Genomic DNA, 57,671 nt, shown 5'->3' with positions numbered 1-57,671 from the left:
AGCTATTTTCGACAGGGATATTGACCCGGTAGTGTTTTACGCCAACTACATCCAAACCTATATTGAAAAAGACGTAACGGAGCTCTTAAATATCAGGGACTTAAAGCTGTTTCGTACATTTTTGAGCTTATGTGCCACTCGCGCAGGCCAGTTGCTAAACATTAGCGCTATTGCAAATGAATGCGATATATCACAACCTACCGCTAAATCATGGTTATCTATATTGGAAAGCAGTTACATTATTTTCCTGCTGCAGCCATATCACGAAAATTTTAATAAGCGATTGGTTAAAAGCCCCAAACTGTTCTTTTACGATACCGGCTTGTTAAGCCACCTGTTAGGAATAAGAACAGGTCACGAATTAATTGAAAACAGGTTAAAAGGTAATCTTTTTGAGAATATGATTATCGCGGAGTATCAAAAGCAAAACCAGCATCAATACCTTCACCGCGAATATTATTTTTGGCAGGACCGTGGAGGCAACGAGGTTGACATGTTACTAAGAAAGCCTGGTGGTTTTGATGTTTTTGAGGTCAAAGCCACACAAACCATTTCCCCGGTGTTGTTTAACGGGATGGATTTGTTTGGTGAACTTGCGTTGCCGGCCGAAGTGCACAAAACGCTAATATACGGTGGTTCAGAAAATCAGGAGAGGACGAAATATAGCGTTGTGGGGTGGGACCATATCGGGGGTTAAGCTACCGGCGATTTTCCTTGCCTTCTTATAATCAATTCGCTTTTTAAACCAAATTCACACCACACGCTACCCAATTCACATCGCCCGCAAATAACATTTATAAACAGCAGACATTTGAGTATAAATCAAACAAAATGAAAAAGATATTCCTGCTGTTAACAATAACCATCGCGTTAGCAAAACCTGCAAATGCACAAATAATATGGGGTACATACTCGCAAAGCTATCCAAGCGGGCTAACTGACAAACCGGGTAATATTGGTATAGTTTCGGCAATTAAAGAAATTAACAATGCATTTTGGGGCGATGGCAGCTGCGCCGCGCTTACTGAGGCACTGAAAAAAGACACGGCGTTTATCCGTAACCGCCCGCTAAACTTTGTCGCCATTATCACTTACGATACGGCGAAGGCACAATTTTTTCTGCATGGTGTAAATAAAGGTAATGCCAATAATTACGAGTTCAGGGTGATGATTAAAAACGGTGCGGTAATAGCGCCCTGGCAAAAGCCCGCGAGCTTTACCGACTATATGGTGCAATCCGCATCGTCAATGCCACAGATGGCTTACCTGGGCGGTTACAGCGCCGGCATTGGCAGCCGGCTGGTTGTTGATGTACGGTTAAAAAACTCGGGGAAAATTGTCGCTGCCGCTGTGGTAAAATGGCAGCCCGTTAAACCGACTATCAGCCAGATATACCTTCCTGATGAGCTGAACTTTTTTCTAAAAAGGCTTGCTCACCCGTGGAGCTACCGGCAGGATGCAGCCGAAATTGACAAATGGAAGATGAAGTATCCGGTCGATCAGGTTGATCGGTTTAGCTACTTGCCAAAGAAACTAATAGTTGCGCCCACGGAAAATAACCTGGTGTTTTATTTCAGCACCGATATTTACCACAAAGAACAACTGGAGTACGAGTTGGTAAAAAATGATAATACCATTACCCCCTGGAAATACAACGATTTTGATAATAATTTCATCTGGCTAAAAAGCCTCGCACCAGGCCGGTACCTGTTAAAAATGCGCTACACCGCGCAGCGCGAACATGTAACCACTTATCCGTTTGAAGTTAAAACGCCCTGGTATGATTCCCTGCTGTTTAAGATCATCGCCGGGATATTATCTTGTGCTTCGCTGGGCTTTGTTTTTTTCATGGTAAGGCATGTTAAACAAAAAGAGAATGCCGAGAAGGAACTGGCAAAAAAAACCAAGCTGCAACTGGAGCTTAAAAGTATTTATGCCCAGCTTAACCCGCATTTTATCTTTAATGCATTGAGTTCGATACAGGGCCTGATAAACAAACAGGATATAAAAGGCGCCAACAGCTACCTCTCGGACTTTGCCCGCTTGATGCGCGATTCGTTAAATAACAGTAATAAGGACCAAACATCGTTAGATAAAGAAATACTAACTTTAGAAACCTACCTGAAACTTGAGCAGCTGCGGTTTGGATTTACCTATCATGTTACTATCGATAAAAATATCAATGCTTATGAAACGGAGATACCATCGCTGTTGCTGCAACCGCTGGTCGAAAATGCCATAAAGCACGGCATTTCGGCGTTGCAGGAGAAAGGCGAAGTAACGGTTAATTTTACGAGGTGCGACAATAACATGATAGTAAATATTAAAGATAACGGCCCCGGATTTTTGGGAAATACAAATACTGATGGGTTTGGACTAAAACTCACTCACGACCGTATAAAGTTATTGAACGAATTTACAAAAGGCCAATCAATTAAATTTGAGGTGAAAAAGAACAAGCCAACCGGTGCAGATATTGAGCTTACCTTTAATAACTGGTTCCTATGAGCATTAAAGCCGTTTTAATTGACGATGAAAAGCACAATCTGACTAACCTGCAGGGGCTGCTAAATACCTACTGCCCGCAGGTTACTGTTTGCGACACGGCTTTAAATGCTGATGATGGCACAGGTATTATTTTAAAACACAGCCCGGATATTGTGTTTTTAGATATACAGATGCCCGGTAAAACAGGGTTCGATTTGCTGAGGGGATTGAGCAGTTATGATTTTGAGGTAATATTTGTCACCGCCTACGATCAATATGCAATACAGGCCATGCGCTTTGCAGCGATTGATTATTTGCTAAAGCCCATTGATATTAACGACCTGCAAAACGCGGTTGAACGGGCGATAAAGAAGTGCAAACTTAAAGCACAGAACCTGCAACTCGAAAACCTCATCCATTTGTTAAAAGGGCAGCAGAACAGGGATGAGCAGCGGATAGCGCTAACTACGCTTAAAGAAACCCGCTTTGTCAAAACCGGCGAGATTGTGCGCTGCGAATCGTCAAATAATTATACCACTTTCTATTTGCAGGACGGGGAAGAACTGCTGGTTTGCAAACCGATTTATGAGTACGAAGAGATATTAAAAGATTATGGGTTTATCCGGTGTCATCAATCTCACCTGGTGAATAAACGGTTTGTTAAAAGCTGGAAAAAGGAATATGGCGATTTCCTGCTTTTGTTTAACGGCAATGAAATCCCCGTTTCGCGTAATAAAAAAGAGGCAGTAAAAAAGGCGATGGATACAGGGTAATAGCCCCCTCTAAATCTCCCCCTGTAGGGGAGACTTTAGCTTCGCCCGCGTTTGTTTTTTTAAGTCCTCCCTACCTGGGAGGATTTAGGTGGGGCTCATTTTTGGTCAAAACATTACCGGAACAAATTCAAAATTATTCCGCCAGGCAACCTTTTGCCTCAAATTTTCATCTTACATAAAATCTTAAAACAATGAAAAAATTACTCCTGCTATATGTTATTTGTTTAGGCGCATTTACTGCAAAAGCGCAGGAAAGCAACGAATCCGCTGATTTTAATAAATATTGCGTAAAAATGGAGAGCGCTATGCAGGTCGCCTCTAAAGAAAAAGATTACCCAAAGTCAATCGCGGTTATCAATGAATGGCTTGGCCGTTACGATAAATTATCTCCCGCTGCAAAGCAAAACAGCCAGGGCCTTACACAAAGCCTTTATTATAACCAGGCCTGCTATACTGCATTAAACGGACAAAAACCAGAAGCTATCGCGTGGTTTAAAAAGGCAGTTGATGACGGCTTCAGCAATTATGCAAATGCAAATGTCGACAGCGATTTAAACAGCCTGCGCGATGATCCTACGTTTATAAAACTATTGAGCCAAATACGCGGAAAATACGACTATGGCTATATTTTGAAAAATGCCGGGACCTATAGTAACGCAGCTACAGGCCTGCCGGCGTTTACCTATCAATCGCCATCCGCACCCGAGCTTGTTGATTTCAAAATCAAATTCAATCTCGATTCCGTCAGCGGCGTTGGCGACGAGATAAGCAAAATTAAAAACCTGCTGTACTGGGCGCACAACGTAGTAAGGCACGATGGTAACTCGAACAACCCGCCATCGCGAAATGCGCTGGATATAATTGCAGTATGCAAAAAGGACGATCGCGGCGTTAATTGCCGCATGATGGCAACCGTATTGAAAGACGCCTACCAGGCCGAAGGCTTTAAGGCGCGGCTGGTAACCTGTATGCCAAAGGACACCGCCGATTTTGACTGCCACGTAATCACGGTAGTGTGGTCGAAGACATTGAACAAATGGGTGTGGATGGATCCTACTTTTAACGCTTATGTAAGCGACGACCAGGGCAACTTACTGAATATTGAGGAAGTGCGCGAGCGGCTAATTGCCGATAAACCGCTGGTATTAAATGAAGACGCCAACTGGAACAACAAAGTGATGCAAACAAAACAAGATTACCTGGGCCGCTACATGTCGAAAAACCTGTATTGGCTTAGGTGCGCGCTTAGAAGTGATTGGGATTTAGAGACCCGCAAGATTGTAAAAGACGTTGAGTATATTAACCTGTACCCCGGCGGCTATAGCACTATTCAGAATCAGCTTAAAGCCGTTTCAAAGGGCACAATTGAATATGCCACCAATAATCCTGGATATTTTTGGCAAAAGCCCAACTAAACTAAGATTTATTGGATTTTTGGGATTATAGGATTTTGCCGGAAAAGAAGCTTGGTTTCCTGCCCACTGCCAACTTAAAACTGCCAACTGATTTAATACCTTTGCAACCATGATTGAGGTTGTATTAAAAAAGGGTAAAGAAAAAGCTGTTTTGCATCGCCATCCGTGGGTGTTCTCAGGGGCTATTGAAAAGGTGAAGGGCAAGCCCGGCAATGGCGACGTGGTTAAACTTATTGATGCTAAAGGCGCATTTATGGCCTATGGTTTTTACAACGACCAATCGCGTGTTGCCCTGCGCTTGCTGGAATGGGATGAAACCGTTGAAATTAACGAGCAGTGGTTTAAAAATAAGGTGGCCGTAGCTGTTGAAAGCCGCAGCGAAGTTCTGGTTGATGGAATTACCAACACCTGCCGTTTAATATTCAGTGAATCGGACTACCTGCCAGGGTTGATCGTTGACAAATACGCCGATCATTTGGCGGTGCAGGTACTTACCTCGGGTATCGAAAAAATGATGCCTTGCATTATAGATGAGTTGAACAGCATCCTAAAACCAGAAAGCATTTTCGATAAAAGTGATGCTACATCGCGTGGTCATGAAGGATTGCAAACACAAAACATAGTACTGGCCGGCACACATCCGCCTGATAGGGTTGAGGTAATTGAAAACGGAATTAAATACAACATCAACATCGCCGAAGGCCAGAAATCGGGCTTCTACTGCGATCAGCGCGACAACCGAAAAATTGTGGCCACCCATGCCAAAGGCAAAAAAGTACTCGACTGCTTTAGCTATACCGGTGGTTTCACTTTAAATGCCCTGCAAAACCAGGCTGCTGCAGTTATGTCTGTTGATAGTTCAGCCCTGGCTGTTGAAACCTTAAAAGAAAACGTATTGCTGAACGGATTTGATGCCAATAAAGTAACAACCATAACATCCGATGTAAATAAACAACTCCGCAAACTGCGGGAGGATGGCGAACTGTTTGACATTGTAGTACTCGATCCGCCAAAGTATGCACCATCACGGTCGGCGTTGGACAAAGCTTCACGGGCATACAAGGATTTGAACAGGCTGGGTATGTTGCTGTTGAACAAAGGCGGCTTGCTGGCAACTTATTCCTGCTCGGGGGCCATGAACATGGAAACATTTAAACAAGTACTGGCCTGGGCTGCGCTTGATGCCGGGAAGCAGGTACAATTTATAAACCAGCTTTGCCAGCCGGAAGATCACCCGGTGCGTTCGTCATTTCCGGAAGGGGAGTATTTAAAAGGGTTGCTTTGCAGGGTGTATTGAGGATAGCTTTTTCAGCCGGCTGATGTTTTTCAAATTAATTTTTTCTTTTTGTCCAATCGGTAATTGTCAGTTCGTCATCGAGGTATAAACATTAAAAACTAAACATCATGAAAGATTTTCTTTTCGTTTACAGGAACGACTACAAAAACCAGCCTACCGGCTCGCCCGAAGAAATGCAGGCTGTAACAAAAAAATGGATGGACTGGATTGGCGGCATTGCAGCACAAAACAAGTTGAATAGCCCGGGTAACCGTTTAGGCTCTGAAGGCCGCGTGGTAAGGCCAAACAATGTGGTTACTGACGGCCCTTACACCGAAGTTAAAGAATTGATCGGCGGCTACTCGATTATTACCGTTGAAACCTATGATGAAGCTGTGGAAATTGCAAAAGGCTGCCCCATTTTTGAATTTGGCGGCAATGTTGAAGTGCGCGACATTAACCCGATGTAATTGAATGGGTATTGAATCCCGGATGTTGAATATCGAATAATAGAGTAATAAAGCTTTTGCGTTGGATATTCAACATTAATTTACACTGTTTATGTTCAAAAATACCTGGCCTTTGTATTATTGCACAGGCCTTTTTTATGATGGAGCAAAAGGAACTGATACCGCATTTATTCCGCACCGAGTTTAGCAAAATTACTGCTGTACTGGCTAAGCTGTTTGGTTTTGAGCATATCGAAATTGCCGAAGATATTGCCAGCGATACCTTCCTGCTGGCATCAGAAACGTGGGGCCTGAAGGGCCTGCCAGATAACCCTGCGGCATGGCTCTACACCGTTGCCAAAAACAAAGCCCGCGATTACCTGCGCAGGAACAAACTTTTCAGCGAAAAAATAACCACGGAACTTCAGTACAGCAATACCGAGCTGCACGAAATAGAAATTGACCTGTCCGACAATAACATTATAGATAGCCAGCTGCAAATGATGTTTGCTATCTGCCAGCCATCTATCCCGGCCGAAGCACAGATAGGCCTTTCATTGCGTATACTTTGCGGTTTTGGTATCGAAGAAATTGCAAATGCCTTCCTGAGCAATAAAGAAACCATTAACAAACGCCTCTTAAGGGCCAAAACCAAACTGCGCGAGGATAATGTGAAAATAGCGTTCCCGCCAAATTCGGAAATTGACAAGCGGCTCGAAAATGTATTGACTACCCTTTACCTGTTGTTTAACGAAGGTTATTATTCTGTTTCGCAAAACACAAGCGTGCGGAAGGATTTGTGTGTAGAAGCCATGCGCCTGTGTTACCTGCTTACCATAAACGAAGCAACCAACAAACCGACAGTAAACGCCATGATGGCTTTAATGTGCTTCCATGCATCGCGGTTTGATGCCCGTATAAACGCCGACGGCGAACAGGTGTTATATCCCGACCAGGACACCAGCCTTTGGGATGTTGAGCTGATTGAACGTGGCAAGTATTTTTTAAATAATGCTGCCACCGGTAACCAGCTAACAAAATATCATATTGAAGCCGGCATAGCCTGGTGGCACACCCATCACGAGGACAGCACAGAAAAATGGGAGAGCATCTTGCAGCTATACAACAGGTTGCTGACCATTGAGTACTCGCCCATGGCAGCACTTAACCGCACCTATGCCCTTGCCAAAGCCAATGGCAAACCCGCGGCCATTGCCGAAGCTGAAAAGCTAAAGCTGGAAGACAGCCATTTGTACTATTCGCTGCTTGGTTTTTTGTATACCGAGTTGGATAATAAAAAAGCAATCCGGCATTTGAAAACTGCGTTGAAGCTGGCAAAATCTGAAACGAATAAGGCGACTATTGAGAAGACGATACAGAAAATCAATTCGTGAAATTCGTCTTAATTCAAAAAAATTAGTGCCTATTCAAAATTCACTCCGCCGTAGCTTGAGTTTATGGCGATATGCGAATCGGAGTTGCCTTTGCCGACATAACCTTTATAACTATGTGTCATGCTTACATGCTTACTTCCTTCCGGTGGATTTTTGGCGGTTATAGTTACTTTGTTGTCGTTGTATTTGAACCCGCTTCCATAGCTGGTTACAATATCAAAGTCGAAATTACTCGACTGAGATATGCCCAACGATATATCTGAGTAGGATGTGTTAATATTTAGCTTTTTAAATGAGTTGGAAAGATCTCTTATTTTAAACCCACCGCCATACGCTAAATTTACGTCGGCTGTGTTATTCAACTTTCCTAACCTAAACGCAGCGTAGCTTAAATCGGCCCTGATATTGTTGCATTCTTCTACATCAACGCTTCCGTACGAAAAAGCAAGCCTGCCACCATTCATAGCAGAAACTTTTAAACTGCAATAGCTGCCCTCAATTTCGTTGTAGTTGCTCGATAGGCTTTGCGCTGTTACGCTGCCTTGTGAGGCTACGATCCGGACCCTTCCATTAAGACTGGGCAAGAATATTGAGCCAAAGCTGCTTTCAACATTTAAGTCAGTTTGGGCGGGCATATAAACAACATAATTTATATTCAGCTTATGCTTCTTGTTTTTTCCTCCAAAATTAAAAAAACTCCAGAAGCCTTCATCGTCGTCATCATGCTGTATGTCGGTGGTAAATGACACCTGGTCGCCATTTTTATTATCGTGTATTTGTACCCCATCAATCAGGCGTTGCGCATCACTTTCACTGCCGGCCTCGGCCTTAATTTCTATGTCGACCCTCACCTGGCTTTTATTCCAGGTATTTACAGTTATTTTTCCATATTGGTTGCTCAGCCTTATTTTGTCATTGGCGTCAAGCGGGTAGCTTTTACTGTAATTTTTTTCTCTTATACCCGGCCCATTCGCATCAGATGCGTCATCATTTTTCGAAAACTCTAAATTAAGATTGCTAAGCAAATCACCAAAGTTCAGACTAATTGCAGAAGAGGAATCACTTTCATTGTCCTCAATCTTTATATTCGATGTAATGTTATTTACTGTTGCCGAAATATGTTTACCCAAATCTTTCAGATCGGCCTTTAAATTCTGCGCCAGGTTATCCATTTTCAGCTCGAAACCGGTATTATCAAAACTTGTGCTCACCGATAGTGAGGGCTTTGTTTGTATAGATATAGTTTGGGCAAGCCCCGCTGTACAGCCTATAAAAAGCGCCATTAACAGCAGCGCGGGCTTATATGCTTTTAGTTTCATTGTTCTGTTCCTTTTTTGATTTGTTTAACTGCTCAATAACATCAAGCTGCTGTGTAAGTACTTGTGTTTGTACCTGCAGGTTGCGTATCATTGCGCGTAAAACACGTTCCTGGTTAGGGCTGGTGGCCAGGTCGCTGTTAAGTTGCTTGTAGGTAGAATCCATTTGGGCAATTTCATTGCTAAACTCCTTATACAAATCGGGCTCGGTTTTAGTAAGCGACTTCAGTTCGGTGCGCTGGCTATGAATCAGTGATGTATATTGAACCTGCTGTTGCGCATAAATAGGGTTAATGGCAGCCAAATCGATCTTGTCTTTCTTTTCGCCATGCAGGTAAAAACCAAACCCTATACCCATAACCACAATAACCGTAGCTGCAACGCGCAACACAAAGCCCAGCGAAAATGTTTTTGCCTCTTTCTTTTTCAACTCTTCACCTTGTGGCGGCAGGTGTTTTTCAATCCTGCTCCACAAATCTGCCGACGGTTCAAGGTCGTCAAACTCCTCCCTGTTCATTTTCATAAATTCCTCTAATCGCTTGCTCATGATTTTATTCCCTTTCGTTGTAAAATTTCCAATAACTTTCGTTTTGCCCTCAGGAACTGCGTTCGCGAGGTGTTTTCCGAAATGTTTAATATTTGTCCTATTTCTTCATGGTCGTAGCCCTCAAGCAGGTATAGCGATATTACTAACCTGTAGCCTTCGGGCAGGTCCTTCATTGCTTCTTTAACCCTTGCCGCCTGGTATTGTGTTTCATCGTCATCCTCTGCTTCCTCGCCGGCAATGTTTTCTATTTGTTCGCCTTCCAGATCAACCAGGTCCAGCTTGCGTTTTCGCAGCAAGTTGATGGAGCGGTTTACCACAATTTGTTTAAGCCATAAACCAAAGGTGGTATCCTGCCTGAAATCTTTCAATTTGCTGAAAGCATCAACAAAAGCCTCCTGTAAAACATCTTCAGCTTCGGCAATATTTCCCACTATCCTGAAAGCGACGTTTAACATCGCTTTAGAATACAATTTGTAAAGCTCATAACAGGCTTTTTTACTGCCTTGTTTGCACTCAACCACCAGGTTATAATGCTTGTCGATAAAGATGGCTTCCAATTTTTGATCAGCTTGCACGTTAAATGACGCAAGGATTTTTAGAACGTTGCATGGCGGAGAAAGAATTTAGGATATCGGATGCCCGAATTCGGATTTATTTTCCTGTATTAGAATCTCTTTAAGTATTCATCCACAGCTTCCACAGCCCTTTCATGCCTTTCGGCCCCTGTTCCTTCTATCAATACGTATTTAGCATTTAACTCATTTAATTCTTTGTACCACACCTCCATAAAGTGTTCCCGCATGTGCGGAAAGTCCCTTAAAGGATCTTCTTCCCATGGCATGTCGATGTTGAGCAGCAGGTAAAGGTCGTAAGGGCGTTTGGGCAATTCATCAAGCACTTGCTGTGGCGCTTTGCCAAAGGTGTATTCGCTCCATATTTTTACGGTGAGAAAGGTTGTATCGCAAATAAGCAGCTTGTTGGCCTTTGGCAGCAGTTCATCCTCCAGGGCCACCTGGCCGTAAAACATATTGATTTCGTCCTGCCAGGTGGGCGGCTCAATTAGTTTTTCGCAATAGCCGCGGGCATATTCAGGCACCCAAATGGTATTGTAGTGCGCCGCTAAGTATTTCGACATGGTTGATTTGCCCGTCGATTCAGGGCCTACAACTGCTATTTTTATTATTTCGGATGATTTGTTTTGCATTTTTATACCCGGTTGTCATTCTGAACAGAGAGAAGAATGACAAAAATAGTTTTAAGCGGCTGATATACCGCTTGTTTTGAAAAATCCTCCGACTTTTCGGACTTCCTCCTACCAAATCCTTACCCTTTTATCCGGATCAAGCCATAACTTATCGCCTTTTTTAATGTGGAAAGCCGTATAAAACTCGGGCACATCAGTAAACGGTCCATTTACCCGCAAGTAGGCCGGCGAATGCACATCGACAATAACCTGGTTGGCCAGCGCTTCGTCCCGCTCGTGACCAAGCCAGCTTAGGGCATAGCCTAAAAAGAAACGCTGCATAGGCGTAAAGCCGTTTATCTTTTTGCCTTCTTTATACTGCTGCGTCTTTTTAAAGGCATCAATACCCAATACAATACCGCCAAGGTCGGCAATGTTTTCACCGAGGGTGGCTTTGCCGTTTACATGCAGGCTATCCAACACTTTGTAACCGTTAAACTGGTTGACCAGCATTTGGGCGCGCTGGGTAAACTTAACCGAGTCGGCGGGTGTCCACCATGATTTCAGGTTTCCTTTTGCATCAAACAAACGGCCTTCGTCGTCAAAACCATGGGTGATTTCGTGGCCGATAACAGATGCAGCAACATAGCCATAAGCTACCGCGTCATCAACATCCTCGTCCTTTATACCGGGTATCAGCAGTTGCGCCGCCGGTAAAGTTATTTCATTGTTAGACGGGCTGTAGCTGGCGTTATAAGTTTGCGGTGTCATACCCCATTCCTGGTGGTTTACGGGTTTACCCAGCTTGTTTATGTTTACCTGGTACTGCCAGTGCCGCGCCTGTATTACGTTGTTGGCGTATGACGCACGACTGATATCAAGCGTCGAAAAATCTTTCCATTGATCGGGATAACCCACTTTTGGGTGGATGGCATTTAGTTTGATGATGGCTTTTTGCTTGGTTTCGGCGCTCATCCAGTCCAGCTTTTCAATATGTTCGCGATAGGTTTGGCGCATGGCTTCAACCATAGCAACGTATCGTGCCTTGCTCCGTTCCGAAAAATATTCCTTTACAAATAGCTGACCCAGCAGTTCGCCCATTATGCCGTTCTCGGTGTCCAGCACCCGTTTCCAGCGTGGTAACTGTTCCTTTTGGCCGCGCAGCACCTTGCCTGTAAAACGGAAGTTTTCTTCGGCGACTGCGTTGTTAAGGTATGGCGCATTCGATGTAATCAGCTTTAAACGCAGGTATGCTTTCCAGTCATCAACGCTAAAAGTATGTATTGCCTTATCAACAGCACGATAGTACTCAGGCTGGCCCACAATTACGGTATCAACCGGTTTAAGCTCCAATGCTGTAAACAAACTGTTCCAGTTTATGCCGGGGGTGAGGCTGTTTAATTGGGCGAGGGTTAGCTTGTTATAATTATGATATGGATCGCGCAGGGCCTCCAGTTTGCGGCTGCTATCGGCCAAAAATTTCTCAATGGCAAATGCGCCTTTGGCTGCGGCCGTGCTCTTTTGGTCGTCCCAGGCGGAGAGCCTGAACAGCGTGGGTAAATACTTATCGGTATAGTTGGCGCGGATGCGGGTGGTGCGGGCATCGGTTTTATAGTAATAGTCGCGATTGGGCAGCCCCAGCCCGGTTTGGTTTAGCTGCACCATCATTTTTGAGCTGTTTTTATCATCCTGGCTTACACGCATGCCGATTATATTCCGTGTGCCGGTGGTTGTTAAAATGGCAGCCGCATTTAAAATATCATCAGGTGTTTTGGCCTTTTCAATTATCGCCAATTGCGGCAGCAAAGGCGACAACGCAGCATTTTCAATTCCAACGCTATCCAGCCCGGTGTAATAAAAATCGGCCAGCTTTTGGGTGGTAGTGCCCTTTGGCGCTTTGGCTTGCATGGCGTCCTCATTTACCTTTTTAAGGCGATTGCGGATCTCCTCGGTAACAATATTGCCAATGCCCCAGCTTGAATAGGCCGGCGGTATGGGGTTGTTCTTTATCCAGGTGCCATTGGCGTATAAAAAAAAATCTTCGCCGGGCTTAACCGAAGTGTCGACATTTTTATAGATGGGGTCGTCGGGATTATCGAGTATGGTTTTGGTTTGGTATGCGCACAATGCTAACGCTGCAAAAGCCGCCAAATAAATAACCGGCTTGTTAGTTATCATTTTCATGGGAGAGTCAGTTTATAGCAAATATAGTATTTGCGGAATAGAGATTAAGTAACAAAATAGAGACGCCCCGATTGGTCGGAGCGTCTCCATATGAATTTTTCAAATACCTGGCGGGAGACGCAAAGCATTGCGTCTCTACATAAATTTCCCTACCAAATCTTCACCCTTTTATCAGGGTCGAGCCACATTTTGTCGCCTTTTTTAATGTGGAAGGCTTCGTAAAACTCAGGCACATCGGTAAACGGACCGTTTACACGCATAAAGCCCGGCGCATGCTCATTGGTCAGTATCTGGCTCGATAAGTATTCCTGCCGCTGCTGACCAAGCCAGCCTAAGGCGTAACCAAGGAAAAACCTTTGTGTTGGCGTTAACCCGTTTATCGATTTGCCTTCTTTATACTGTTCTGTCTTTTTAAAAGCATCTAAGCCTATTACTATGCCGCCTAAGTCGGCAATATTCTCGCCCTGGGTGGCTTTGCCGTTTACATGCAGGCCATAAATGGTGTAACCATTAAACTGGTTGATTAGCATTTGGGCACGCTGGGTAAACTTAACCGAATCCTGTGGCTGCCACCATGCTTTTAGGTTGCCGGCTGCATCAAACTGGCGGCCCTGGTCGTCAAAGCCATGGGTCATTTCGTGGCCTATGGTTGATGCTGCTGCATAGCCATAAACTACGGCGTCGTCAACATCTTCGTCCTTTATGCCCGGTATTAAAAACTGGGCGGCAGGCAGTACAATTTCGTTGTTCGATGGGTTGTAGTAGGCATTGTAGGTTTGCGGCGTAATGTCCCACTCGGTATGGTCAACCGGCTTACCCAGCTTATTGGCGTTAAAGCGGTGCCAAAAGTTGTTTGCCCGCATTACGTTTTGCGCATAAGGCCCGCGGTCGATAGTCAATGTTGAAAAATCTTTCCATTTATCAGGGTAGCCAACCTTAGGGGTTACCTTTGCCAGCTTGTCGTAAGCCTTTTGCTTGGTGGGTTCGCTCATCCAATCCAGCTTTTCGATATGCTCCTTAAAGCTGGCACGCATGGCTTCAACCAGGTTTACGTAGCGCTCCTTTGTTTTTTCGGGGAAGTACTCCTTAACAAATATCTGGCCCAAAACCTCGCCCATTAGGCCATTTTCGGTATCCAGCACCCGTTTCCAGCGAGGTAGTTGTTCTTTACTGCCGTACAATACGGTGCCGTAAAACCTGAAGTTTTCGCCATCAAAGGCTTTGCTTAGGTAACCTGCATAAGCATCAACCAGGTTTTTACGCAGGTAGTTTTTCCAATCGGCAATGCTGTAGGTTTTTAACGCCTTGTTTAGGGCGCGGTAATATTCAGGCTGACCAACAATTACGGTATCCGCATTTTTAAAATCCATTTGATCAAAAGCGGATTTCCAGTCAATAGCCGGCGCCAGTTTGCTTAGCCCGGCAACAGGCATTTTGTTGTAATTTTTGTATGGATCGCGCAGGTCTTCCAGCTTTCGGCTGCTGTCGGCCAAAAACTTCTCCAGCTCATAGGTCTTTTTTGTTGCGGCAAGGGCAACGTCAGAACTTAAGCCCGACAGCTTGTATACTATAGGCAAATGTTTTTGCTGGTAATCGTTACGGATTTCAACGCTATGGGCATCGGTATTAAAATAGTAATCGCGATTTGGCAGGCCAATGCCACCCTGGTAGAGTTGCAGCATATTTTTACTGCTGTTTTTTGCATCCTGGCCAACACCCGCCGCTATCGGCTGGTCCACCCCTATGGTTGCAAGGTGCGCGAACTCATCAACCAGGCTGTTAACATCCTTTACCTGCTCAATCTTGTCCATCTCGGCCTTAAGCGGGTCGATTCCCTGCTTTTCGATACCAAGGGTATCCATCCCGCTAAAATAAAAATCGCCAATTTTTTGGGTGTTGCTGCCTTTTTCGGCTTTTGCGTTTAGGGCGTCTTCATTAATTTTCTTCAGGCGGTCGCGCAGTTCGTCGTTAACTACGTTGCCTATACCCCACGACGGATAGGCCGCCGGGATTGGATTTTTTTTAAGCCAGCCGCCATTTGCATATTTAAAAAAGTCGTCGCCCGGTTTAACCGTGGTGTCCATGTTTTTAAATATTATATCGTTGTCGGCGTAGTTTTTTGTTTTGGTACTACAGGCTGAATTGAATAATACGGCCACAATAAAGGGGTAAATGGCCAGTTTTGTTGGTTTTTTGTTCATTTTTTTATTTCTATGTAGATAATATAATACAGCAGGTGTATGAAATATCAGACAAGCAAACGCAAAAAGGCGCTAAATTGTACACTTGCCGGCATCACGCAGCAAATAAACGTTAAATAAAAATATATTTTAGTGCGAAAAGCCTCAATGTGCTTATACATAGCGCTTTAATAGGGTAACATTTTTGTTACCACCCACAACTAACAGGAATAATTTGTGCTAATATGTTCCTGTTTTATGCTTTTTAATTGAGAGCGATATAGGGTGTACACCTTTAGTTAACTTAGTTAACTCGCTAAAAATCAATAACTAAATTATTAACTAATAGTAGCGCCCGGGTTGTTTTGGAGCCCCCGGCCCATTTTGGCACGGCAAGTTAAAATAATACCAGCCTTTACCATTTATGGCTTAACATTTGATAAGAAGTTAACAGCCCTGCATACAATCTGTGAAAAACGATAAAACATCTACCTGTGAAAAATAATTGTTTTTGAATTCTCAGACGCCCAAGCTGAGGTTTTTTTGTTCTTTGTTTTGGGTTTAATCAATAGTTTAAATTAATTAGGGGAAAGGGAGCTTCAAAAAGGCTCTCTTTTTTTTTGACAGATATTTTTTACTATGCATGCATAATATTATTTTTGCAGCACAAAATAACCAGCCCATGCATTTTGAATTTTCCGAAGAACAGTTAATGATTCGCCAGGCAGCGCGCGACTTTGCACAAAACGAGCTTAAACCCGGTGTAATTGAGCGCGATGAGCACCAGAAATTTCCGGCCGAACAGGTTAAAATGCTTGGCGAGCTTGGCTTTTTAGGTATGATGGTATCGCCCCAATACGGTGGCAGCGGCATGGATGCTATATCGTACGTGCTGGCTATGGAGGAACTATCTAAGGTTGATGCATCTGCATCGGTAGTGGTTTCGGTAAACAACTCGCTGGTATGTTACGGGCTGGAGAAATATGGCAATGAATTTCAAAAACAAAAATACCTGGTACCGCTGGCCAGCGGCACACAGATAGGTGCCTTTTGCCTTTCGGAACCCGAAGCGGGTTCTGATGCTACCTCGCAACGCACCACAGCTGTTGATATGGGCGACCATTACCTGCTGAACGGCGTAAAAAACTGGATAACCAATGGCAGCACCGCATCAACCTACCTGGTGATGGCACAAACCCACCCCGAGCAACGTTCGCGCGGTATTAATGCGCTGATAGTTGAAAAAGGGATGCCGGGCTTTGAAGTTGGTGCCAAAGAAAATAAAATGGGCATACGCGGCTCAGATACTCACTCGCTGATGTTTACGGATGTGAAGGTGCCCAAAGAAAACCGCATTGGCGACGATGGCTTCGGCTTTAAGTTTGCCATGAACACGCTCGAGGGCGGCCGTATAGGTATTGCTGCACAAGCACTGGGCATTGCATCCGGCGCTTATGAACTCGCATTAAATTATTCCAAAGAACGCAAAGCATTCGGCAAAACCATTGCCGACCTGCAGGCCACCCAGTTTAAGCTGGCCGATATGGCAACCGAAATTGAAGCCGCACGTTTGTTGTGCCTAAGGGCCGCATGGTTAAAAGACCAGGGTCAGCCTTATGCACAAGCAAGCTCAATGGCCAAGCTGTTTGCCAGCGAAGTTGCCATGCGCACCACTATTGAGGCTGTACAGATACACGGCGGCTATGGCTTTGTAAAGGAATACCACGTGGAGCGTTTAATGCGCGATGCCAAAATAACCCAGATATACGAGGGGACTTCGGAAATTCAGAGAATTGTAATCTCCCGCGAGGTATTGAAATAATTGGTAATATTCCCTAACTTTGGGTATGTCGGATAAGGATTTATTAGTTGTTATTTCGGAAATGCTGCGCAAACAGGACCAGCAGGCGGAGATATTAAGTAAGCACACTCAAATTTTGGGCGATACAAATAAGTCGCTAAATAATTTTGTTGAAATTTCTATCGAACAATTTCAACAACAGCAGAAATTTAACGAGCTTTTTTTAGAAAAATTAGATCAGGTAGGAGAGCGTATTTCAGCAAATTTTGACCGACAGAATGAATTCAATATGCAAATAATGGCTCAAACAGATCGCCAGAACGAATTCAACGAGCGCTTTTTAAGCAAGCTGGATGAAATTGCCAAAAAGCCATAAGTCGATTTTTACCTTCAACGTATTGTCATATCCGTAAACTCTACTAAAATAATAGGATAATTTTTTCTACGTTTGGTTATCATGAATCAAACACGACTGTCCCTGTCAATTTTATTGATATTTTGTATAGCAACCACTGCATCCGCCCAAATCAAGCTTAAAACCGGCATGTGGCGCGGCACTTTAACCAACGAGAGCAAACACCAGTTGCCCTTTAATTTCGAGGTTGCCAATGTTGGCAGCAAGCAGCAAATAACTATTATAAACAGTACCGAGCATTACAAAGTGCCCGGTGTTACCACCAAAGGCGATTCTGTTTTTATAAAGATGCCTTTGTTCGATTCAGAATTCAGGCTGAAGCTTACCGGCGATAATTTAACCGGCAACTGGATACGCCACCTGGGCGACCATGATTCAGCACTGCCTTTTGAAGCAACCCCAAACACGCCATGGCGCTTTTTTAAAAACCCGGAGAAACCTAAGTTTGATATTACAGGCCGCTGGGCTGCTGTTTTTGGCGAGGGTACCGATGGTCGCGATGAATTGGTGGGCGAGTTTAAACAAACCGGCAACCGCCTTACCGGCACCTTTTTAACCACCACGGGCGACGACCGCTACCTGGAAGGCTCCGTATCGGGCGATATGATGTACCTGTCGTGTTTTGATGGTTGTCATGCTTTTATATTTACCGCCAAAATTAAAGATGCCAAAACCCTGGTGGATGGCGAAAACTATTCCGGCTTCTCGGCTTTTACCAAGTGGACGGCCGTAAAAAATGCCAACGCCAAACTGCCAGATGCCTATGCATTAACCGCAATGAAACCCGGCGTTAAGAAAATAGCGTTTAGCTTTCCAGATATAAACGGCAAAGAGGTATCGTTAACCGATGCCCGCTTTAAAAACAAGGTGGTTATTGTGCAGATATTAGGCTCGTGGTGCCCTAACTGTATGGACGAAACCAACTTTATCATCAACAGCGGTTATTATAAAAAATATCACCCTAAAGGCGTTGAAGTGGTAGGCCTGGCCTACGAGCGCACTACTGATTTCAAAAAATCGCAGAAAACAGTGGCGCAGCTGAAAGATCATTTTAAAGTGCCATATCCCTTGCTGATTACCGGCTACACGCCCGGCAAAGGCGATCCGCAGAAGAGCCTGCCCCAGCTAGCCGGTTTTATGGGCTTCCCCACCACCATCATCATCGACAAAAAAGGCAACGTCCGCAAAATACACACCGGCTTTAACGGCCCCGGTACCGGCAAGCATTACACCGAATTTATTGTTGAGTTTGATAAATTGACCGAGGATTTGCTGGCGGAGAAGGGGTGAATTTGAAGATTATAGCTGATTTAAAGATGTAGCTGTGGCAGCTAATCATAGTCCGCCATGCCTGATGTGCAAATATTCTCCTCGTCCCTCGAAAATGACATGGGGGTAGACTGCGTATCATACAATATTCCCCTTCGTCATCTCCTCAACCGCATGATGCGCTGCCCGGGCAGCAAAGGCCATGTACAATATTGAAGGGCTTTGATTGCCGGTGCTGGTCATGCAGGCGCCATCGGTTACGAATACGTTTTGGCAAAGGTGCAGCTGGTTAAATTTGTTCAGCAACGATGTTTTAGGATCGTGGCCCATACGACAGCCACCCATTTCGTGGATATCAAGGCCGGGCGCCTGGTGGGTGTCATTCTTAACGATATCGCGCAGACCGGCAACTTCCAGCATTTCGGCGCTTTGGGTTAAAAAGTCGGCTACCATTTTGTCGTCGTTATCATCATAACCGACCGATGTTATCAGTTGTGGTATTCCCCATGGGTCTTTCTGGTCAGCGCTTAAACGCACGTGATTACTTTCCTTGGGGATAGTTTCACCCTGCATAAACATGCCGGCGCGCCATGGACCGGGTTCGGTCAATGAATCCTTATAATCGCCGCCGATGCCCTGGTTACGATTATTGCGGAACTCGGGGCTGCGGTTAGAGAACACGAACGTGAGGAAACCTCCTAAATAATCCGTATCCTGCTTGTGCAGGTTGCGGTAATTGGCAATAATTGGGTTGGTTGGGTTCCTGCCATAGTAATAAGCATCCTTCAAACCATCATAGGTTCCGTAAACACTGGCCCTGTAATTTTGGAAAGCCATGAACTTGCCCAGCAGCCCGTTGTCATTACCTAAACCATTCGGGAAACGGTGCGATTTGGAGTTCAGCAATATCAAATTAGTATTTAAACAGGCTGCATTTAAAAATATCACTTTGGCAAAATAGTCAACTTCCTGGTTGGTAAGCGCGTCAATAATTTTTACACCGACAGCCTTGCCTTTTTGGTCATCATAAATAATGGAATGCACAACCGAGTGCGGCCTGATGGTTAAGTTCCCCGTCTTCTTCGCCCATGGCAAGGTAGATGATACCGAGCTGAAATATCCGCCGAAAGGGCAGCCACGCGTACACAGGTCACGCGCCTGGCACTGGCCGCGGCCCTGCTCCAAATGGATAGGTTCGGGCTTGGTCAAATGCGCCCAGCGCGTGCGTACCATAAAGCGGTCTTTGTAATGGGTGCTTATTTTTTTCTGGATTTCCTGCTCCACGGCGCTCATCTCAAATGGCTCCAGGTATTCGCCGTCGGGCAAAGCTTCAAGTCCGTCTTTACCGCCGCAAATGCCGGCAAACCGCTCAACATGGCTGTACCATGGCGCAATATCTTCGTAGCGGATTGGCCAATCCACCGCATAGCCGTAACGCTGCGGGGCACTAAACTCAAAGTTGCTCCAGCGCTGGCAGGCACGGCCCCAGGTAATGGATTTACCGCCAACCTGGTACCCGCGTATCCAGTCGAATGGTTTCTCCTGTATATACGGGTGTTCCTTGTCCTTCACAAAAAAGTGCTGGGTATCCTCGCCAAAAGCATAACATTTGCTGATGACGGGGTTTTCATCCAATACCGCTTTCGGTTCCTGCATGCGATGCGGAAAGTCCCACGGGTTTTTCGTAGCCGTAGGGTAGTCCTTCAGGTGTTCAATATTGCGCCCGCGCTCTAGCACCAGGGTTTTTACGCCCAGTTCGCACAGTTCTTTAGCCGCCCAGCCACCGCTTATGCCGGAGCCAACAACGATGGCGTCGAATATTTTGTTTTCCATAAAATCATCTATCAACCGTCATTGCGAGGAACGAAGCAATCTCTGCACATGCAAATCAATTGTGCAATAAACCCATGGTGACCTAACAGCCGGCGTATTGTTCTCCACAAACATCAAGGTCATTGAATGTCCTATGTGGAGTTTGCTTCGTTCCTCGCAATGACGAGTTTGTTTTTGTTCGTTTATAATCTTTACCGCTAGAAATCCTCTAATCCTAAAAATCCTGCGAATCCTGTTCTAATTTAAGAATATCTCATCCATAAATATCCACTCCGGCGTACTTTTTACGGGATCCCATTTTGGTAGCTTCTGGATGTTTTTTACAACGATTTTCAGGCACGAAACCGGCTTGGCGGTATTCAACTTACAGTTTATACCGATGGCCATGTCCTTATCGCCTTTTTGCGCGGCGGGCGGTATTACGTTGCTTAGCAGTTTCAGGTGGTCCTTATCGGCGCCACCCCAAACTTCAATGCCCACGGGTAAAAATATCTGGGTGCCCAAAATGCGCAGGCAGTTAAGGGTTACGGTATGCAGGTTGGCAGGTTTGGCAAACTGCATGTAAATTTCAATAGGCTTTTGTGCCGCTATCCATTTGCCGTTGCCAAAGTTTGTGCCACCCAAATCTTTATCAAATAACGATTTGGCACCATCGGCGCTATATTTGGGCACAGGTGGCTGCAGGTAGCTCACACTATCGGGCGTAAACGTGCTTTTGAAAACGTTAAACTGCACCACGTCGCTGCTAAGCCAGCCGGGTTTGTAGGCTTTTATTTTTACGCTTGTGTTTTGGGTGATCGCCACGCCCGGTTTAAAAATTGGCGACTTTGAGCTATCGGGATCGGTTCCATCTGTTGTATATCTTATCTGCACACCTTTGATGGGATGACTTAACTCGAGCGGGATGGATTGTGCGAAAACCAGCGCCGTGTTTTTCACCTGCGGCACGTTTAACTTAATGGGCTTGCCGTCGTCTTTAAAGCTTTTTACAAACTCAATTTTTTTATTGCGCGCCTGTAAGTCTTTCAGTTGAGCGTCGGTGAGGCCGGTGTCCCAAAGGGTTATTTTGGCGAGGCTTTTTAAGACACTTATTTGCTTAATGGCATCCGCGTTAATTGGCGCGCCTGCCAGCGAAATTATTTTTAAAAATTTAAGTCCGGCCAATTCCTTTAGCGTGTTGCCCGTTACGTCAGTAAAGTTAAGGTTTAATGTATGCAGGTTTTCAAACTGGGCAATGGTTTTCAATTCGGCGTCTTTTACCGGCATTCTATCCAAATCAAGTGTTACTATTTGCTTGTTTATGGCGCTTAATTCTTCCAGCATCTTAGGCTGATAGTTGCTTTTGTTATAGATGTTTACCCCCAGCGCCGGCGACTCCTTTGCCAGCGGGTAAATAACCCTGTAATTATTGTTCAGCTTTTTAATGGTTTTATCATCGGCGGCAGCAAAGTCGAACTTCTCTTCAACTTGTTCAGCAGGCTTTAAATAGGTTGAGGCAATGAGCCGTAATGAATCTTTAGCGGGCAGATCAATAACCTTCTTTTTAAAATCGGCGTTTCCTTTTACCCAAAGGTAAAGCAGGTTCATTTCATCGGGAGTTAGCTGCGGTTTGCCTGCGGGTGGCATGTGTTTTTTATCCTCGGCAACCAAATGTACGCGCTGCAGCAGCAAGCTTATAGCCGGCTGGCCGGGGACTATCAGCTTACCATCCTTGCCTCCCTTCAAAATAGATTTTTCATCAATCAACATCAGGCCGCCTTTTGTTTTATCAGGATTGTGGCAGCTTACGCATTTGCTTTCGAAAATTGGTTGGATGACATCTCTGTAAACCAGCGCCTTATCAACAGGAACCAGTTCTTTTTCGGGGTGCCAAACGGGAGCCAATACAAAGTTGTCGCCATGGGTAAGGTCGGCACCGAAATGGCCTGCAACTACGAGAGCCAACACGACAGTTCCCGCCCCCCAGCGTGCAATTTTAACATTATACCACCCGGCCGTGCGGCACCAGTAAATGATAGTGGATACAAACACAACGCCGGCACCCACCCATTTGTGCCAAACAAGGGTGCTGCCCTCATAACCTGACTCTTTCGATAAAAATAGGCCCATAATGGCTGTAATAGCAGCGAATATAGCGCCGGTGAGCCACAGGTAAGTGGTAAAATCGTGGTACAGTTTTTCGGTGCGAAAACGCTCCCTGAAGCGAAAAAACTCCAGCATCATCGCCATTATCAGCACCACGATAGGGAAGTGCAGTATCAGTGGATGTAGTCTGCCTACAGGCTGCAGCCAGGTTGGAATTGCTATGGATGAACCAAACAGCAGGAAAAAAATGATAAAAATATTAAGGGCAAATAGTAAATTCTCCGCAAAACTTTTGTGCTTGCTTTTTATCATTTAATTAGGATAGTTTATAATTATTAGTTCGTTCTTTTTTTTTACCACCGCCCTTATTGGTGTTGTCACCAACAAGATGGATGTGTACAATTTTTACCCTTTACGATAAACCCGCCTGCTTCTTCTCCTCACAAACATCATCGGTTGTTGGTGACAACACCAACAACGGCGGAAAAAGTCTTATACCCTTGTAAATTTATAAGGGTACACCTTGCCCGATGCCCATTGTGCAACATACAAGTTTTCGTCATTATCAACCAGCACATCGTGCGGGTTTAAGAATATTTTTTCGGCCTGGGCCATGGGTTGCAGCACGCCATCTTTATACACCGGCTCGGTACCGCCCAGGTTTGATACTACCTTGTTGTCTTTATCCAATATGGTGGTAAAACCACTATTTTCGGCATTTAAGCTTGGCGAACGTAGTACTGCTGCATACAAGTGATCGCCTTTTATTACGGGGCGGCACACGCAGGCGCCGGGTAGCTTGATCACTTCCATCAGCTTGCCATCCATAGTAAAGCGTTTAAAGCAATTGCGGGTACGGTCGGTAATAATTAGTGTTGGTGTTGTGCCTCGCCTGTCGATAGTTATACCATGCGCGTTATCCAAATGTTCATCACCATCACCACGACCGCCGAAGAAGTGTTTCAGTTTGCCGTTTTTATCGTAATGCATAATGTATTGCGAGCCATATCCGTCAGCAATATAAAAATCGCCGTTGGTATCAACCGTGGTTTCTGTAGGGATAAAATCTTCCGGCTTTTTGTAAACGCCGGTTTCCAGCGGCACATCAAGCGTCATTAATATTTTGCCGTCCATGGTGGTTTTATACACCTGGTGCTTCACAGTATCGGTTATAAACAAAAACTCGGTACCGTTTTCATTTACCAGCGTAAGTCCATGGGCTCCCGGGAACTCGTGCCCCCAAGTATCGAGCAACTTGCCCGATTTGTTGTAAATCAGCACGTTGTTTTTGGTTTCGTTGGTAAGCAGTAATATTCGCCCTTTTTTATCCTGCACCATTTCGTGGCAGTCGTTAACCGGGTTTTTCATCGGGTCAGCCTTGCTCCAGGCTTTGTCCATACGGTAGCGCATATTGCCATGGCCGTAAATTGGCCCGTCATCTTTTGCCAACAAATCCTTTGCTATAAAAAAGCTGCCTGTAAAAACTGCCGACTGCTTAATGAACGATCTTCTCTCCATAATTTTACACGATTGAATGATTATTATGATTTACAGGATCCGGGAAGGCAGGACAGTTTCTAAAATCCTTTAAATCCCTCCAATCCCTAAATCGTGTTATTCTATTATCGCTTTTTATACGATTGAATGATTATTATTATTTACAGGATTTGGGAAGCCAGGATAATTGTTAAAATCCTGTAATCCCTCCAATCCTTAAATCGTGTTATGCTATTATTCCTTTAACCACATTTCCAGCAACATCTGTTAGCCTGTACCTGCGGCCCTGGCTTTTGAAGGTTAGTTTTGTATGGTCGAGGCCTAATTGGTTTAATATGGTTGCATGAAAATCATGCACGTGTACCGGGTCTTTCACAATGTTATACCCAAATTCGTCCGATTGGCCATAAACTATTCCCGGCTTAATACCGCCGCCTGCCATCCATATGCTGAAGCAGCGCGGGTGATGATCGCGGCCATAGTTCGCTTTCTCCAGTTTCCCCTGGCTAAAGTTGGTCCGGCCAAATTCGCCGCCCCAAATTACGAGGGTTTCGTCGAGCAGACCGCGTTGTTTTAAATCGGTCACCAATGCCGCTGATGCCTGGTCAACATCCTTTGCCTGGCCTGCCATTTCCATGGGCAGGTTGCTATGTTGGTCCCAGCCCTGGTGGTACAACTGCACAAAACGTACGCCGCTTTCTGATAGCTTTCTTGCCAAAAGGCAATTAGCCGCATACGTACCTGGCACCAAACAATCGGGTCCGTACATTTTAACAATATCGTCCGACTCTTTCGAGACATCCATAATCTCGGGCACGGCGGCCTGCATGCGGTAAGCCATTTCGTACTGCTGTACTTTGGCCGATATCTCGGGGTCGTTAAACTCTTTGTAGGATATGTCGTTCAATTCCGCCAGCTTGTCCAGCATTTTGCGGCGGTCACGGCGATCAATGCCGGGCTGATCGTTAAGGTATAAAACGGGGTTTTCGCTGCTGCTAAATTGCACACCCTGGTGAATGGAATCTAAAAAGCCATTGCTCCAAAGTTTTGAATATACACCCTGGCCGTTGCCCTTGCCTTTTGAAAGCAATACCGTAAACGCAGGCAGATTTTTATTTTCACTACCTAACCCGTAGCTTACCCACGAGCCCATGCTCGGTCTGTTGCCTTGTTGTGCCCCGGTCTGAAAAAACGTTAGGGCTGGGTCGTGGTTAATGGCTTCGGTGTAGATGGAGTTAATCATGCAAATATCGTCGGCTATGCCGCCGATATGCGGAAACAGATCGCTGATCCATGTGCGCGATTCCCCATATTGCTTAAAATCATAATAGGAGCCAATCAACGGGAAGGATTTTTGCTGCGCGGTCATCCCGGTTAAGATCTGGCTGCCACGAACGGATGCCGGCAGCTCCTGGCCCATCATTTCGCGCAGCTTCGGCTTATAGTCGAACGATTCCAGTTGCGACGGCGCGCCGTCCTGGAAAAGGTAGATAATCCGTTTTGCCTTTGGTGCAAAATTGGGAAGGCCGGCTATAAAGTCGGAGTCCGCGTCGGCCCCGCCGCTAAATAAATCAGGTATCAGCAACGAGCCAAGGGCAATGCTGCCAATACCGAGACTAAGCTTCGATAAAAACTTCCGCCTGTTGATATTCAGGCGATGCTCTAATTCGTCTTTTTCCATTGTCATCAGGTTTTCGTTATCGCCTCCTCTAAATTATAAATTGTGTCCACCGTTTTCATCATTGCTGCCAGCATTACTTTATCAATATCTTGTGGGATGGGGTACTCGCCCACGCTAATCACCTTTTGCGCATCCTTTTTACTTAATGATTTTAACTGGTCGGCGTAATATCCGTTCAATATGGCCATTTCCTGCTCGTTTGGCAGCCGACTCATTATCAGCCTGAATGCTTTGGTAATTTTATCTTTTGTTTGGCTGTTATCTTTTAAAAGTTTGGCAGCCAAAACACGGGCAGCTTCCAATACCGTTGGGTCGTTTTCCATCAGCAGGGCCTGCAGGGGGGTGTTGGTGCGCAGGCGTTTCACCTCGCACTGGTCGCGGTTGCTGGCGTCAAAAATGGCCATTTCGACTGGCGGAACAGTACGTTTTATCAAAGTGTACATGCCGCGGCGGTACAAATCAGGCCCGTGAACTTGTTTGTAGCTGGCTAATATGCCGCGACCCGATGTGGCATTTTCCCAAAGGCCAGGCGGCTGGTAGGGGTTCACACTTGGGCCGCCAATGGTTTTGTTCAGCAAACCGCTGCTTGCCAAAACCAAATCGCGCACTAACTCGGCAGGCAGGCGGTAGCGCGGGCCGCGCGACAATAAAGCATTATCCGGGTCGAGCTTCACCTTATCCTTAGTAATAACTGCCGACTGCCTGTACGTTGCCGATGTCACCATTTGTTTAACCAGGCGTTTCATGTCCCAGCCGTGATTCATAAAATCGACAGACAACCAATCCAATAATTCAGGATGCGACGGCAAATCGCCCTGCATACCGAAATCGCCCGAGCTTTTCAATATACCTTTGCCAAACAGTTCCTGCCAGGTTTGGTTTACAAATACGCGGGCGGTAAGCGGGTTGCGTTTGTCAAACAACCATTCGGATAACCCCAGCCTGTTTTTTGGCAGGCGGTTGTCAAATGGTAAAATAGCTTTTGGGGTACCGGGTTCAACTTCATCGCCATGGCTATCGTAGTTACCACGTTTAAGTATGTAGGTTTTGCGGTAAGCGTCGCTGTCGCCCATAATGGATACAATCAGCTTGCCGGTATCCTGCTTGTTTATGAAATTCAAAATGCCTTTTACATCATCATTGGTTACCTGCATCATCGGCCGCTTGGCATAGGTTTCGGGCCCACCAACGGTTGATTGGAGGCCGGCTTCTTTCACGCTGTTAAAAAACGAGAAAACCTGGTAATATTCCTTTTGCGAAAACGGATCGAACTTATGGTCGTGGCAGTGAGCACACTCCAGTGTTACGCCGAGCAGCGCCTTGCCAAAGGTGTTGGTACGGTCGGTTACATAAGCAACGCGATATTCTTCGTCAATTACGCCACCTTCTTCAGTAATTTTGTGGTTGCGGTTAAAGCCGGTTGCCAGCAATTGCTCTTTGGTTGGGTTCGGCATCAAATCTCCGGCCAGTTGCCAGGATATAAACTTATCGTAAGGCACATTGGTATTATAGGCATGTATTACCCAATCGCGCCATGGCCATTGTGTGCGGTAGTTATCGTCCTGGTAACCGTGGGAGTCGGCATAGCGGGCAACATCCATCCAGTGGAGTGCCATTTTTTCGCCATAAGCCGGGCTTTTCATCAGTTCATCAACTATCTTGTTATAAGCATCGGGGCTTTTGTCAGCCAAAAACTTGTCCTGCATTTCAATAGTTGGCGGCAGGCCGGTTAAATCAAGGCTTACTCTTTTCAGTAAATGTTCTTTATCCGCTTCGGGATTTGGTTTTAATCCGTATTGTTCCTGTTTATGGAGTATAAAATTGTCTATGGGATTTTTTACCCAATCCTTATCCTTAACCTCCGGAACCGGCCATAGCTTTGGCGCCACAAAAGCCCAGTGCTTTTCGTATTTGGCGCCCTGTTTAATCCACTTTTTAATCAGGTCAACCTCGTGCGGGGTTAAGCGCTTGAGGTTTGAATTTGCCGGCGGCATCATCTCCGAAGTATCGCTGGTTGAAATTCGCCTGAAAAGTTCTGACAAATCAGGGCTGCCCGGAACCAATACGTGCGCATTAGGATTATCTTTCAACGCTTTAAACGCACTTTCGGGCATATCAAGTCTCAAGTTGGCCTGCCTTTTACTGGCATCGGGCCCATGGCATTTATAACATTTATCTGAGAGGATAGGGCGGATGTTAAAATTATAGCTTATGGTGTCAGGGGTCTGATCTTCAATATTTGATGCAGTGTTACTACATGCATTAAACATGGCCGCAATACACCCCGCGCACAATATCCACAGTAAATATAATTTTCGCCGCATAGTAAAAGTAGTAATGTCTGTACAATTGGTTTGTAGAAAGTAAAATTAAACAAATAATTGTAAAAGTTACATAAATACTTTATTACCTGCTTGTATTGAAACAAGTTTTTTACAGGAGTTGCCGCAACGCATTGCTATATCACACCCCAATCAAGGGCTTCCGCCCTTCCCGTACTACCACGGAATTTGATACGTAAAACTACGCAATGTTTTGAAGTAGTAACCCCCGCCGCAGTTTCGCTATTTATTGATAATGAATTATTTATGTATGTTTTTAACAAAATTATTGAACCACGGGTTTTTACGGTGCGATTGAAATAATAACTAATTAATATTAGTTTTATACAAACTATTTATTAACCCCTAAGAATTTAATACTATGGAGGCAAAACCAACACCAAAAGTTTTAACCGGCAGAGAGGGCGAACCATTTGACCTGGATGTGTGTGCAAACTGGACACAAAATTACCGGGACAGAAATCCTGGTGATATCGTATCTCACTTTTTTGGCAGGGAAATAATTGAAAAAATATTAGCGCAGCAAGGCTGCCTGGGCATTCGCGTTTATCATGCTTATGATAAACCGATTAACGGCTGGCAGCGCGCAATGGTGACGATAAGTAATTTTATATTAAAGGTTATAGGCAATATTGAAGGCGAAAGGCACATTATTGTTGCAGGCGCCGTGCACGATGGCAGCGATATGATTAACACAAAACCGGCAGCGCCGGTTGGCGAACCAATGGCCCGGACCGAGATGGCAACGGTTATGACCGCCTCAACGTCTACCGCCACGGCTGATATAGTAGCACAGGAAGCGCTTCCATGCCCGGGCTCGCCGGGATGCCCGAAAAATGTACTAAGCACTAGTCAACGCAGCTTATCATAAATAGTATCGTATATTAGCCTGAAAATAATACTTAACCCAATCCAATTATTTAATCGACGTGGAAAAATCAAAAACACCGGTTTTAACCGGCAAAGAAGGAGAAGAATTCGACTTGCATAAAGCAGCAAGCTGGACAAAAAATCATAGGGAAAGACATCCTGACCAACCGCATTCGCACTTTTTCGGAAAAGAAATATTGCAAAAAATTTTAGACCAGGAAGGTTGTGTTGGCCTGCGTTTTTACCATGGACACAGCAAAGCACATAGCGAGGCCGGCGGCGAAAAACACCTTATTATAGTAGGCGCAAAAGCCGATGGTACCGACATGCTGAATACAGCAAGCGCACAAAAGCTATCAAGGGCCGACATGAGGGCTGTTGCAGCACCGCTTGATACAGTAGCACAGGAAGCATTGCCGTGCCCAGGGTCGCCCGGATGTCCTAAAAATTTAATGACGGAGCCTAATATCAGTTAATAAAACCAGCCTTGTCAATGTCGTTACAGCATGCTTTAAGTATTATTAGTGCTTTTTCCGGTGCTTTACCGGTCGCAGCGGTAGTACTGAACTATAAACACCTCGACAAGGTGCTACGTATAGCTGCCCTGTTTTTTGTGATATCTGCCGGGTTCGATTTGGTGCAGGCGATAACCATCTCAATGGGCATGACCAACAATTTGCATATCATCCGGCTGTTCCTGGTAATTTGTTTACTGTTTTTTTCGGCAATATATTACAATGCCTTTTTAAGCCGGGTGCTTAAAAAAACTATCGTTATCATGTCAGCAATAACATTGCTTATTATGATAGTAAATGTTGTTTTTGTTGACGCGATAAAAGATTACCCGGCACTATCGCACACGGTTTTAAATATAGTGCTCATTTTTTATTCGCTGGCCTATTTTTACCAGTTGCTTAGCCGGCAGGAGTTTGTGCATATCGAAAAACAGGGGCTATTTTGGATAAATGCGGGCGTGTTGTTTTATTTTTCGATAAACATATTTTTGTTTATGCTTTTTAGCCGCATTGTACAGGCGCACCTGGAAGAATACCTGATAATACAAAACGTAACCAACATAATTGCTAACTTGTTATATACCGTAGGATTACTTTGCCAACCCCAGCCACAGAAGACAACCTGATACCGGTATTAATTACAGGCACGCTTGTAATTGTAATACTGCTTGTTTTTTTATTTTTTTTCGTAATCATATACCAGCGAAAAATGATAAAGAACCAGGTGGAGATGCGTAAACTGCACGACGAGCAGCAAACTGACCTGCTAAATGCCGTGTTTGAAACCCAGGAAAGTGAACGCAGGCGCCTTGCCGAGGATTTGCACGACAGCGTGGGCCAGGTACTGTCGGCCATAAAACTTAACCTGCACCGGCTGGATAAAGCAGGTGTTGGTGAAACAAAAACGCCATTGCTCGCCGACACCCGCCAGCTTACAGATGAGTGCATACAGGAGATCCGCAACATCATACACAACGTGCTGCCCCCGGTTTTAACCGACTACGGCCTTAAAGAGGCACTGGAAGGCCTTTGCCTTAAAATGGAACAAACTACCAGTGTTAAAGTACACTGCAAAAATAATTTAGACGAAGTAAGGCTTCGCCCCGAAATTGAGCTTGCTTTTTACAGAATGGCGCAGGAGCTATTTAGCAATGCTATAAAACATGCTGATGCAACCATCATCCACTTAAACCTCACAAAGGATAACGGATGGCTGGTAATGGAATTTAAAGATAATGGCAAGGGGTTTAATTTAGATGAGGTAAAGCGTGGCTTTGGGCTTAAAAACCTGCAAAGCCGCGTCCAATTAATTAATGGTGAGGTAAATGTATACACCAAACCAAAGAACGGAACCATCACTATAATTAGAGTTGTGATATAATTGCCGCTATTTATCTATCTTTATTGACTTTTAAGCAAATCATGGGAAAAATCAAATTAGCTATTGCCGATGATCACAAAATTTTCAGAAACGGTTTAAAAGCTACACTTGAAGATTGTGCCGACTTTGACTTAGTAATTGAAGCATCAAACGGCAAGCAATTGCTTGGTATGTTGACTGAAGTTAAGCCGGATGTGATATTGATGGATATTAAAATGCCCGAAATGGACGGCATACAAACTACCACAGCCATCAAACAAAAATACAAAGATGTAAAGGTGCTGGCATTATCCATGTTTAACGAGGATAAATACATCGTTGATATGATGAAGGCCGGTGCGTCGGGCTACCTGTTAAAGAATGCCGAACCCGAGGAGATCATCGAAGCCATATCTACGGTATTTTATAAGGACTATTATTTTAACGAGCACCTGTCTATCACCCTTATCAAACAGCTGGCAGGCAATAACAACAGCAACAACCCTTCGCAATCGCTGGCAGATTTTAACGAACGCGAAATTGAAGTTTTGCGCCTGGTTTGCCAGGAATGCTCGAATCAGGAAATTGCTGATAAAATTTGCCTCAGCGTACGCACCGTTGAAGGATACCGCGCCCGCCTGTTCGAAAAAACCCGTTCAAAAAACCTGGTTGGGTTAGTTATTTTTGCTATTAAGACAGGGATTATTAACGTGTAGCCCAAAGTCTTGAGTCGAAAGTCTTAAGTCAAAAAACTCTTTCCCGACTCAAGACTTCAGACTATCGACTTCAGACTTCTTCCAAAGAAACCTTCTCGCCGATCTGCTGCCGCCACATGGCGTAGTACAGGCCTTTCTGGTTCAGCAAATCAAAGTGCCTGCCCGACTCGATGATGCGGCCTTTCTCGAGCACATAAATTTTATCGGCATGCATTATTGTTGATAGCCTGTGGGCAATCAGTATAGTAATGTGATTATCGAGCACCGATACATTGCGAATGGTTTCAGTAATTTCTTCTTCGGTGATTGAATCCAGGGATGAAGTAGCCTCGTCGAATACCAAAATATCCGGCCGTCGCAGCAGGGCACGGGCTATCGAAAGGCGCTGTTTTTCGCCGCCTGAAACTTTTACACCGCCTTCGCCAATTACGGTGCTCAGGCCGTTGTCGGCGCGGGCCATCAGGGTTTGGCAGGCAGCACGCTGCAGCACATCCATACATTCTTCGTCGGTTGCACCCGGGCGAACAAACTGCAAATTCTCGCGAATAGAACCCGAAAACAGCTGGGTATCCTGCGTAACAAAGCCAATTTTCTCGCGCAACTGGTCGAGGTCGATTTCTTTGCTGAGGGTGTTATTGTATAAAATATCACCTTCCAAAGGCTGGTAAAGGCCCACCAGCAATTTAACCAGTGTTGTTTTACCTGAACCCGAAGGCCCCACAAAAGCAATGGTTTCGCCGGTGTTGGTTTCAAAGCTGATGTGGTTTAACGCGTTGCGGTTGGCGGTTAGGTGCTTAAAGCTTACGTTATCAAAAGTGAGCGTTTTAACTTTTTCAAGCAGTACCGGTTTCTCGGGTTTGGGATCGATGGGAGTGCTTAAGATGCTGTTGAAATTGCCCAACGATACTTCCGCTTCGCGCCATGACAGTATGACGTTGCCCAACTCCTGCAAGGGGTTAAACAAAAAGAACGAGTAAAACAAAAAGCTGAAATACTGTCCCGGAGATATTGTACCATGAAATATAAGCAGCAACAATACCACCACCATTACACTGCGTACAAAGTTTACCGTTGTGCCCTGCACAAAACTCATGCTGCGTACATATTTAACCTTTTTAAGCTCGAGGCCTAATATTTTATAAGTGGTATTGTTCAGCCTTTCAATCTCCTGCTTTACCAGGCCCAGACTTTTTACAAGTTCGATGTTGCGTAACGACTCGGTAGTTGAGCCAGCTAATGCTGTTGTTTCTGATACGATTCTCTTTTGGATGGTTTTTATCTTACGGCTCATGGCCATACTAACAAATGTGATGATGGGAATAGCAGCAAAATAAACCAGCGTTACTTTATAACTTACACTTACCGAGTAAATAATAACAAACACCATCCCGATAAGGCTCACAAACAAAATGCCGATAAATGAAGTGATGAATTTTTCACAATCAAGCCTTACTTTTTGCAATATTCCCAATGTTTCGCCACTGCGCTGGTCTTCAAATACCTGGTAAGGTAGCTCGAGGGAGTGGGTCAGGCCATCGGCATACATAGCGGCACCGGTTTTCTGGGTAATAATATTAGTAAAATAATCCTGGAAATTTTTGGCGATACGCGATACCATTGCCACGCCTATGGCCATGCTCACCAACACGATGATGTTGTGTACGTATTGCGAATAATCGAGTGAGGCTCGTTTTTCAATTACCTCATCAACAATGCGGCCGGTAATGTAGGGATCAAGCAGGGAGAAACCGATGTTAAGTGCCGCCATAAGCAGCGCCAGTGCAACCACCCAGCGGTGTTTCGACAAATATGATAGTAGTACTTTCATTCGTTCGTAATAATTCTTTTAGAAAAAATAAAAAAAGCGAATGGGTAAGCACCTCATTAGCATTAATTTGACATTTGGCGTATTTAAGGGGATTGAACGGAGGCGTCCTGTTGTGGTGGTTGATGAGTTTATGCTTTTCTTAATATCCGATTACTAATACCTACATTAAATATTACGGTAAGACAAATAACCGGAATATTCTCGCGTTAGGGACAGCAGCGGATACCGGCACTTCGAGAGCCTCAGTGCAGGCGCCGCGCCTAAGGCCTGCAGGTGTATGAACGTATGGCCCGCCTGCTTCTATCAGCGGGAACGCCCAAATCCAGTTGGCAGTTTTGAGTTGGCAGTTCGCTTCATCTCACCAAATCGTCATTGCGAGGAACGAAGCAACCTCTACGCGTGCTAATCAAGAAGCAAAAAGCTAGTGCTGACCTAACAGCCGCATGCAGGTTCGCACGAAATAAAGGTCCCTGATTGTCCTATGTAGAGGTTGCTTCGTTCCTCGCAATGACGCGCGCAGAGAAGTCCAAAACATTCATCACCAACCTCATCGCCCTTAAAAACCACCCAAATTCCCCAACAAAAAATCGGTGAAATCCTCTTCAAATCGGTGAAATTCCCAATAATGAAATCGGTGAAATTATTATTCCTAATCGGTGCAATCACAAATCATAAAAACCACTTGCAATTAAACTAAAAAGGCGTATCTTTGCAGTCCCGAAAATGCGGGGTATAATAAACGTTTAATAAATTTAATTTAAAGCAAGTGAATACGTTAAGTTACAAAACTGTCTCAGCCAACAAAAAAACCGTTAACAAACAATGGGTTGTTGTTGACGCACAAGGCGAGATTTTGGGGCGCTTGTCTACGAAGATCGCCATGATCATCCGTGGAAAAACCAAGCCTGATTTCACCCCGAACGTAGACTGCGGCGATAATGTCATAGTTATCAATGCAGACAAGGTAAAACTGACCGGAAACAAATTCAGCGACAAGCGCTATGTTTCTTACACTGGTTACCCAGGTGGTCAGCGTTTCATTTCTCCTAAGGAGTTAATGGCAAAACATCCTACACGCGTAATTGAAAAAGCGGTGCGTGGTATGTTACCTAAAAATCGTTTGGGCAAAGCATTGTTTGGCAATTTGCATGTATATGCAGGTGCTGAGCATCCTCATGAAGCACAAAACCCAACAACCATTTAACTTTTAATTTAGGAGAAAAGAAAAAATGCCAACAACAACAAACACTTCGGGCAGAAGAAAAACAGCTGTTGCGCGCATCTACTTAACAGATGGTAGCGGCGCAATTATCGTAAACGGTAAAGATTACAAAGAATACTTCCCAACATTGCCATTGCAATACATCGTTACTCAGAGCACTGAGGTTTCGGGTTCAACCGGAAAATTTGATGTTAAGGTTAATGTTGCTGGTGGTGGTGTTAAAGGACAGGCTGAGGCCGTTCGTTTAGCTATCGCGAAAGCTATTGTTGAACTTGATCCTGAAAAGAAACCCGCACTGCGCGCTAAAGGTATAATGACACGTGATGACCGTATGGTTGAGCGTAAAAAACCAGGACGCAAGAAAGCACGTAAGAGATTCCAATTCAGTAAACGCTAATCAAGAGGAGACAACAAAATGGCAAGAACAACATATCAGGACTTACTGGATGCAGGTGTACACTTTGGTCACCTTACCCGCAAATGGGACCCAAAAATGTCGCAGTACATTTTTATGGAGCGCAACGGTATCCACATTATCGATTTAAATAAAACCTTAACCAAGGTTGAAGAAGCTGCTGCAGCTATAAAACAAATTGTAAAATCGGGCCGCAAGGTATTATTCGTAGCTACAAAGAAACAAGCGAAAGATATAGTAGCCGATTACGCAAAACAAGTAAACATGCCGTTCATTACCGAAAGGTGGTTAGGTGGTATGTTAACCAACTTTGCAACCGTTCGCAAGTCGATCAAAAAGATGTCGAACATCGATAAATTGACTAAAGACGGTACTTACAGCAACCTTTCGAAAAAAGAGCGCCTGATGATTCAGCGTGAGCGTATCAAATTAGAAACACTGTTAGGTGGTATTGCGGACTTAAACCGTTTACCGGCAGCATTGTTCCTGATTGACGTTAAGAAAGAGCACATCGCGGTTAGCGAGGCGTTAAAGTTGAACATACCAACCTTTGCAATGGTTGATACCAACTCTGACCCGTCGAACATCGATTTCCCTATCCCTGCAAATGACGACGCTACCAAATCAATTTCATTGATTACCGGTATCATCATCCAGGCGATTGTTGAAGGTTTAGACGAGCGCAAACGCGAGAAAGAAGACGAAGCTGAAAAAGAAGCAGCAGTAGCGAAAGCTAAAGCTGATGCTCCTGAAGCTGTAGTTGACCGTGCCCCTGCTGCCGAAGGCAAAAGGACCCGCAAAGTAGCTGTTGAAGCTGATGCTGCTGTTGAGGATACTACCCCAACTGCTGAAGCAACAGAAGAATAAGCCCCCCGGCCCCCTGAAGGGGGAGTGAGGAGCTTAATCAAATAAAGAGAGTAAAAAATTATTTATAACATATGCACCCGTTCCTTATAAGGCCGGGTGCTTTAAAATTCCCCCTTTAGGGGGTTAGGGGGCCAACAATGTCTACAGTAACTATATCTGCATCCGACGTAAACAAACTGCGCCAGCAAACTGGTGCCGGTATGATGGATTGCAAAAAAGCTTTAACTGAAACCAACGGCGATTTTGAAGCGGCTATTGATTTTTTAAGGAAAAAAGGTGCTAAAGTGGCTGCAAGCCGCCAGGACCGCGAAAGCAACGAAGGTGTGGTTATTGCACGTTCATCTGCCGATGGCAAATTCGGTGTGATCATCGAGTTGAACTGCGAAACTGATTTCGTGGCTAAGAATGCTGAATTTGTTGCCTTTGGTAATCAGATTGCAAACGCAGCCGTTGAAAGCAAACCAGCTTCAATTGAAGAACTTTATGACCTTACTGTTGATGTTGACAGCACCACTGCTAAAATTGGTGAATTGATCATCGACAAAACAGGTAAAATTGGCGAGAAGATCGGCGTATCTAAATATGCAGTTGTTGAAGGCGAAAAAGTTATTGCCTACATACACGGGAACTTCCGTTTAGGTGTATTGGTTGGTTTAAGTGCTAACGTTGCCGGTGCTGATGAAGCAGGTAAAGACGTTGCAATGCAAATTGCCGCCATGAACCCTGTTGCTATTGATAAAGACGGTGTTGATGCTACCGTAATTGAGCGTGAGCTTGAAATTGCTAAAGATCAAATCCGTGCAGAAGGCAAACCTGAAGAAATGGTTGAAAAAATCAGCTTAGGCAAGCTTAACAAGTTTTATAAAGACAGCACCCTGTTAAACCAGGAGTTTGTTAAGGACCCTTCGAAAAACGTCGCCCAGTTTCTGGCCACCGTTGAAAAAGGCCTTACAGTTACCGCGTTTAAGCGGGTTGCTTTAGGAGCTTAAATATTTGATCCCCTTCGTGAAAACGAAGGGGATTTTTTTTGCGATGTTGTTTCCCTTGTAGAGACACAATACTTGTGTCTCCTAACGAACATTCACCGGAGACGCAAGTGTTGCGTCTCTACATTAGTTGAACATGATAACAGCCCTCCACAACCTCCAGCTCATTACCGATGGCAACATCAGCCCCAACAAGGTAATTTTAATTACCGGCGGTAAGATTATTGCCATTACCGACGAAACCTCCATCCCGGATGATGTTACGAAAATTGATTTAAGCGGAGCCTTTGTGGCCCCCGGGTTAATAGATTTGCAGATATACGGCAGCGGCGGCAAGCTGTTTGCAGGCACCCCGGTTGTTGAAGCGCTGGAACGTATGGAGAGCGACCTGCTTGCCCAGGGCACCACCGGCTTTTTTGCCACCATAGGCACCAATACGCCTGCCATTTTTGAGCAGGGGATTGCTGCGGCCAAAGAATACAGGAAGCGCGCGAAAGGCAGCTTTTTGGGTATGCACTTTGAAGGGCCGTACCTTAACCCTATAAAACGCGGCGCACACCCGGCCAACCTGATAAAAAAGGGCACCCTGGCCGAAGTACAACGCTGGGTTGAGATGGCCGACGGCGAAATTAAAATGATGACCATAGCTCCCGAGCTGCAGGACCAGGAAGTAATTGATTATTTGCACGATCATGGTATCATCCTTTCGAGCGGGCACAGCAATGCGACTTACAGCGAGGGCAAGGCATTTTTAAATAACCCAATCCCCGCAGTAACGCACCTGTTTAACGCCATGCCCCAAATGCACCACCGCGACCCGGGCTATATTCCCGCGATATTTGAGGAACGCCCTTATACCAGCGTTGTGGCCGACGGCATACACGTTGACTTTGCAATGATCCGCCTGGCCAAACGCGAGCTGGGCGACAAGCTATATTTAATTACCGATGCCGTAACCGCAGTTACCGAAGGCACCTACCAGCACCAGTTCACCGGCGACAGGTATGTAATGCCCGATGGCACGCTGTCAGGCTCGTGCCTTAGCATGCTGAAAGCCGTGCAGAACTGTGTGGAACATGTTGGTATCGGGCTGGCCGAAGCCATCAACATGGCCTCGTTATATCCCGCGCAACTGGCATCATTACCTCATAAAGGCCGTGTTGCAGCAGGCTGCGATGCAGATTTGATTGTATTTAACGATGCATTTGAAGTGTTGGGGACGGTGTTTAAAGGGGAGTGGTTGAAGAAGTAGCTTGTCGTCGCCTCACCCTGCCCTCTCCAAAGGAGAGGGTTCTAAAAGCGCGCAGTTCAAGTCCTCTCCTTTGGAGAGGATTTAGGTGAGGCCAGTACCATTACTTAACAAAGTAGATATAAAATTTTAACACTGATTATATTTCCATATTTTTGACCGATTTAACCACCTCTGAATGGCATATAAAAGAATCCTACTAAAACTTAGCGGCGAGTCGCTGATGGGCGATAAATCTTACGGCATCGATAATAAACAAGTTTTACAATACGCACAAGATATTAAGGCAGTTAAAGACAAAGGCATGGAAATTGCCGTTGTGGTTGGCGGTGGCAACATCTTCCGCGGCCTGAGTGCCGAAAAATCGGGTATGGACCGCGCCCAGGCCGACTACATGGGTATGCTGGCCACCGTTATCAATTGCATGGCCCTGCAAAACGCGCTCGAAACCATCGGCGTGGAAACCCGCCTGCAAAGCGCCATCAAAATGGAGCAAATCTGCGAGCCCTACATCCGCCGTCGTGCTATGCACCACCTGGAAACCGGCCACATCGTAATATTCGGCGCTGGCACAGGTAACCCTTACTTTACCACTGATACAGCCGCATCATTGCGCGCTATCGAAATAAAAGCCGACGTAGTGCTTAAAGGTACCCGTGTTGACGGCATATACACCGCCGATCCGGAGAAGGACCCTACAGCAACCCGCTACGACGAAATAACTTTCCAGGAAGTGTACGACAAAGGCCTTAACGTTATGGACATGACCGCCATCACCCTTTGCCAGGAAAACAACCTCCCCATCATCGTGTTCGACATGAACAAGCCCGGCAACTTTATGAGGATAGCTGATGGTGAGAAGATTGGGACGCTGGTGAAGTAGAGATTAGTTGATTGGAGATTAGAGGTTAGTTGGAATTTAGTCCATAGACCATGGACGATAGACCATAGAGGAAGACAAAGCCCTTATAACGTCATTGCGAGGAACGATCCGCCAGCTGGCGGACTGCACATGCTAATCAAGGAGTAACAGCATATGGGAACCTATCAGCCGCTGATAGGTTCCCCCAGACATTAGGGTTCGTTGATTGTCCTAAGTAGAGGTTGCTTCGTTCCTCGCAATGACGCGCGTAGAGATTGTTATTCTCAAAAGCTCTTTTCCTCCCTCCCCAAAATCCCTCTCCTGTCGTTTCCCGTAAATAAGCTGTAACCAACAGCAATTTATGAAAACTATAGCCCTGTTATTCGTTAGCTTTTTAAGCCTTGTAACGGCATTACCCAACAAAACGGTAAGCTATGTGGACAGTAAAAAATTTGGCGGCACCTGGTATTCGTTATACTCTATACCCACGATGTTTGATAAGGGCAGTCGCCAAACCACTACCCATTACACCTTAAATAAAGACGGATACTACGATGTGGTAACCACCTGCATAAAAAACGAAAAGGGCGACCTGCGCACCGTTAAATCAAAAATTTTCCGGGTTGACGGCGCCAGTGACGGCCAGATGAAGGCCCAGTTTTTATGGCCCTTTAAGGTCGACTATTGGGTGGTTGAACTTGCTCCCGATTACTCCTGGGCCGTAGTTGGCCATCCCGACCATAAATTCCTGTTTATAATGGCCCGCAAACCCGAAATGGATGCCAAACTGCACGAAGAAATTGTAGCCAAATGCAAGGCCATGGGCTACCCGGTGGAAACGCTGGTGTCGCAACAGTTTCCGGGGGCGCGGTGAGTCAGCTTTTTAGTCCATAGACCATGGACGATAGACCATAGCCGAATGCTATAATTTTTGTCATTGCGAGCGAGGAACGAGCGCGGCAACCGCGAACTTTAAAGAGCGGATTGCATAGTGCGCGATTACTTTCCCGGTTTCCGGTATTTTTAATTCGGAACAATATTTAAAATTCTCTAAATTTGTGATATGACTATCGTAGTTAATCCACATAACCCGCAGGAAGAACAGGCGTTATTAGCCTTTCTTGACAGCATGAAGTACGACTACGCCAGGGAGGATGAAACCGTCCTGTTATCTGACGCGCAACAACAGGAAATACTGGAACGCGACAGACAGTACGAAGCGGGTGAGGCCGAAAGCTATTCGTTAAACGAGATAATAGCTCATTTTAATATAAAAGAAAAATAATGTACGAATTGCTGATTCTTCGCAAAGCCAGGGAGGATATGCAGAAGTCGGCTGATTGGTATAACGAGCAGCAGGATGGAGTGGGCGAAAGATTTTTGCTTGAGGTAATTGGCACGTTGCGACGGATTGAAGCTAATCCTTTGCATTATGAAGCAAAATTCTCAAAAAACTTCAGATTCGCCGGGGTTAATTATTTTCCATATTTGGTTGTTTTCAAAATAAAAAAACGAACTGTAATTGTTAATGCGGTATTTCATACCAGCCGCAACCCTAAAAAGTTTGTTTAGCCCACACCCTAATACATGTATGCAGTAGCTTGCATATTATAACAAAACAGACCCACGGCTTCAGCACCAATAAGCTCTTTATTATATTAATAAACTTTGCCATTCCCACCCGTCTTTGCGAGGAACAGCCTGTCCCGAACTTGTTTCGGGAAAGCAATCTCTACGCAGGACGATCACTAACCTTAATGTTTACGGCGACCTAAATGCCGCTGACGGGTCACCATAGAGCTATTGTTCCATTGATTTGCACGTGTAGTCCGCCAGCTGGCGGATCGTTCCTCGCAATGACGGAAGGGTCGGGTTTTTAAAACCCCGAATTCATATTAATAAACTCTGCCGAAAACTGGGCGATGTACTTGTCTACATTATTGAGGATCTCTTCCAGGTCGCGGCCTTCCAGCTTGGCGAGGATTTGCATCAGCAGCAGGTTATTTATTTTGTTGCAGGCATAAGTTGATGCGGCGCTGCTAGCGTTTCAGCCGCGCTGTCCAGTTTTGAGGATTTCTGCTGGTGTGAAAAACGCCAAATACTTTAACATTTTTTTCGTCGATCAAAAAATGAATGCCGTAAGGAAACCGGTCGATAAAGTGAATACGCAAATTTTTGTAGCGCTTTTGATATAATAAAGGATTACGCTGAATTTGATTAAATCCCGCCTCTAAGCACAATTCAAAATCTCTGCCGAGACCCTCGCGCCGACTTTCATACCACGAAAACGCGTCCAGAATGTCAAGACGCGATTCGTCTGATATTAACAAGTCGTACATTATTATTTAGAAGCGCTTAGTTCCTTTTTTATATCAGCCCAACTAAAAAAGGCGGTTTCTCCTCTTTCAAAGCGCGCTAAACGCTTGTCCAACTCCTGCTGATGGCTCGCAGGAGTTTCGATATTATCATGATCAATGCTATCCCAAATTTTTTCGATCATCAAAATTCGTTCCGCCACACTCATCTCCATTATTTCCTGCATTTGTACCATAGCAATCAAATATTTTTAAATAGCCGTTGATAACAAATTTACAAAATTCATTTCAGTATTAATAGTAAACAAGAAACGTAAGACTTTGAACCCTCCGAATTCAGAATAATAAGATCCAATATTCTCCATCCGTCTTTGCGAGGAACGAAGCAATCTCTACGCAGGACAATCACGAACCTTAATGTTTGCGGCGACCTAAATGCCGCTGATAGGTCACCATAGAGCTATTGTTCCATTGATTTGCACGTGCAGTCCGCCAGCTGGCGGATCGTTCCTCGCAATGACGTTATGAGGCGTGGTTTGGGTTCTTAAAACCCCGAATTCATATTAATAAACTCTGCCGAAAACTGGGCGATGTACTTGTCTACATTATTGCGGATCTCTTCCAGGTCGCGGCCTTCCAGCTTGGCGAGGATTTGCATCAGCAGCAGGTTGTTTATTTTGTTGTAGGCATAAGTTGATGCGGCGCTGCTCAGCAGGGTGGTGTCGAGGTCGACAGCGCGACCGGCTAAGTCGGCTTTAATTTTGTCGTTTTGTGTTTGATCGTTCATGGGGTATTAAATTAATTTCAGATTTTTATTTGATGGGGGAAAGTTAGGGAAAAGGATTGTAGATAACAATTGGGATTTCAGCAGCCAACTTATTTTAATAATTTTTTCTGATTATACCAATGCGTTTTTTCGATATCGGTTATTAACTCAGTTAGGCTCAAAGGTACATTCTGTAACTCATCAGTATATTCAACACTTTCAAACTCATGCCAGGCATGGTCAATCTCAGGATCCCAACATTTAAAGTGTAAGTCGGGGAGTTTCCATTCATTTGCAAAGAACCAATTACCCTCAATAAGTTTTGATTTGATAAGTGTTTCTAAATGTTGAATGTCGACATTATTAGGATTTGCAAAAACTAAAGAATTGTAATTCTTATGATTGCCGGCGTCCCGGTATAAATAGTTAAATTTGATATTTGGCATATAGCCAAGTTAGGCAGATCGGGGATTTTTGTCAATCGGATATAAGTGAACTTATCCAATCGCCAACTTGCCACTTTCCTTCCAAATATAAGGCGGCATTGGTTCGTTTAGTTTCCATTCAACATTCATTGGTTTTGTGCCGGTCGAGTTAATAAATTTTGCTTCTCCTAAAAACACGTATGACATTGTAAAGCCATACTCATCGTCGTTTTGCTCCCGTACAAATAGCAGTATCTTTTTCTCTTGGTCCTCTTGATTTATATAAGACAGGCCTTTTGGAGATTCGGGAGATGTAGCATTTTGCGATTGCCAATGAAATAAATATTCATTTATCGCATAGTCATCATACAAAGTTGTTGGCGAATATTCTTTTTCAGACTTTTTTAGCGTTACAAATAAAGCTTCAGTATTCAAGTCTTTATTCAAAGCAACTCCTTCGCGGTTTGAGGATGCCTTTGTAAATTCATGTAACTGTAAGGCTACTAATATTTGGTCGCGATTGTAACGGCTATGCACTTTCAGCGGGAACGGATAATCGAAATCGACAGGCTTCTCAACAAAATTAATTTTATCAATTAAGTAAGTTACCACCTCATCAAGTTCTTCAACCATTGTTGTATTCTTGCCAATTTGTAAAAGACTTTCTTCAATGGACGTAAAACCTGCTTTTAATCCGTCCTTATGCCAAATATCATAGTGGAACATTAAACACATCAATTTTTCTTCTTTCGAGTGGGCTGTAATGTCGAAGTTGCTTTTTATTAGATATTTAATAAATCTTAGATAACTTATCGAATTACATTGCAATAAGCGTTTGATACCTTTTGTTATCTCATCCTCATTGGGATTATTAAAGTCATTAATTACTCCCGCTTCAACGCACAATCTTTTCCAACTGCCCTTTTTGTAAATCAATTGTATGTCGACGTTCTGAAATTCTAAAAAGTTCTTCAGGGTTAGTCGAGATGCTGATTGGTGTTTAAAGTTCTGGATTTTTACGATCAGCTGTCGCCTATTAAATCCAATAGCCGCAGCGATATTTTTTAGGATAATTTCCTTTGCTTTCTTTTCTAAAATGATTGAACAGCCCAATGGTAAATGAGGGAAATCGTCCTCAATTTCTTTTAAAATCGAGGTGTGCGTTTTTCCTACAAGCGCCCTAAACTTATGCTCAAAGTCATATTCGGGTCGCGCATTCCCGACAAAGTCCAAAACGGTTAGGCAATCTTTATTTGCAGCAAGCCTTAAACCTCTGCCAAGTTGTTGAAGAAAAATGGTAAGGCTTTCTGTAGGTCTAAGGAAGAGCACGGTGTCAATTTCGGGAATGTCGACGCCCTCATTAAAAATGTCCCTTACAAACAAATAGTTGATTTCCTTACTCCGCAGCTTTTCTTTTAAATCGGCTCTGTCACCAAGACTATTGCTCGTCAAATAATCGGCTTTCAAACCAGCTAAAGTAAACTTTTCGGCCATATATCGAGCGTGTTCCTGACTAACACAAAAGCCAAGGGCGATAACGTCGTTTACATCGGTTAGATATTTTTCGCAATTTGTTAGGATGTCGCTTATCCGACGGTCATCTTCAGTATAAAGTTTCGTTAGCTCATTAATTTCGTACTTACCATTCTTCCAAGAGAGTTTCGACAAGTCAACATTGTCAGACAATGCGAAGTATTGAAATGGAGAAAGCAATTTTCTGTTTAGCGCTTCTGGTAATCTAATTTCGGCGGCAATTACATTGCAGAAATCTTTAAGAATATCTTCGCCATCGCCGCGTTCTGGAGTGGCTGTTAACCCCAGTAGTATTTGTGGAGCGAATTTTTCGAGTATTGGCCGGTAGCTTGAAGCCGCAATATGGTGCACCTCATCAATTATTATGAAATCAAAAAAATCTTCAGAAAGTTGTAATTGATTTATTCGATTATTTAACGTTTGTACGGATGCAAATACATATTCGTAATTACTCGGTTCTTCGCCATCAACCCAAAGCTCACCAAAATTCGCATTTCTTAAAACATGCCTAAAAGTAATCTGTGCCTGTTCCAATATCTCTTTTCGATGGGCCACAAACAATAATCGTGCTCTTGGATGAGTATCTTTAAAATATTTGTAATCGAAAGAAGATATAACAGTTTTTCCTGTTCCCGTAGCTGCTACAACTAAGTTTTTGAACCGGTTATGTACAATTCGTTCCGATTTCAATTGCTCTAATATCTCTTCCTGATAAGGGAAAGGTTTCAGGTCGAAAAAGGTTGTAATACCTTCGTGATAGCTTGAGCTTAGTTTTAGCGCTTTTTTTAATTTCTGTTTATCTCTACCGGATTCATAAAATTCAAAATCCTTATCCACCCAATAGGTATCGAATGTCTTTTTGAATTTATCTATTATATGACTAATTTCTTTTGAGGTGACTTTCAAATTCCATTCCAAGCCGTTAGTTAAAGCAGACCTGGAAATATTTGAAGATCCGATGTACCCTGTGTTAAATCCTGTCTTCCTTAAAAATAAATAAGCCTTGGCATGTAATCGTTCATGCTCCGAATTGTATGATACTTTTATTTCGGTGTTTTTTAAGTTAGATAAGAATTCGACGGCTTTAACATCTGTAGCGCCCATGTACGTCGTTGTGATTATCTTTAACTTTCGACCGCTGTTTGTGAATTCTTCTAACTCTTCTTTGAATATCCTAATACCAGAAAATTTAATGAAAGAAACTAGCCAGCAAATTTCATCAGATGATAGTATCTCTTTTTTTATTTCGCTTTCTAAGGTGATACCAGAATTGCTTCCCGTAAAAAGCTCGCTTTGACTTAAACGCGTATAAGGAGTAATTTGCTTTAGCCTGTCATTGAAATCAGGATAGGGAGAATCCAACTTTGAAAAAACAGCTTCTAAAATTTTGCCTTCATTATCAATTAAGTTATCTGATAAGCCCAATTTAGGTAGTTCATCAATTAATACCTGAATTATTTTGTTAGAAAGCTCAATTTGCTGGAGTGTTTTATTTTCGTCTTTTATTTCATTTAATGCAAATCTAATAGTCTCAGACAGGTACAAACTCAAATATCTGGATGCCTCTTCTTTGTCTACTATAGTGCTTTGGACGAAAAACTTATCGGCGCTAAGTAAGCTTAGCCGATTAGCTATTAATTTGGTGATAAGTTGCTCGTAAATTCCTAGTTCAAATTGCATTTAGGGTGTTTAGGTAATTATGCAGAATTGGTACGTCCGCCTCGGCCCAATCCAAATCTAACAATTCATTTCCATCTAGCCATTGATAACTGGCGTGTTCCTTTAGGCTAATTACCCCGCTAACATGTTTGCTTATAAAAGGGATAAGATTTACAATTATATTAGGGTAGGTATGCGTGTTTGATTGAAGCTTTTTTAAAATCTTTATTTCTATATCAAGTTCTTCCTTAATCTCTCGTACTAAGCATTCTTCAGGGGTTTCGTTAAGCTCAATTTTGCCTCCCGGCAGTTCCCATTTTAAAGGCAAGCTCATTGTGGAACTTCGTTGGGCTGCAAGCACACGATTTTGACTGTCGACAATTAACGCACATGTAACATCAATCACTTTTAGTTCACCCATACTCAATTTTCTACCTCACAAAATACATGTTTACATCCGTTATCTAAACACTCATTAATATTCATTTGTAAAAGCGTGTGAAAGAAGCTGGAAATAACATCCGCCCGCGCGCCGCAAATGGGGCAGGTTGTGGGTTGGTCATTTACTAAATAAAAAATTGTTTGCTGAGCCATATTGTAAAAGTACTACAAACATTACTTTTAAAAAGTTTGCAGTGGGCGGCGGTAAATATCCCCGGCAATGCCAATCTAATCATCCAGCAGTTTATTTAACGCTTTTTCCAGCTGGGTTTTATCAGGCAGATATAGCTGGTATTTTGCAAGCAATATTTTGTTAGTAATGCTATCGGTAGCATATTCAACCAGTATCTGATTTTTGTAGGCACCCAAAATTATGCCTACTGGTTCGTTATCACCTTCGGACGCTTCCTCTTTTTTAAAGTAGTTAAGGTATAGGTTCATCTGGCCCACGTCCTGGTGGTCTATTTCGCCGCGTTTAAGGTCGATTAAAACGAAGCATTTAAGTATGCGGTGATAAAAAAGAAGGTCGAGCCGGAAATGCTTTCCACCAATACTTATGCGGTATTGCCGACCAATAAAGGCAAAGCCTTTACCCAGTTCCAACAAAAATTGCTGGAGGTTACCGATAATTTTCTCTTCCAGTTCGCTTTCCAGGTACTGGTATTGTTCCGGGATGTTTAAAAACTCCAATACAAAGGGGTCCTTAATCAAATCTTCGGGCTGCTGCACCTCATGCCCTTCGTTCGCCAGTTTCAATACACCCTTCTTGTCGCTGCTCAAGGCCAGCCTGTGGAAAAGCAGGCTTTTCATCTGCCGTTTTAACTCACGTACGCTCCATCGTTCTTTTTCAGCCTGTTTAGAATAAAATCCAATTTCAAGGTCGGAATCGGCTTTTAGTATTTCAAAATAATGGCTCCATGTTAATTTGTGAGACAGTGTCTCACGTTTTTGAAACGAGAGGTACATTTTCCTCATATATGACAGATTTGAGCGGCTAAACCCTTTGCCGTAAGCCAGCGTTAAGTCTTTTGAAAGGTTTTCAAATAGTTTGCTCCCATATTCAGCTTTCTCGTTCCCTTTTTGTTCAAATTCGACAATATATTTTCCAATTTCCCAATAAGTTTGTACTAAAATAGTGTTCACCTGCAGGGCTGCTTTTTCGCGACCGATGGCGAGTAAACTACCAATTTGACCGACGAGCTGACTATATTGGGCTGGTTGTATTTCCATAATGCTGATGCCTGGGTTATTTAATATGGCCGGGCAGATCTATTTCAAATTTAACAAAAGTTAAAGGAAGTGTAAACCCAATCCTGTATTCCTCTTATGCCACTTGTCAATTTTCCAGCCGGTGTCTGGATTTTCTAAAAAACTCAAAAGTGTCAACTTTTTTCAAAATGAGCTAAAGTGCTGACACCAATTTGTCAGTACTTTTCTTGTTTTTTAAACCGGAAAATTATAAAAAACCGCGTTACTGATGCGGAAACCGGGTTTTTAGTGATCCGGAATGACTTTTAACTGTTCCACCCTGTTCCTTGTGTTTCACTGTGAACAGGAACGTTTTTTACCTGCTGCGCTGTGCCCCGGGCGGCCTGGTATTAAACAAAATTTATCTTCTGTCGTTCGGTCTTTTCCGTCTTCCCTACTTTCGGACTTTTTTATTATTTTTGTCACCAAAATCAGCAAAACAATGAGCGAACTCATTAAAAAACAAGTTACCGACGCCCGCGCCCACATGGAAAAAGCCATTGAACACTGCGACGGCGAATTACTAAAAATACGCGCCGGCAAGGCCAGTCCTTCCATGCTCGATGATATTGTGGTTGATTATTACGGCAGTCCGACCCCGCTGAGCCAGGTAGGCAGCGTAAACACCCCCGATGCGCGTACCATTGTGGTGCAGCCCTGGGAAAAGTCGTTGTTGGGCCCGATAGAAAAAGCCATTATGGAAGCCAACCTGGGCGTTAACCCGCAAAACGACGGTGTTATCATCCGCATAAACGTACCCCCGCTTACCGAAGAGCGTCGCCGCGACCTGGTGAAGAAAGCCAAAGCGGAAGCCGAAACCGGTAAAATTGCTATCCGCAACATCCGCAAGGATGCCAACGAAAAAATAAGGAAACTAAAAACCGAAGGTGTATCAGAAGACGAAATGAAAACCGGTGAAGCCGAAATTCAAAAGCTTACCGATAGCTATATTGTTAAAGTTGATGTGCTGTCGGACGCTAAGGAAAAAGATATTATGACCGTGTAATTTTATTGCAGGTTATACTTTTAATGGGAAAGCCGCTTCTGAATGGAGCGGCTTTTTTATTGTTATATCCGAAAAGAAAGGGGTGTCATACTGAGGCACTCGAAGTATGAGGGCGATGGCCTCTGCACGCGAGAAATGTACTTAATGCACGGCGGGTTGCTTCGAAATAAAGTTTTTAGTATCAACCTAATGTTCACCCCGCTCAATTGCCGCGGGGGCTGTTACTTTTTTCTTGATAAAAAAGTAACCAAAAAATCAAGACAGAAAAAAGCTTCAGCGCTGCAGGCCAGACTCCCTGGCCCGCTTTTCTGTCAGGCTTTTACCCGCCTTAAACACAATGATATGTAACGCCAAAAATTGTTGCCTTTTTAAAGCCCTATTCAGCACTTGGCCGTTTTCGATTAAAAACAGCAAATAACCAAGCCATAAACAACAAACCCCGCCACACCGGGCAGGGTCTATCTTTTTTATCTTGACTCTTGAATCTTGGCCCTTGACTCTTAATTACTGTCCTGTAGTTTTGGCGCTTGATTTCATGTTATCGTTTGCTACAATAACAATTTCAACGCGACGGTTTTGAGCGCGGCCGTCAACGGTGGTGTTGTCGCCAATTGGCTCGGTTTCGCCCTTGCCCTGTACGGTAAGCCTCGAACCGCTGATGTTATTAGCTGTAATTACCGATTTTACCGCCTGTGCACGCTGTATAGAAAGTTCCATATTGTGCGCATCGGAGCCTGTATTGTCGGTATGTCCAACTATCAGGATGTTTGTTTCGGGATTGCTTTGCAGCGATGCTGCCAGTTTTTGCAGGTTTGTTTGTGCTGCGGCTTTTACGTCGGCCTTGTCGGTATCAAACAAAATGCCCGAGCTAAAATTAACAATTATGCCTTCGCCTGCGCGGGTAACAGTTGCCCCCGGAACGGTTTGTTTTATTTCGGCAGCCTGTTTATCCATTTTGTGGCCAATTAGCGCTCCGGCAGTACCGCCAACGGCGCCGCCAACTATTGCACCCAGTGCAGTATTACCGGCTGCTTTGCCTACCAGTGCGCCTAATACGCCGCCACCGGCAACACCAATGGCTGCTCCTTTTTGTGTTTTTGTTAACGAGTTACAGCTAGTTCCTAATGTACCGGCTAATGCTAAAGCTACACCAAGCGTAGCCACCTTAAATTGAAAAGTTCTCATATTTTACTGAAATGTATAAATGCAATTATACAAAGCGGATGCCAAAAGGCAATGATGCGAACATTTGAAATCTTATTTCGTTTGATATAATATTAATTACCAAGAGGAAATATTTTGGAGCATATAAGACCAATGCTTCTAAATAACTACCGGTGTCTGTAATATCTGCCCAATATTTGGTACACTAAATAATGTCTGCACCCATACCAAATAAAAAAGGCCCCGATCAATAGGGGCCTTTCCATAAAACTATTTTCGTATCGGCAATTAAATATCTTTGCCGTCGCTGGCGGGCAGGCTTGCAATCCGGTATGCAGTATTACCATCCGGACCGGTTACTTTTTCGTAATAGATATTGTTTGGGGATACAAAATATTTTTTACCGTTTAACGACACCTTGCGGCAGTCATCGGGCAATTGGTTTACAATGTCGCCAACGCGTGGTGCGGCTATGTTTGCGTTAGGGTCGGTAGCGCTGTCGTTGGTGTTCAGCACGCCATCTTTACCGGCCACTACGTATATTTTTTTGCCTTTGTCGTCAACTGTTTCTTTGTAATACACACCGTCCAACTCGTAAAACTGTACGCCGTCAATTTTTATAGGCTGTGCATCTTCAGGCAGGTCCGGCACTCCGGCGCCAACAGGCGGTTCGGTAACCTGGTAGCCGCCATTGTCATAAGGGCTATAAAACACGCCACCGTAGTAATAATATAATGATGAACCCCAGTAAAAAGGGTAATAGCCATACGGTAAATAACCAAGGTAAAAACCAATGTGCGGGTAACCATAATAACCCAGCCCCGTGCGGTAAAACGCGCCGCCGTGGTAACCGGTTGAGCCGCCCAGGTTATTACCCGTACGCCCCCTATAACCCACTGCAGCAGAATTTGGCCTAACACTGGCAAAACTGCCACTATTGCCGCGGACACCTACACTAGTTGCCGGGCGTGCAACACCAAGGTTACTGCCCCTGAAGCCACCACCCATGCTGCCGCCGCCACCTATACGTACGCCACCGCCACCACCATGGCTTGCACCACGCTGTGCATTGGCCGGGGCAACCATCAACACAGAAAGCATCCCGGTTAAAAACAACCCTGATGCATATTTAAATAACGTTTTCATATTTTTATTATAATCTTATTAACAGAGATTTCCGGTTTTAAGTATAGGCTCCTTTAAATTAAAAGCGCTTTTTCAGTTAGACAAAAAAACCGCATAAAGGTTTAATCCATCAATCAAAAATATTGATAAGAAAATTGATTTCCTAATGCGGTAAACTGTTCTAAAAAACGAAGTCCGGGACAATGATTCTCAATAACCCTTTGTCCCGGACTTTATACTTCTTTATCATTCGGTCTTTCCCGACTTTCGGACTTCAATTATATCTTCCCGAAAATTTCGGCTAATTTATTTTCCAGGTCCTCGCCGCGCAGGTTTTTACCGATGATTTTCCCATCCGGGTCGAGCAGGAAATTTTGAGGGATGGCACGCACGGCATACAAACCGGCAGTTGCGCTGTCCCAGAATTTCAGGTCAGACACATGGTTCCATGTTAAACCGTCTTTATGAATAGCATCCATCCATTTTTGTTTTGCGCCCGGCCTGTCTAGCGACACGCCTACGATGGTAAATTTCTGATTTTTATAATGATTGTATGCTTTTACCACGTTAGGGTTTTCCATACGGCACGGGCCGCACCACGATGCCCAAAAATCAACCAAAACATATTTGCCGCGGAAGGATGACAGGTTAACCATTTTACCGGCAGTATCTGCTTCGGCAAACTCAGGGGCAATAGCACCCATTGCAACGTTTTTTATTTTTGGCAGCAATGCGGCAAATTTCTTCCCGCTTTCTGATGATTTTACGGCTGGTGATAAACTGTCAAACAATGGGGCTATTTCGGCATAGTCATGTCCGTAAGCAAACCCCGGTAAAAGGTTTAAACAGATGTATGAATCAGGATTATCCTTTATAAATTGAACATCTATCTGTGTGCCTTGTGCTTCTATTACTTTTTCGGTCTTTTCGTTCTCTTTCTGAAAAGCTTCTGATTTTTTAACATCGTCAGATGCTGCTTTCATTTTCGCCTCTAAAGCTGTGTAAGCGTCGTCTATCGGTTTGCGGGCCAAATCGTATTTGGCATTTTCCAAATTGGTTTTAGTGCCTTCCACCTTTGCATCAGCAAGCGTATCGGGGCTGGTAACGGTTATAGTGCCGTTTTCAAGGTAGATGCTTTTATAGTCGTGATAGCCAGGGCCGGTGCCTTTTTGATTAAGCTGCAGGTATGCCATTGATGGCGCTGCGCCTGTTGTGCCGGTAAAAGTAAACTTGCCATTAACAACCACCACCGAGTCGGTAGCAGGCTTGCCATCCTTGCGCGATTGCAGGTAAACTTTGGCCGGGGCATTTAAATTACCTATGGAACCCTGCACCACATATTTGCCGGTTTGCGCAAATGCAAGCGCCGGTAAGCCTGCCAATGCCATTAGTACAATCTTTTTCATCAGTTTAATTTTTTGTTTGAAACGTAAACTTAAAAAATTTAATTGATGAAAGGTGTGCGGCAATTGTCAAAAAAAGGCTACGAAAGGAAAAATCTGTTGTTTGACGATGACGTTTTATTTACCCAGCACCTCTTTTAGTTTCTCGTCCAAATCATCCCCACGCAGGTTTTTCGCTATAATTTTGCCGTTAGGGTCAATCAGGAAGTTTGCTGGGATGGACGATACGTAAAACAGGGCCGCTGCGGCGTTGCTCCAGTACTTTAGGTCTGATACCTGTGTCCAGTTCAGTCCGTCGTTTTTGATGGCTGCCAGCCAATCGGCACGGGCGCCTTGCCTGTCGAGCGATACACCAAGGATGGTAAAGTTTTTCTCTTTGTATTTATTGTAAACCCGTACTACGTTAGGGTTTTCCTGGCGACAAGGGCCGCACCACGAGGCCCAAAAATCAACCAAAACATATTTACCGCGAAACGATGATAGCTTTACAGGCACGCCGTTTACGTCGTTCTGCGTAAAATCTGGGGCCATAGCTCCGGGGGCCGTGTGTTTCAACGGTTCAAGCGCCTTCATAAAGTTAACGGCTGTTTCGGTATTGCGCAAAGCCGGCGAAAGCGTTTTGTACAACGAATCGAGTTCGAAAGGGTCGGGCGACGGGCCGTCAACATCATACAGGGCCAGCAAGCTCAAATAGCTGTCGGGGTTGCCGAGTATAAATTTTTTGATGACCGTTTTCTGGTCTGCCTGCAGCTTTTTGTATTTGGCCTGCATCGCGCTCCTGAATTCGGGCGTATTTTTTTCGGCGCCGGCTTTCATGCCTTCAGAAGCCAAAACCTGTGCCCGCGCCTTTATCGGCTCAAGCTGTGCTGTCAGGTTTTTGTCGTCGTCGTTTATTTTCGAGCCGGTAACTTTTGCCTTCTTCGCCGAATCCGGACTGTTTATAGCAAATTCACCTTTATCAATATAAAAATGCAGGATATCGGCAGTGCTGTCCAGCTTGTTAAAACCGATGCCCTTATGGTCAACCACTAAAATGGCGTTGGTGGGGTTCAATATATTGCCCTTAAAATCAAAGCTGCCTCCCGCCACCAGCGAGGAGTCGATTACCTGGTTAGCGCCAAGTTTGTATATTAAATAAGCCCGCGCAGGCGCGCCCAGGTTCCCTAATTTACCTTTTATTGCAAAAGTCTCTTCGGTTTGTGCCTGTACTAAAAAGGGCAAAAATGCTACTACTAAAAAAAATACTTTCTTCATCTGTTCATCAGCGTGTAAGCTGTGTTAACGTTAAAACGACGATTGAATTATACAGCTTAATTTAATTTTTGATACGTACGCCACCAAAGGTCGGGCATTTCGCCCGAAACTGCGGTCTTGTAATCGTCATATTGGCAGGGTACCAGGTGAAAGCGCTCGTTTTTTGAGCCGCCGGCCGGATAAGGAACCTGCATCCACCAGCGGTCTGATTTTTTGCTTTTTACAAACACCAATTCGTGCTCGTCGTGCTTTAGGCTGGTTTTATATATCAAATACTGTGATTTTGGGCTGAGCGGAAAATCGCGCTTGCGGTTATACACCCCATCCATAAAATACCAGATCATTTGGGCCAGCAGCATTGCGGTTTGGCCATTATTATCATAAGCCGGGTTAAACTCATAAAACCCAATCGACGTAAGCTTGTCATTAAATCCAGCGTAACGTGCTATCTGGCAGGCTTCTTCGCCATAAAAACCATTGGGTGTTGCATTCGCATTCGCTACGGCATCAGATGATCGGATAGCGCTTATATCAAAGCTTATCATGCTGGCATTGCGGATGATGGGCTCGGCTACGGCAACATTTCCGCTTAGTTCTCCCAGCCGGTGTACATCAAAATAGAGCTTATCCATTACCCGCAGGCTGTCCTGGCTGGTAAAAAAGGTCTGATAACCCAGGTTGCTGTAATTAAACAGGTAGTTAGGCTCGTGCAGAAATATTTTGTTGAGGTATGATTCGGATGTGGTTTCAATGCTATCCGGTTTGCTATCGTCGTCGTCCAAATCAAAGTGCGAGTCAACAATCACCAGGTCTACTTTTTGCTCCAAATCCTCGTAAGCCAGGTATTGGGCATAGGTAAGGTCTTGCCCGCCGCCGATAATAATGGGGATGATGTCTTTTTTAACTAACTCACTGACCACTGTTTTTAAAGCAATGTACGTATCGGTAACAGTAGCGCCACGGCGAATATTACCAAGGTCGACGATCTTGGTGTTGTAATTACCCTCGTTAAGGCGATACAATTTTTCGCGCACATAATCGGGGCCTAACGCGCAGCCCGGGTTGTTGATGGCGTTGCGATCTTCCTGCACTCCAATGATAGCGATATCTGTTTTATCAGCCATCGATGGAAAATCAACCGAATAAAATTCAATTTTGCTCCCCAGCTGACTGGTATAATACCCCTTTGCCGGGACAATCATTTTTTGGTCGATGGGTGTAAAAAAATCGGCTAATGACATTGTTATTGATGTGTCCCGACTGTTTTCGGGATTGATATGCAAATGTGCAGATTTTAACTAAGATTTATAGGATTAGAAGATTATAGGATTAAAAACCACAAAGCGCCGGGTTTTAACCCGACGCGAATATTGCAACATTAATATTGAATAAATTGAGTATTTTCAATTCCCAACTGCTAGCTCAAAACTGCCAACTTATTTTTTCACCCACCCATCCTTCAGCGTTACTGTTCTGTTGAACACCAGCTTATCGGTAGTTGAGTTTTTATCCAGCGTAAAATAGCCTTTGCGCATAAACTGGTAGCCTTTGCCAGGCACAGCAGTTGCCAGATCAGGCTCTATGTACACATTGTTTAATATGTGCAGGCTGTTTGGGTTGATGTATTCTTTGAAGTCGCCGTCTTCGTTTGATGGATCTTCGACCTTAAACAAGCGGTCGTACAGGCGTACTTCCACGCTTTTTGCATGGGGCACGCTTACCCAATGGATAGTGCCTTTTACATGTATGCCGCTGGTATCGTTCTGCGATTTTGATTCGGGGATGTAGGTACAGTGTATTTCGGTTACGTTGCCTTCGGCATCTTTAACAAAGCTGTCGCATTTAACAATGTAAGCGCTTTTGAGGCGCACCATCAGGCCAACACCAAGGCGGAAAAACTTCTTTGGGGGCTCTTCCATAAAATCCTCGCGCTCAATCCAAAGCTCGCTGCTAAATGGCAATTCCCTGCCGCCTTCGCCGCCTTCAACTTCAGGGTTGTTCTCGCTGAACAGCATTTCGGTTTGGCCCTCCGGATAGTTGGTGATGACCATTTTAATAGGATCGAGCACGGCCATGCGGCGCCAGGCGGTTTTGTTTAAATCCTCGCGGATGCAAAATTCCAGCAGGCTCACGTCTATCATATTTTCGCGTTTAGCCACGCCTATGCGTTCGCAAAACTCACGGATTGAGGCAGGCGTGTAGCCACGGCGGCGCAAACCGCTAATGGTTGGCATACGCGGGTCGTCCCAGCCTTCAACGTATTTTTCCTCAACCAGTTGCAGCAGCTTGCGCTTGCTCATTACGGTGTAGTTGAGGTTTAAACGGGCAAACTCATATTGTTTTGAAGGGAAAATCTCCAGCTTCTCTATAAACCAATTATACAAATCGCGGTGCGATACAAATTCGAGGGTACAAACAGAGTGGGTTATTTCCTCAATGGCATCCGACTCGCCATGCGCAAAATCATACATCGGGTAAATACACCAGGTATCGCCGGTGCGGTGATGATGGGTATGCTTTATACGATACATCAACGGGTCGCGCAATAGCATGTTTGGCGAGGCAAGGTCAACCTTTGCACGCAATACTTTTGCGCCATCGGGATATTTGCCTGCCTTCATATCGGCAAACAACTGCAGGTTTTCCTCAATGCAGCGGCTGCGGTATTGATTTGGCGTACCGGGTTGGGTCGGTGTGCCTTTTTGAGCGGCTATTTCTTCGGAAGTGCTATCGTCAACGTAGGCAAGGCCTTTTTTTATCAGTGTAACCGCAAATTCGTAAAGCGTATCAAAATAGTCGGATGCGTAAAGCTCATTGGCCCAGTTAAAGCCAAGCCATTTTACGTCTTCCTTAATGCTGTCAACGTATTCAACTTCTTCTTTGCTGGGGTTGGTATCATCAAAGCGAAGATTGGTTTGTCCGCCGTAACGCTGTGCCAGGCCAAAGTTTAAGCATATTGATTTGGCATGGCCAATATGCAGGTAACCATTAGGCTCGGGCGGGAAACGGGTAAGCACACGGCCGTTGTTTTTGCCGGCGGCAATATCGGCCTCAACTATCTCCTCTAAAAAATTTAATGACTTTTCTTCGCTCATGATGTAAAATATAGCAACGGGGCAAAGGTAATAAATTGAAATTTGATGGGGGAATGGATTTGAGCGGATAGTTACGTGTCCGTAAATACCTGTTTAATTTGCCGGGCAGTAACATTTTCCTATTTTTAACCGGCGCCAGACGCATCTACCGATAACTTTTCAAACTAAGTACTTATGGCCGATAAAAGAGTTGTTTTTGATTTCGATATAGCTTTCACCAATGGCGGTGGCATACAGGGACAGGACTTTCGGCTGGATATTGATGGCGACGCCATTGACGATAAGGCCCTTGCCGATTACATTGTGCAGGACATGCAATTACTGATGGTTGGCGAAGTAAAAATCCTTAACAAGTATTACATCGAAGAAAAACATAAGCGGACTGCCGTAAACATCGCGGCCGATGAACAACTCATCGACCTAAGTCACAGCGTTTTTGACGGCCTGGTAACCTACAAAGGCTTGCCTGCACCCATTATATGCGATTATTTGAGCCGCGAGAACTCGAAACAATTTTATGAAGCCGGCACCGAATTCCAGATCGGAAAAATCGAAATGGTTACCAATACCGGTACTTATTTGGATTGCCCTTTTCACCGGTTTGAACATGGCAAGGATTTATCGCAAATAGCCCTTGAACAATGTGCGGAGCTTGATGCCATCACCATAAATGCAAAAGATGTCACCGCAATTGGCAAAGAATATTTTACCGGCAAAGAAATAAGGAACAAAGCCGTACTGGTTTACACCGGTTGGGCAAAACACTGGAACACCCCCAATTATTTTGAAGGCCACCCATACCTTACAGAAGAAGCAGCCATTTACCTAAAAGAATGCGGCGTAAAACTAGTCGGGATCGACAGCCATAATATTGATAACACCGCCGGCAAAACCCGGCCTGTGCATACCACCCTGCTTGGTGCAGAAATATTGATAGTTGAGCACATGTGCAACCTGGAATTGCTGCCCGAAAGCGGTTACCTGTTCAGCGCCGTGCCGCCAAAAATTGAAGGAGCAGGCACGTTCCCGGTGAGAGCGTATGCGAGTTTGAAAAAGCGAGCTGAAAAACCCGTTTCTTAAAAAGCAGATTGATAATACCAAAGTCACTGTTGTCCGGTAAACGGATAAAAAAAACAGGGGCATAAAAACCCCTGCATAGTTTAATTTTGAATTACCACACTCAAAAGTTGAACTATGCCCAAAAGTACATTTTTTACCGG

At 44.4% G+C, this 57,671-nt stretch carries 51 protein-coding genes (1 of these 51 running past the window's edge); 26 read left to right on the top strand and 25 right to left on the bottom strand.

Translation table 11 applies throughout. The annotated features are described in order from the left end of the window. From NAF19_RS28375 to NAF19_RS28345, 7 genes are all read left to right on the top strand, one after another. Window positions 1-697 carry the 3' portion of an ATP-binding protein gene (locus NAF19_RS28375; protein WP_252793756.1) on the top strand. It extends 461 nt beyond the left edge of the window, so the window shows 697 of its 1,158 coding nt (coding positions 462-1,158); the start codon falls outside the window, past its left edge; it ends in the stop codon at window positions 695-697. A 134-nt stretch (window positions 698-831) separates the two neighbouring features. Then, a complete protein-coding gene (locus tag NAF19_RS28370; protein WP_252793755.1) occupies window positions 832-2,508 on the top strand; it encodes a sensor histidine kinase in 1,677 nt (558 codons plus the stop codon). Next, window positions 2,505-3,260, top strand: a complete 756-nt coding sequence (locus tag NAF19_RS28365) for a LytR/AlgR family response regulator transcription factor (RefSeq protein WP_252793754.1) — start codon at window positions 2,505-2,507, stop codon at window positions 3,258-3,260. The genes NAF19_RS28370 and NAF19_RS28365 overlap by 4 nt, the downstream gene beginning before the upstream one ends. A gap of 191 nt (window positions 3,261-3,451) precedes the next feature. Continuing rightward, complete coding sequence (locus NAF19_RS28360; RefSeq protein WP_252793753.1) at window positions 3,452-4,675, top strand: transglutaminase-like domain-containing protein; 1,224 nt, start codon at window positions 3,452-3,454, stop codon at window positions 4,673-4,675. Between the two features lie 109 nt (window positions 4,676-4,784). Further along, the gene (locus NAF19_RS28355) at window positions 4,785-5,972 is read left to right on the top strand and encodes a class I SAM-dependent rRNA methyltransferase (protein ID WP_252793752.1); all 1,188 of its coding nucleotides are present in this window, start codon (window positions 4,785-4,787) and stop codon (window positions 5,970-5,972) included. A gap of 107 nt (window positions 5,973-6,079) precedes the next feature. Further along, window positions 6,080-6,421, top strand: a complete 342-nt coding sequence (locus NAF19_RS28350) for a YciI family protein (RefSeq protein ID WP_252793751.1) — start codon at window positions 6,080-6,082, stop codon at window positions 6,419-6,421. 137 nt (window positions 6,422-6,558) lie between these two features. Next, entirely contained in the window at window positions 6,559-7,794 is a 1,236-nt protein-coding gene (locus NAF19_RS28345; RefSeq protein ID WP_252793750.1) for an RNA polymerase sigma factor, read from the top strand. A 29-nt stretch (window positions 7,795-7,823) separates the two neighbouring features. Here NAF19_RS28345 and NAF19_RS28340 read toward each other — a convergent pair whose 3' ends face one another. The 6 genes from NAF19_RS28340 to NAF19_RS28315 all read right to left on the bottom strand — a co-directional run bounded on the left by NAF19_RS28340 (window position 7,824) and on the right by NAF19_RS28315 (window position 15,225). Next, window positions 7,824-9,113, bottom strand: coding sequence for a DUF4097 family beta strand repeat-containing protein (locus tag NAF19_RS28340; RefSeq protein WP_252793749.1), 1,290 nt, complete (start codon window positions 9,111-9,113; stop codon window positions 7,824-7,826). Beyond that, a complete protein-coding gene (locus tag NAF19_RS28335) occupies window positions 9,094-9,657 on the bottom strand; it encodes a hypothetical protein (protein WP_252793748.1) in 564 nt (187 codons plus the stop codon). Before NAF19_RS28335 ends, NAF19_RS28340 begins: the two co-directional genes overlap by 20 nt. Further along, complete coding sequence (locus tag NAF19_RS28330) at window positions 9,654-10,214, bottom strand: RNA polymerase sigma factor (RefSeq protein ID WP_252793747.1); 561 nt, start codon at window positions 10,212-10,214, stop codon at window positions 9,654-9,656. The genes NAF19_RS28335 and NAF19_RS28330 overlap by 4 nt, the downstream gene beginning before the upstream one ends. 107 nt (window positions 10,215-10,321) lie before the next feature. Then, window positions 10,322-10,861, bottom strand: a complete 540-nt coding sequence (locus NAF19_RS28325; protein WP_252793746.1) for an AAA family ATPase — start codon at window positions 10,859-10,861, stop codon at window positions 10,322-10,324. Window positions 10,862-10,969: 108 nt separating this feature from the next. Continuing rightward, complete coding sequence (locus tag NAF19_RS28320; RefSeq protein WP_252793745.1) at window positions 10,970-13,024, bottom strand: M13 family metallopeptidase; 2,055 nt, start codon at window positions 13,022-13,024, stop codon at window positions 10,970-10,972. Window positions 13,025-13,173: 149 nt separating this feature from the next. Next, entirely contained in the window at window positions 13,174-15,225 is a 2,052-nt protein-coding gene (locus NAF19_RS28315; RefSeq protein WP_252793744.1) for a M13 family metallopeptidase, read from the bottom strand. Window positions 15,226-15,886: 661 nt separating this feature from the next. Here NAF19_RS28315 and NAF19_RS28310 point away from each other — a divergent pair. The 3 genes from NAF19_RS28310 (at window position 15,887) to NAF19_RS28300 (ending at window position 18,710) form a co-directional block, all read left to right on the top strand. After that, entirely contained in the window at window positions 15,887-17,026 is a 1,140-nt protein-coding gene (locus NAF19_RS28310; protein WP_252793757.1) for an acyl-CoA dehydrogenase, read from the top strand. 25 nt (window positions 17,027-17,051) lie between these two features. Further along, window positions 17,052-17,381 (top strand): hypothetical protein, encoded by a 330-nt coding sequence (locus NAF19_RS28305; RefSeq protein WP_252793743.1) that lies wholly within the window; start codon window positions 17,052-17,054, stop codon window positions 17,379-17,381. Window positions 17,382-17,462: 81 nt separating this feature from the next. Continuing rightward, on the top strand, window positions 17,463-18,710 hold the full coding sequence (locus NAF19_RS28300) for a peroxiredoxin family protein (RefSeq protein ID WP_252793742.1): 1,248 nt from the start codon (window positions 17,463-17,465) through the stop codon (window positions 18,708-18,710). A gap of 117 nt (window positions 18,711-18,827) precedes the next feature. Here NAF19_RS28300 and NAF19_RS28295 read toward each other — a convergent pair whose 3' ends face one another. The 5 genes from NAF19_RS28295 to NAF19_RS28275 form a co-directional block, all read right to left on the bottom strand. Continuing rightward, window positions 18,828-20,522: a GMC oxidoreductase gene (locus NAF19_RS28295; protein ID WP_252793741.1), complete on the bottom strand. Its 1,695-nt coding sequence runs from the start codon at window positions 20,520-20,522 to the stop codon at window positions 18,828-18,830. A gap of 237 nt (window positions 20,523-20,759) precedes the next feature. After that, window positions 20,760-22,919, bottom strand: coding sequence for a c-type cytochrome domain-containing protein (locus tag NAF19_RS28290; RefSeq protein ID WP_252793740.1), 2,160 nt, complete (start codon window positions 22,917-22,919; stop codon window positions 20,760-20,762). A 180-nt stretch (window positions 22,920-23,099) separates the two neighbouring features. Next, entirely contained in the window at window positions 23,100-24,125 is a 1,026-nt protein-coding gene (locus NAF19_RS28285) for an NHL repeat-containing protein (protein ID WP_252793739.1), read from the bottom strand. Between the two features lie 205 nt (window positions 24,126-24,330). Next, the gene (locus tag NAF19_RS28280; protein WP_252793738.1) at window positions 24,331-25,785 is read right to left on the bottom strand and encodes a DUF1501 domain-containing protein; all 1,455 of its coding nucleotides are present in this window, start codon (window positions 25,783-25,785) and stop codon (window positions 24,331-24,333) included. Window positions 25,786-25,790: 5 nt separating this feature from the next. Continuing rightward, window positions 25,791-28,109 carry a DUF1553 domain-containing protein gene (locus NAF19_RS28275; RefSeq protein ID WP_252793737.1) on the bottom strand — a complete coding sequence of 773 codons (2,319 nt, stop codon included), beginning with the start codon at window positions 28,107-28,109 and terminating at the stop codon, window positions 25,791-25,793. 379 nt (window positions 28,110-28,488) lie between these two features. Between NAF19_RS28275 and NAF19_RS28270 the strand changes: the two genes are divergently transcribed. The 5 genes from NAF19_RS28270 to NAF19_RS28250 all read left to right on the top strand — a co-directional run bounded on the left by NAF19_RS28270 (window position 28,489) and on the right by NAF19_RS28250 (window position 31,588). After that, a complete protein-coding gene (locus NAF19_RS28270) occupies window positions 28,489-28,998 on the top strand; it encodes a hypothetical protein (protein ID WP_252793736.1) in 510 nt (169 codons plus the stop codon). Window positions 28,999-29,056: 58 nt separating this feature from the next. Beyond that, window positions 29,057-29,473 carry a hypothetical protein gene (locus NAF19_RS28265; RefSeq protein ID WP_252793735.1) on the top strand — a complete coding sequence of 139 codons (417 nt, stop codon included), beginning with the start codon at window positions 29,057-29,059 and terminating at the stop codon, window positions 29,471-29,473. A 17-nt stretch (window positions 29,474-29,490) separates the two neighbouring features. After that, entirely contained in the window at window positions 29,491-30,138 is a 648-nt protein-coding gene (locus NAF19_RS28260; RefSeq protein ID WP_252793734.1) for a hypothetical protein, read from the top strand. 83 nt (window positions 30,139-30,221) lie between these two features. Continuing rightward, window positions 30,222-30,893 carry a sensor histidine kinase gene (locus NAF19_RS28255; RefSeq protein ID WP_252793733.1) on the top strand — a complete coding sequence of 224 codons (672 nt, stop codon included), beginning with the start codon at window positions 30,222-30,224 and terminating at the stop codon, window positions 30,891-30,893. 41 nt (window positions 30,894-30,934) lie between these two features. Then, on the top strand, window positions 30,935-31,588 hold the full coding sequence (locus tag NAF19_RS28250; RefSeq protein WP_252793732.1) for a response regulator transcription factor: 654 nt from the start codon (window positions 30,935-30,937) through the stop codon (window positions 31,586-31,588). Between the two features lie 70 nt (window positions 31,589-31,658). Here the strand turns inward: NAF19_RS28250 and NAF19_RS28245 are convergent, their stop codons facing one another. Beyond that, window positions 31,659-33,416, bottom strand: coding sequence for an ABC transporter ATP-binding protein (locus tag NAF19_RS28245; RefSeq protein WP_252793731.1), 1,758 nt, complete (start codon window positions 33,414-33,416; stop codon window positions 31,659-31,661). Window positions 33,417-34,182: 766 nt separating this feature from the next. Between NAF19_RS28245 and rplM the strand changes: the two genes are divergently transcribed. The 9 genes from rplM (at window position 34,183) to NAF19_RS28200 (ending at window position 40,589) form a co-directional block, all read left to right on the top strand. Next, window positions 34,183-34,620: a 50S ribosomal protein L13 gene (rplM, locus tag NAF19_RS28240; RefSeq protein WP_073406959.1), complete on the top strand. Its 438-nt coding sequence runs from the start codon at window positions 34,183-34,185 to the stop codon at window positions 34,618-34,620. A gap of 25 nt (window positions 34,621-34,645) precedes the next feature. After that, entirely contained in the window at window positions 34,646-35,035 is a 390-nt protein-coding gene (gene rpsI, locus NAF19_RS28235; protein ID WP_252793730.1) for a 30S ribosomal protein S9, read from the top strand. Window positions 35,036-35,053: 18 nt separating this feature from the next. Continuing rightward, complete coding sequence (rpsB, locus tag NAF19_RS28230) at window positions 35,054-35,920, top strand: 30S ribosomal protein S2 (protein ID WP_252793729.1); 867 nt, start codon at window positions 35,054-35,056, stop codon at window positions 35,918-35,920. Window positions 35,921-36,057: 137 nt separating this feature from the next. After that, entirely contained in the window at window positions 36,058-36,909 is an 852-nt protein-coding gene (gene tsf, locus NAF19_RS28225; RefSeq protein ID WP_252793728.1) for a translation elongation factor Ts, read from the top strand. 133 nt (window positions 36,910-37,042) lie between these two features. Further along, window positions 37,043-38,158, top strand: a complete 1,116-nt coding sequence (gene nagA / locus NAF19_RS28220) for an N-acetylglucosamine-6-phosphate deacetylase (protein ID WP_252793727.1) — start codon at window positions 37,043-37,045, stop codon at window positions 38,156-38,158. A gap of 175 nt (window positions 38,159-38,333) precedes the next feature. Then, complete coding sequence (gene pyrH / locus NAF19_RS28215) at window positions 38,334-39,038, top strand: UMP kinase (RefSeq protein ID WP_252793726.1); 705 nt, start codon at window positions 38,334-38,336, stop codon at window positions 39,036-39,038. A gap of 340 nt (window positions 39,039-39,378) precedes the next feature. Then, window positions 39,379-39,891 carry a lipocalin family protein gene (locus NAF19_RS28210; protein WP_252793725.1) on the top strand — a complete coding sequence of 171 codons (513 nt, stop codon included), beginning with the start codon at window positions 39,379-39,381 and terminating at the stop codon, window positions 39,889-39,891. Window positions 39,892-40,080: 189 nt separating this feature from the next. After that, a complete protein-coding gene (locus NAF19_RS28205; protein ID WP_252793724.1) occupies window positions 40,081-40,302 on the top strand; it encodes a hypothetical protein in 222 nt (73 codons plus the stop codon). After that, window positions 40,302-40,589, top strand: coding sequence for a type II toxin-antitoxin system RelE/ParE family toxin (locus tag NAF19_RS28200; protein ID WP_252793723.1), 288 nt, complete (start codon window positions 40,302-40,304; stop codon window positions 40,587-40,589). The genes NAF19_RS28205 and NAF19_RS28200 overlap by 1 nt, the downstream gene beginning before the upstream one ends. A gap of 467 nt (window positions 40,590-41,056) precedes the next feature. Here the strand turns inward: NAF19_RS28200 and NAF19_RS28195 are convergent, their stop codons facing one another. The 7 genes from NAF19_RS28195 to NAF19_RS28165 form a co-directional block, all read right to left on the bottom strand. Then, on the bottom strand, window positions 41,057-41,356 hold the full coding sequence (locus NAF19_RS28195) for a type II toxin-antitoxin system RelE/ParE family toxin (protein WP_252793722.1): 300 nt from the start codon (window positions 41,354-41,356) through the stop codon (window positions 41,057-41,059). Between the two features lie 2 nt (window positions 41,357-41,358). Then, window positions 41,359-41,568: an addiction module protein gene (locus NAF19_RS28190; RefSeq protein WP_252793721.1), complete on the bottom strand. Its 210-nt coding sequence runs from the start codon at window positions 41,566-41,568 to the stop codon at window positions 41,359-41,361. Between the two features lie 308 nt (window positions 41,569-41,876). After that, the gene (locus NAF19_RS28185) at window positions 41,877-42,119 is read right to left on the bottom strand and encodes a hypothetical protein (RefSeq protein WP_252793720.1); all 243 of its coding nucleotides are present in this window, start codon (window positions 42,117-42,119) and stop codon (window positions 41,877-41,879) included. A gap of 89 nt (window positions 42,120-42,208) precedes the next feature. Beyond that, window positions 42,209-42,544 (bottom strand): hypothetical protein, encoded by a 336-nt coding sequence (locus tag NAF19_RS28180; protein WP_252793719.1) that lies wholly within the window; start codon window positions 42,542-42,544, stop codon window positions 42,209-42,211. A 51-nt stretch (window positions 42,545-42,595) separates the two neighbouring features. Next, window positions 42,596-45,736: a DEAD/DEAH box helicase gene (locus NAF19_RS28175; protein ID WP_252793718.1), complete on the bottom strand. Its 3,141-nt coding sequence runs from the start codon at window positions 45,734-45,736 to the stop codon at window positions 42,596-42,598. Beyond that, window positions 45,726-46,136 (bottom strand): (deoxy)nucleoside triphosphate pyrophosphohydrolase, encoded by a 411-nt coding sequence (locus NAF19_RS28170; RefSeq protein WP_252793717.1) that lies wholly within the window; start codon window positions 46,134-46,136, stop codon window positions 45,726-45,728. The genes NAF19_RS28175 and NAF19_RS28170 overlap by 11 nt, the downstream gene beginning before the upstream one ends. A 248-nt stretch (window positions 46,137-46,384) precedes the next feature. Further along, window positions 46,385-47,386, bottom strand: a complete 1,002-nt coding sequence (locus NAF19_RS28165; protein ID WP_252793716.1) for a PDDEXK nuclease domain-containing protein — start codon at window positions 47,384-47,386, stop codon at window positions 46,385-46,387. A gap of 460 nt (window positions 47,387-47,846) precedes the next feature. Between NAF19_RS28165 and frr the strand changes: the two genes are divergently transcribed. Next, window positions 47,847-48,410: a ribosome recycling factor gene (gene frr, locus NAF19_RS28160; RefSeq protein ID WP_252793715.1), complete on the top strand. Its 564-nt coding sequence runs from the start codon at window positions 47,847-47,849 to the stop codon at window positions 48,408-48,410. A 504-nt stretch (window positions 48,411-48,914) separates the two neighbouring features. On the opposite strand, the gene NAF19_RS28155 is transcribed toward frr, so the two are convergent. From NAF19_RS28155 to NAF19_RS28130, 6 genes are all read right to left on the bottom strand, one after another. After that, window positions 48,915-49,595 carry a YiaD family glycine zipper/OmpA-like lipoprotein gene (locus NAF19_RS28155; RefSeq protein ID WP_252793714.1) on the bottom strand — a complete coding sequence of 227 codons (681 nt, stop codon included), beginning with the start codon at window positions 49,593-49,595 and terminating at the stop codon, window positions 48,915-48,917. A gap of 267 nt (window positions 49,596-49,862) precedes the next feature. Continuing rightward, on the bottom strand, window positions 49,863-50,720 hold the full coding sequence (locus tag NAF19_RS28150) for a DUF6515 family protein (RefSeq protein ID WP_252793713.1): 858 nt from the start codon (window positions 50,718-50,720) through the stop codon (window positions 49,863-49,865). A 257-nt stretch (window positions 50,721-50,977) separates the two neighbouring features. Continuing rightward, window positions 50,978-52,105, bottom strand: coding sequence for a TlpA disulfide reductase family protein (locus NAF19_RS28145; protein WP_252793712.1), 1,128 nt, complete (start codon window positions 52,103-52,105; stop codon window positions 50,978-50,980). Window positions 52,106-52,219: 114 nt separating this feature from the next. Then, window positions 52,220-53,356 carry a TlpA disulfide reductase family protein gene (locus NAF19_RS28140; RefSeq protein ID WP_252793711.1) on the bottom strand — a complete coding sequence of 379 codons (1,137 nt, stop codon included), beginning with the start codon at window positions 53,354-53,356 and terminating at the stop codon, window positions 52,220-52,222. A 56-nt stretch (window positions 53,357-53,412) separates the two neighbouring features. Next, window positions 53,413-54,597 (bottom strand): formimidoylglutamase, encoded by a 1,185-nt coding sequence (locus NAF19_RS28135; protein ID WP_252793710.1) that lies wholly within the window; start codon window positions 54,595-54,597, stop codon window positions 53,413-53,415. 195 nt (window positions 54,598-54,792) lie between these two features. Then, a complete protein-coding gene (locus NAF19_RS28130; RefSeq protein ID WP_252793709.1) occupies window positions 54,793-56,451 on the bottom strand; it encodes a glutamine--tRNA ligase/YqeY domain fusion protein in 1,659 nt (552 codons plus the stop codon). Window positions 56,452-56,625: 174 nt separating this feature from the next. On the opposite strand from NAF19_RS28130, the gene NAF19_RS28125 reads away from it, so the two are divergent. Further along, a complete protein-coding gene (locus NAF19_RS28125) occupies window positions 56,626-57,531 on the top strand; it encodes a cyclase family protein (protein ID WP_252793708.1) in 906 nt (301 codons plus the stop codon). The last annotated feature ends 140 nt before the right edge of the window (window positions 57,532-57,671 follow it).

The sequence above is a fragment of the Mucilaginibacter flavidus genome, from assembly GCF_024055575.1.
In the GTDB taxonomy this organism is placed as follows: domain Bacteria; phylum Bacteroidota; class Bacteroidia; order Sphingobacteriales; family Sphingobacteriaceae; genus Mucilaginibacter; species Mucilaginibacter flavidus.
The sequence above is the reverse complement of the archived record's forward strand: the minus strand, read 5'-3'. Positions and strand labels throughout refer to the sequence as shown.

Excerpts from the sequence above, each read along its gene's own strand:
- NAF19_RS28370 (WP_252793755.1), top strand. The coding sequence starts at position 832 with ATGAAAAAGATATTCCTGCTGTTAACAATAACCATCGCGTTAGCAAAA.
- NAF19_RS28365 (WP_252793754.1), top strand. The coding sequence starts at position 2,505 with ATGAGCATTAAAGCCGTTTTAATTGACGATGAAAAGCACAATCTGACT.
- NAF19_RS28360 (WP_252793753.1), top strand. The coding sequence starts at position 3,452 with ATGAAAAAATTACTCCTGCTATATGTTATTTGTTTAGGCGCATTTACT.
- NAF19_RS28355 (WP_252793752.1), top strand. The coding sequence starts at position 4,785 with ATGATTGAGGTTGTATTAAAAAAGGGTAAAGAAAAAGCTGTTTTGCAT.
- NAF19_RS28350 (WP_252793751.1), top strand. The coding sequence starts at position 6,080 with ATGAAAGATTTTCTTTTCGTTTACAGGAACGACTACAAAAACCAGCCT.
- NAF19_RS28345 (WP_252793750.1), top strand. The coding sequence starts at position 6,559 with ATGATGGAGCAAAAGGAACTGATACCGCATTTATTCCGCACCGAGTTT.
- NAF19_RS28340 (WP_252793749.1), bottom strand. The coding sequence starts at position 9,113 with ATGAAACTAAAAGCATATAAGCCCGCGCTGCTGTTAATGGCGCTTTTT.
- NAF19_RS28335 (WP_252793748.1), bottom strand. The coding sequence starts at position 9,657 with ATGAGCAAGCGATTAGAGGAATTTATGAAAATGAACAGGGAGGAGTTT.
- NAF19_RS28325 (WP_252793746.1), bottom strand. The coding sequence starts at position 10,861 with ATGCAAAACAAATCATCCGAAATAATAAAAATAGCAGTTGTAGGCCCT.
- NAF19_RS28320 (WP_252793745.1), bottom strand. The coding sequence starts at position 13,024 with ATGAAAATGATAACTAACAAGCCGGTTATTTATTTGGCGGCTTTTGCA.
- NAF19_RS28315 (WP_252793744.1), bottom strand. The coding sequence starts at position 15,225 with ATGAACAAAAAACCAACAAAACTGGCCATTTACCCCTTTATTGTGGCC.
- NAF19_RS28310 (WP_252793757.1), top strand. The coding sequence starts at position 15,887 with ATGCATTTTGAATTTTCCGAAGAACAGTTAATGATTCGCCAGGCAGCG.
- NAF19_RS28305 (WP_252793743.1), top strand. The coding sequence starts at position 17,052 with ATGTCGGATAAGGATTTATTAGTTGTTATTTCGGAAATGCTGCGCAAA.
- NAF19_RS28300 (WP_252793742.1), top strand. The coding sequence starts at position 17,463 with ATGAATCAAACACGACTGTCCCTGTCAATTTTATTGATATTTTGTATA.
- NAF19_RS28295 (WP_252793741.1), bottom strand. The coding sequence starts at position 20,522 with ATGGAAAACAAAATATTCGACGCCATCGTTGTTGGCTCCGGCATAAGC.
- NAF19_RS28290 (WP_252793740.1), bottom strand. The coding sequence starts at position 22,919 with ATGATAAAAAGCAAGCACAAAAGTTTTGCGGAGAATTTACTATTTGCC.
- NAF19_RS28285 (WP_252793739.1), bottom strand. The coding sequence starts at position 24,125 with ATGGAGAGAAGATCGTTCATTAAGCAGTCGGCAGTTTTTACAGGCAGC.
- NAF19_RS28280 (WP_252793738.1), bottom strand. The coding sequence starts at position 25,785 with ATGGAAAAAGACGAATTAGAGCATCGCCTGAATATCAACAGGCGGAAG.
- NAF19_RS28275 (WP_252793737.1), bottom strand. The coding sequence starts at position 28,109 with ATGCGGCGAAAATTATATTTACTGTGGATATTGTGCGCGGGGTGTATT.
- NAF19_RS28270 (WP_252793736.1), top strand. The coding sequence starts at position 28,489 with ATGGAGGCAAAACCAACACCAAAAGTTTTAACCGGCAGAGAGGGCGAA.
- NAF19_RS28260 (WP_252793734.1), top strand. The coding sequence starts at position 29,491 with ATGTCGTTACAGCATGCTTTAAGTATTATTAGTGCTTTTTCCGGTGCT.
- NAF19_RS28255 (WP_252793733.1), top strand. The coding sequence starts at position 30,222 with ATGATAAAGAACCAGGTGGAGATGCGTAAACTGCACGACGAGCAGCAA.
- NAF19_RS28250 (WP_252793732.1), top strand. The coding sequence starts at position 30,935 with ATGGGAAAAATCAAATTAGCTATTGCCGATGATCACAAAATTTTCAGA.
- NAF19_RS28245 (WP_252793731.1), bottom strand. The coding sequence starts at position 33,416 with ATGAAAGTACTACTATCATATTTGTCGAAACACCGCTGGGTGGTTGCA.
- rpsI (WP_252793730.1), top strand. The coding sequence starts at position 34,646 with ATGCCAACAACAACAAACACTTCGGGCAGAAGAAAAACAGCTGTTGCG.
- rpsB (WP_252793729.1), top strand. The coding sequence starts at position 35,054 with ATGGCAAGAACAACATATCAGGACTTACTGGATGCAGGTGTACACTTT.
- tsf (WP_252793728.1), top strand. The coding sequence starts at position 36,058 with ATGTCTACAGTAACTATATCTGCATCCGACGTAAACAAACTGCGCCAG.
- nagA (WP_252793727.1), top strand. The coding sequence starts at position 37,043 with ATGATAACAGCCCTCCACAACCTCCAGCTCATTACCGATGGCAACATC.
- pyrH (WP_252793726.1), top strand. The coding sequence starts at position 38,334 with ATGGCATATAAAAGAATCCTACTAAAACTTAGCGGCGAGTCGCTGATG.
- NAF19_RS28210 (WP_252793725.1), top strand. The coding sequence starts at position 39,379 with ATGAAAACTATAGCCCTGTTATTCGTTAGCTTTTTAAGCCTTGTAACG.
- NAF19_RS28205 (WP_252793724.1), top strand. The coding sequence starts at position 40,081 with ATGACTATCGTAGTTAATCCACATAACCCGCAGGAAGAACAGGCGTTA.
- NAF19_RS28200 (WP_252793723.1), top strand. The coding sequence starts at position 40,302 with ATGTACGAATTGCTGATTCTTCGCAAAGCCAGGGAGGATATGCAGAAG.
- NAF19_RS28195 (WP_252793722.1), bottom strand. The coding sequence starts at position 41,356 with ATGTACGACTTGTTAATATCAGACGAATCGCGTCTTGACATTCTGGAC.
- NAF19_RS28190 (WP_252793721.1), bottom strand. The coding sequence starts at position 41,568 with ATGGTACAAATGCAGGAAATAATGGAGATGAGTGTGGCGGAACGAATT.
- NAF19_RS28185 (WP_252793720.1), bottom strand. The coding sequence starts at position 42,119 with ATGAACGATCAAACACAAAACGACAAAATTAAAGCCGACTTAGCCGGT.
- NAF19_RS28180 (WP_252793719.1), bottom strand. The coding sequence starts at position 42,544 with ATGCCAAATATCAAATTTAACTATTTATACCGGGACGCCGGCAATCAT.
- NAF19_RS28175 (WP_252793718.1), bottom strand. The coding sequence starts at position 45,736 with ATGCAATTTGAACTAGGAATTTACGAGCAACTTATCACCAAATTAATA.
- NAF19_RS28170 (WP_252793717.1), bottom strand. The coding sequence starts at position 46,136 with ATGGGTGAACTAAAAGTGATTGATGTTACATGTGCGTTAATTGTCGAC.
- NAF19_RS28165 (WP_252793716.1), bottom strand. The coding sequence starts at position 47,386 with ATGGAAATACAACCAGCCCAATATAGTCAGCTCGTCGGTCAAATTGGT.
- frr (WP_252793715.1), top strand. The coding sequence starts at position 47,847 with ATGAGCGAACTCATTAAAAAACAAGTTACCGACGCCCGCGCCCACATG.
- NAF19_RS28155 (WP_252793714.1), bottom strand. The coding sequence starts at position 49,595 with ATGAGAACTTTTCAATTTAAGGTGGCTACGCTTGGTGTAGCTTTAGCA.
- NAF19_RS28150 (WP_252793713.1), bottom strand. The coding sequence starts at position 50,720 with ATGAAAACGTTATTTAAATATGCATCAGGGTTGTTTTTAACCGGGATG.
- NAF19_RS28145 (WP_252793712.1), bottom strand. The coding sequence starts at position 52,105 with ATGAAAAAGATTGTACTAATGGCATTGGCAGGCTTACCGGCGCTTGCA.
- NAF19_RS28140 (WP_252793711.1), bottom strand. The coding sequence starts at position 53,356 with ATGAAGAAAGTATTTTTTTTAGTAGTAGCATTTTTGCCCTTTTTAGTA.
- NAF19_RS28135 (WP_252793710.1), bottom strand. The coding sequence starts at position 54,597 with ATGTCATTAGCCGATTTTTTTACACCCATCGACCAAAAAATGATTGTC.
- NAF19_RS28130 (WP_252793709.1), bottom strand. The coding sequence starts at position 56,451 with ATGAGCGAAGAAAAGTCATTAAATTTTTTAGAGGAGATAGTTGAGGCC.
- NAF19_RS28125 (WP_252793708.1), top strand. The coding sequence starts at position 56,626 with ATGGCCGATAAAAGAGTTGTTTTTGATTTCGATATAGCTTTCACCAAT.